This window comes from Pantoea sp. OXWO6B1, from assembly GCF_001641135.1.
GTDB lineage: Bacteria > Pseudomonadota > Gammaproteobacteria > Enterobacterales > Enterobacteriaceae > Pantoea > Pantoea allii.
This window is the reverse complement of sequence record NZ_LWLR01000001.1, coordinates 1,289,253-1,346,923: the sequence shown is the minus strand read 5'-3', so window position 1 is coordinate 1,346,923 and position 57,671 is coordinate 1,289,253. Positions and strand designations below refer to the sequence as shown.

Below are 57,671 nucleotides of genomic sequence, written 5' to 3'. Positions count from 1 at the left end.
GTTGATAGAATTCGGCGACCTGTTCGGGCGAGTGATCCTGCATGCCCCAGAAGCGGGCGTAGTCGCGCGTGACCCAGCGGTGAATAAGCGTCACGTCGTCGGGCTGCATGGCACGGAGGGTAAACTGGCCCGCAGGTCGGGCCGCAGTGAAAAGCGTTGACTGTGACATATCAATGTTCCGATTGGGCCGGGAAGGTCTGGAAGGCGATCTGCCGCTCGACGGGATAAATTTCCCGCCCGGTGAGTTCACGCAGGAGCACCGAGTTGCGATAGCAGGCCATGCCGAGATCCGGCGTGACAAAGCCGTGCGTATGCAGCTCTGCGTTCTGCACGAAGATCTGGTTATGCTGGTCAATACTGTAATTGCGCTGGACGTCGTAACGGCCCTTCTCATCCCAGCGCAGACGCTGGCTGATGCCTTCGATAAACATCGGCGGGCGATACTGATAACCCGTAGCCATCACCAGCCCCTGGGTGCGGCGCGTATACGCACAATCCTGCTCCTGCTGATGCAGGGCGAGTTCAAACTCCCCACTCGGCAACCAGCGCATGCCGGTGAGCTCCGAATGGGTGAACAGGTTAACGTTCAGCGCGCCATCCAGTTGCTTGACGTACATCAGGTCGTAGATGTCATTGATTAAGGTGCTGTTGATGCCTTTGTAGAGGTTTTTGTGGCGCGCGTTCAGCGCATCACGTTTTTCCCCCGGCAGCGCGTGGAAGTAGTCGACCCATTCTGGCGAGGTCATCTCCAGCGTCAGCTTGGTGTATTCCAGGGGATAGAAGCGCGGTGCGCGGGTTATCCAGTTAAGCTGGTAGCCAAACCGATCGATGTCCGTCAGCAGGTCGTAATAGATCTCTGCGGCACTCTGACCGCTTCCCAGCACGGTGATGGTGCTCTTTTTCTGCAGCTCCGCCTTGTCCGCCAGATACTGACTGGAATGGGTAAAGCGCGACTGATGCGATCGGCTGCATTCCGGCAGCCACGCGGCAGGCCCGGTGCCCAGCACCAGTTTACGCGTCAGCCATTCCTGCTGTTGCCCGCTGACCGTATCCACCGCACGAATACGGTAGCACTGCTGGGCATCGTCGTAGCTCACGTAATCTACCCGCGTATTCCAGCGCAAATTACTCAGCTGTGAGCACGCCCACTGACAGTACTGGTTGTACTCTTTACGCATCAGGAAAAAGTCTTCGCGGATATAGAACGAATAAATTTTCCCCTTCTGTTTCATGTAATTCAGCAGGCTGTAAGGATTGGTTGGATCGGCCAGCGTCACCAGATCGGCCATAAACGGCGTTTGCAGGTGCGCACTTTCCAGCATCATGCCGGTATGCCAGTCGAACCCCGGATTTTGATCCAGAAAGAGGCCGTTCAGCCCCTCAACCGGCTCGCTCAGACAGGCCAGGCTGAGATTAAAAGGCCCAATACCAATACCGATAAAGTCATAAATTCTGTTGTTCATCGCGCCGTTCTCACTGGTTAGCCACCTGTAATGTCATGTCACGTGCCTGTTCGCGACCGTAATGGGCGATCAAGGCAATCACATCTTCCATGTCAGCTAGCGAGGTGGTGGGATTAAGCAGCGTAAATTTCAGGTACTGGCGGCCATCCACTTTGGTACCGGCAATCACCGCATTACCGGAACGGAACAGGGCCTTGCGGATACCGGCATTGATGGCGTCCAGCTGTACCGGATTCATGCCGGGGCGCGGCACGAAGCGGAAGATTTGGGTGGTCAGTTCAGGCGCGTGCAGGACCTCAATCACCGGATGGGCTTTCAGCAACTGATGGGTTGCCTGGGTTAGCGTAATAAGGCTGTCAAACGCCTCACCCAGCTTCGCCGGCCCCATGATGCGCAAGGTCAGCCACATTTTCAGCGCGTCAAAGCGGCGCGTGGTCTGAATACTTTTATTCACCAGGTTTGGCGTCCCTTCCTGCTGAGCGCTGAGCGGATTAAGGTAATCAGCATGGTGCGTCACGTGGCTGAGGTGCTGTTTGTCGCGCACGAAGAACGCGCCGCAACTCACGGTCTGGAAGAACGACTTGTGATAATCCACCGTCACCGAGTCGGCTTTTTCAATACCGTTGAGGCGCTGGCGATGCGCTTCCGAAACCAACAGACCGCAACCGTACGCCGCGTCGACGTGCATCCAGATGCCGTGCTGCTGACACAGTGTCGCGATGGTTTCCAGCGGATCGATGCTGCCGAAATCGGTGGTGCCGCTGGTGGCGACGACGGCAATCGGGATCAGGCCCTGCTCGTGGCAACGCGCAATCTCGTGCGCAAGCTGCACGCTGTCCATGCGGTAATCGTCGTCGTAATCCACCGGAATGACCGCATCGTAGCCCAGCCCGAGAATGGCCATCGATTTCTGAATGCTGAAGTGGCTCAGTCTGGAGGTCAGGACGCGCCATTTGGCGGCATTGGCTGGCAGGCCCTGATGTTTGATCAGATGGCCCGGATGATGTGCGGCGCACCAGCTGTCGCGTGCCAGCAGCATCGCCATCAGGTTTGACTGCGTGCCGCCGCTGGTAAAGATGCCGTCGGCGCTCGCCGGCAGACCGATGCGGCTCAGCGTCCAGTCAATAACCTTCTGTTCAATCAGCGTTCCGCCCGCGCTCTGATCCCAGGTGTCCACGGAGCTGTTGACCGCGGCCATGATTTGCTCCGCCAGCAGCGATGGCAGTACCACCGGGCAGTTAAGGTGCGCCACGTATTTGGGGTGATGGAACCAGACGGCATCACGCAGATACAGTGATCCTAACTCTTCCAGCGCAGCCTCATTATTTCCCAGCGGCTGGTCAAGATCGACGGCGCTAAAAGCCGGGGCCAGCTCGTGAGGCAGGATACCGCTGAAGGGTTTCTCAACGCGCTGAACGGTGTGGGTGATCAGCGTCAGCGCCTCCTGCGTTTGCTGATGCCAGGCCGAAATTTGCGCATCATTGAAAATAAAGTCCTGAGCAGTAAGGACCGCATCAGACAGATGTCGGTGAGGCACCGACGGGTTTTGCTTACGTACCACCATATCCCGTTCCTTTATTAAAGGCGTAAGCCGCCCAGCCACCGTTTAAAAAGGGCAGCAGCCTGCGCCAGACCACGCGAGTCAATTCAGATTCAGTAACCTTTAGCCGAGACGGCTCACCCATGAGGTCAAAATTTTTGAGAATTTATGTTCACAAAAAAGCTAAAAAACTACATTTTATGTGGTTTATTTGTATTAAATGAGCAGTTGTTAATGACAATAACAATATAAATAATAATCATTATCATTCAATATTTGGAAGGGCGAGTTTTCTCATAAGGATGACTAATGTCAATTTATGTGATCTTTGTCACATAAATTGACCTGAGGAAGATAAGGGATGTTGGTTGCATTAGGCAGAATCGCACTTTCCTGCCGCCTTAGAACGCCAGGTGGATCGCGTTTTCCACCAGGCCGACGCAGGGTTAACAGCGGGATGCTCAACGATAAAACGGCGATAGCGATCTGCTGTGTGTCCAGCCAGAACAGGCTGCGGTGGCTTAAATGGCTTACAGGCGAGCAGGTAGAAGACGTGAACAGGCAGATGGGTATAAGACGCGCTATCCACGGGCTTTCGCCACATGGATGATCATCCTGCCAGCCCCACGCGTTCTGATGCAGAAGAGACTCACGCCGACGCTGTCGTGGCAGCAGAAGCGTCAAAAGCACCTGACGTTTCGTCACATCACGCGTCGGCCTGGGCGATTTACAGCACGCCGGTTTCAACCTGGAAATGACGGTGCTCACCGGGCATCAACGCCATCAACGTACCGGCGCGTTGTGCCGCTGCAAAGCCTTCTGGACGGCAGGTGGCGGGCAGTACGTAGGCAGCAACCTGCTGATCCGCATTATGCAGTATCCAGCGCGTCGCATGCGGAAACTGCGCGGTGGAAAAGCGGGTCATCAGGGCATAACCGGCCGGGGAATGGAGTTCAAACTGAACGTTCTCACCGTATTGCGCCAGATGATCGGCGAAGAAGACAATCTCCGGATCGTACATTGCAGGTTGATCCAACTGCCGGAACGCGGTGGGATCGCGGGCCAGGGAGTAGGTAAAGGCGGTCCACTGAGGAGTGGGCCGCACATGTGCCGGAACAGAACGGCGCAGCTGAAACGCCTCGTCAGGAATCGTCTGTTTAAACTGCCCTTGCGCCACCCATGCGCTGTTGATGTGACACATGTATTGCAACGGCATCGGTGCGCCAGCCAGATTTGTCACGGTCATCTCCAGCATCAGCCGCGCCTGATCGGCCCTTAGCCGTACCGCCGGTGCCGCCAGATAATGGTGACCAAACCCCTTGATGTATTCGGTTTCGCCTTCGACAGAAAGACGCTCATCCTCCAGCACTATCCATGCGGAATCCATGCGGGCGCAGGCCATTTCACCGTGAAGCGGATGCGAGTCTTCCGCGCCAGGGCAGCCATTCGCCAGCAGACCAGAATGAAAGGCAAAACAGCCGTACGTATCGATGATAGTGTCACCCGGCAGCGGCTGTTTAAACCGGTGCCCCATGGTCAGGGCACGGCCGTCAAAATTCACATCCCATACCATCTGGCCCAGAAAGGGCAACACAATCACCGTGCCCCGCCGGTTGTGAATGCGAATGGCCTCAATGCCCGCAGGATAGCGAAACAGCTCGATCCTGAAATCCTCGCTCTCCAGCAGCAACGTGGGCGTGGCGGAAAACTGTTCACGGCGCAGCGGTAAACGGGTTTTCATAGTCCCTCCTCCGCCAGGTTTGCGCGATGACGCGGCTGCTTTTTATGGCGCAGTTCGCCCCAAAAATAGAAGCCAACCCAGGCAAAACACAGCAGCGACACGCCAAATGCCAGCTGCATCGATCCCAGATGGTCGGAAACAAAGCCCTGCAAAGCGGGCACAAATGCCGCCCCGACGATCGACATCACAATAAACGCGCCGGCGACTTCAGTGTATTTACTGTCTACCGTTGCGAGCGTACCGGCATAGATCGTGGCCCAGCAGGGACCAAACAGCACGCTAACAAACACGGCGGCATAAACAGCGGTGAAATTGGGCACCAGCATGACGTAGGCCAGCGTTATCATGCCTAAAACAGAAAAGACGATAAGGACTTTCTCTGGACGGAAACGTGTCATTAAAATGTTGGCGACAAACTTGCCAATAAAGAAACAGATAAAGCTGTAAATCATAAAGCTGGACGCTTCACGCTCATTGGTCGCCCCCAGCGTCAGGGCCAGACGAATGGTAAAGGACCACACTGCAACCTGCATGCCGACGTAGAGAAACTGCGCCAGAATACCGCGTTTAAAATGGCGATTTTTTGCCAGATAGCAGAAGGTTTCGCCCAGCGTCGGCAACGTTTTTTCGTTGCTTTGCGGCTTGCAGCGCGGATAACGGGTGAACATAAACAGCAGCATGACGACCACCAGCACCATCACCAGATATTTATACGGCTCCAAAGTGTGTTCCAGCATCGATAAGCGGAACGCGTGGGCCTGCTCCGCCGTCATGTTTGCCATCTGTGTTTGCAGGCTTTCCCCATCCTGAAATACCAGATATTTTCCCAACACAATGCCCATCAGAGCACCTAGCGGATAGAAGGTCTGGCTGATATTAAGACGCAGCGTGGCATGTTGGCGATGACCAATCATTGAGCTGTAGGTATTCGCCGCCGTTTCCAGGAAGCTTAACCCAATGGCAATAGCAAAAATCGCTGCCAGAAACATGGTATAGGTTGCCATGTGCGAGGCGGGGTAAAACAGCATACAGCCGACGATATACAGCGCCAGCCCGGTTAAAATCGCCAGCTTGTAACTGGTTTTGCGGATCACCAGCGAGGCCGGAATCGCAATCAAAAAATAGCCGCCGTAAAAGGCGCTCTGCACCAGGGCGCTGGCAAAATCGCTCAGGGCGAACACACTTTTAAATTGCGTAATCAGAATGTCATTCAGGCTTGCCGCACAGCCCCACAACGGGAACAGACAGGAAAGCAGAATAAACTGGAACAGCGGGGTCTTATTTAGATAACCGTCATCTTGCTGAACAATGTTCTGGTGCATGGCCGTACCTCATTGAAGGTCGAGAAAGCGCTGAAAAGCGGTTGAGTCAGGATAAGAACGCTGCGTACCGCGTGCCGTGACGCTACAGGCCGCGTAGGCAGAGGCTTTCGCCATGGCGGCAGGGATATCACCGGTTTTCACCAGTTCGTAGGCAAAACAGCCAATATACGCATCACCGGCACCGCTGGTATCCAGTGCTTTAACCGGCACAGGGTCAACCTGATGACAGTCATCGCCGGTCATCCACAGCGATCCGCGGCTGCCCAGGGTCACGATCAGATTCTTTAGGCCACGTTTCAGTAAGGACGCGCCTGCCCGCCTCACTTCATCCTCCGTCCCCACCGGCATTCCAGTCAGGATTTCCAGCTCCGTTTCATTGGGCATAAAAAAGTCACACTGGCAGGCATACGCGATATCCAGCTCAGCCAGGGCGGGGGCAGGATTGAGGATGACGCGGATAGCATTTTGGCGAGCAAAATCGATCGCGTAGTAAACGGTTTCCAGCGGAATTTCCAGCTGCAGAATGATTAACCGGCAGCCCTTCAGCGCCTCAGCCGCAGCATCGATGTCCGCGGGCTTGAGATGTTGATTCGCGCCTTTAATAATCAAGATGCGGTTTTGCGATTGGTCATCAACAAAGATGGGGGCCACACCGCTGGAGACACCGGCCTCGGTGGTGACGAAACGTGTATCCACGCCCTGCTGTTGCAGATTGGCTAACGTGGTGGGCGCAAACAGGTCGTCGCCCACTTTGCTGACCATCATTACCTTGCCACCCAGCTTTGCTGCCGCCACGGCCTGATTGGCCCCTTTACCGCCACAACCCATTGCAAAATCGGGCGCTTCCAGCGTTTCCCCTGGCTTGGGAAAACTGTTGGTATAGGTGATTAAATCCACCATGTTTGAACCGATAACCGCAATGTCCATTCTTCCCCCGGTAAAAGACCGCTAAAATGTTATAAAAATAACACTAACAATTCACAGAGGTTAATTATGTGATAAATTTCACATATATTGTGACATAACTGATCGATAAAGCCGGAATGCGCCCGGGTTTAATGTTAATATTATAACAAACACCTGTAGCGCGAAGGCGGGCATTCAGTGGCCACAGCCCGGGTTTGCGGGGTGAAGGCATTGCGGGTAAGATAAAAATCTTGCCTGAAAAGCCTGCAACGCCTTAAATTTTTTGAAATTTGTTATGGGCTGAGTAAAAACGCGGCGGTTTCAGGTAAGGTTAACGGCACGCCAGCGATGTGACAGGCCAGGACGTATGACGTCTTCTTCAAGGAATACAGGTTTAGAGATGACAATGGAAACCCGCCGCGACGAACGCATTCGTAAACTGGCTCTGGCACTTAAGCGCACCGATAAATTACATCTGAAAGATGCGGCACAGCTGCTGGACGTATCGGAAATGACCGTACGTCGGGACTTAAGTGAACCGACCTCAAGCGTGGTATTGCTGGGCGGTTATATCGTCAGCGATCCGCGCAGCCATCCCGGGCACTATTTCATCTCCGACCAACACGGACAAAATGCAGCCAGAAAGCAGCGACTCGCTCAGGCTGCTGCCAGCCTGATTAGTGAAAACGACACGGTGTTTTTTGACTGCGGCACCACCCTGCCCTATGTCGTGGATGCGATTCCGGATGCCCTGCCCTTTACCGCCATCTGCTGTGCCATGAATACCTTTCTGGCGCTAAAAGAGAAACCGGCCTGCAATGTGATCCTGAGCGGCGGTGAATTTCATGCCGACAATGCCCTGTTCACGCCCGTGGGCGGGCATTCCATTCTGGATGATCTCTGTCCCACCCTGGCGTTTATCTCTGCGGCGGGCGTGGATAAAGATCAGGGGGCGACCTGCTATAACCTCAACGAACTGCCGATGAAGCACCATGCCATGCTGCGCGCCCGCCAGCGTATTCTGGTCGCCGACAGCAGCAAATATGGCAAAGTCCTGCCCGCGCGTATTGGCGAGCTGTCCCGCTTTGATTTACTGGTCAGCGACAGCGCGCCTGAACCGGCACTGAGTCAGTGGTTAACGCAACAACACATTCCCGTCCGCCTTCCCTGACGTCGTTTTGTCACGCACTGGCAATGACCTGCTGCTACGCTCAGGTGGATTCATGTCACCTGCGCTATATATGCTCGTCATGATACGCACGTCACCGGAAGCGGCCTTTTGCCGCCCGGTCGGACAGCGGACACAAATCAAACAGTTATGCCAAACTGCGCCCCGGCACGGAATTATCCCGGCGCATCGGCTGTGAATAGGCAGCGAAAAAGGCTAAACTTCGACATCATCCACACGACAAACAGACCCAGAGGCTCAATACAACGTGGCTCAATTCGTCTATAGCATGCATCGCGTCGGCAAAGTAGTTCCGCCAAAGCGACATATTCTGAAGAACATCTCCCTTAGCTTTTTCCCCGGCGCAAAAATTGGCGTGCTCGGCCTGAACGGTGCGGGTAAATCTACGCTGCTACGCATCATGGCCGGTATCGATAAAGATATCGAAGGGGAAGCCCGCCCGCAGCCCGGTCTTAAAATCGGCTATCTGCCGCAGGAACCGCAGCTTAACCTTGAGCACACCGTGCGCGAGTCCGTGGAAGAAGCGCTGGCCGAAGTGGTCGGTGCGCTGAAACGTCTCGACGAGGTGTATGCCTTATACGCCGAAGAAGATGCAGATTTCGATAAGCTGGCTGCCGAGCAGGGACGGCTGGAAGAGATCATTCAGGCGCATGACGGCCATAATCTGAACACCCAGTTGGAACGCGCCGCCGACGCCCTGCGCCTGCCCGACTGGGACGCAAAAATTGCGAACCTGTCCGGTGGTGAACGCCGCCGTGTCGCCCTGTGCCGCCTGTTGCTGGAAAAACCAGACATGCTGCTGCTGGACGAACCGACGAACCACCTGGATGCAGAATCTGTCGCCTGGCTGGAGCGTTTCCTGCACGACTTCGAAGGCACCGTGGTGGCGATTACCCACGACCGTTACTTCCTTGATAACGTTGCAGGCTGGATTCTGGAGCTGGACCGCGGCGAAGGCATTCCGTGGGAAGGGAACTACTCCTCATGGCTGGAGCAGAAAGATGCCCGTCTGGCGCAGGAAGCCTCTTCCGAAGCCGCACGTCGCAAATCTATCGAGAAAGAGCTGGAGTGGGTGCGCAAAGGGCCAAAAGGCCAGCAGTCCAAAGGTAAAGCCCGTCTGGCTCGCTTTGAAGAACTGAACAACACCGACTACCAGAAACGTAACGAAACCAACGAACTGTTTATTCCGCCGGGTGCCCGTCTGGGTGACAAGGTGCTGGAAGTCAGCAACCTGCGTAAATCTTACGGCGACCGCGTACTGATCGACGGCCTGTCGTTCTCTGTACCGAAAGGGGCCATCGTCGGCATCATCGGCCCGAACGGCGCCGGTAAGTCGACCCTGTTCCGCATGATGTCCGGTCAGGAACAACCGGATTCCGGCGAGATTGTGCTGGGTGAAACCGTGAAGCTGGCCTCTGTCGATCAGTTCCGCGACAGCATGGATAATGCCAAAACCGTATGGGAAGAAGTCTCTGGCGGTCAGGACATTATGCGTATCGGCAACACCGAAATGCCAAGTCGCGCCTATGTAGGACGCTTTAACTTTAAAGGCGTGGATCAGGGCAAACGCGTGGGCGAGTTGTCCGGTGGTGAGCGTGGTCGTCTGCATCTGGCAAAACTGCTGCAGGTGGGCGGCAACATGCTGCTGCTCGATGAGCCCACCAACGACCTGGACATTGAAACCCTGCGCGCGCTGGAAAACGCCCTGCTTGAGTTCCCTGGCTGCGCCATGGTGATCTCGCATGACCGTTGGTTCCTTGACCGTATCGCGACCCACATTCTGGATTATCAGGATGAGGGCAAGATCGAATTCTTTGAAGGTAACTTTACCGAATACGAAGAGTACAAGAAACGCACGCTGGGCGCAGATGCGCTGGAGCCGAAACGTATCAAGTACAAGCGTATTACTAAGTAATTGCGGGGCGGCAGCGATGCCGCCCTTCTCTTTTCTTCAGCGGTAAAATTCGCGGAACACAGGCGACTGCAAAGCAAATTCAATATATTTCATCAGCGCAGGCGAGTTCAGTTTACGACTGGGATACACCAGCCACAGTTCATTCCCCTCCATTTCCCATTCCGGCAGCACCGTTACCAGACGCGCATCGCCCCTGTCGCCGTCCGTTAAAAAGCGGGGCAGCAGCGTAATACCGGCACATCCCAACGCCGACTCACGGGCATAGAGTAAATTATCGGTAAGGTGCGCAGGCGGAAGCAGCCAACGATGATATTGATCGTCGCGTTTCAGCACCCACTCGTTCCAGGCCCGGTGCGCAATACAGCGATGCGCGGCCAACTGTTGGGGATGGGTAATCGGCGGATGCTGGTCCAGATAAGCTTGTGCGGCCACCAGCGAGCGCTGGCAGTAGCCGACGCGGCGACCAATCAGGGACGACTCCTGCGGCTGACCGGTGCGTAAGGCCAGATCAAAGCCGTCCTGCACCAGATCGCGAATATCATCCGAGACAGAGATATCCAGCGTGACGTCAGGATAGTGGCGTAAAAACGCAGCGTTGCAGCGGGCCAGCAAGGTTGCGCCAATGCCCGCCGGGCTGGTGATGCGCAGGCGACCGCTGGGATTTTCCCGTAGACTGGCAATGGCCTGTTCGGCGCGCTCGCTGGCCTGCATCATCTCCTGGCAGTGCAGCAGATAGCGTTCCCCTGCAAAGGTCAGGTTGAGCTGGCGCGTGGTGCGGTTTAACAACCGGATGCCCAGCCGCTGTTCAAGCTGGCTAATCCGCTGGCTGACGCTGGATTTCGGTAAGCCTGCCCGTTCTGCCGCGGCGGTAAAACTGCCGCACTCCGCCACTAACGCAAACAGCGCCATATCCTGCCACTGACGAAACGCCATTGTTCACCTCAGACGAACACTGTAATAACTATTGTCCATCTTATCAGCATCGCCTCGGGGTTCTACACTTTAGAGAACACTACAGGAGAGAAATTATGTCTGTTCGCGCAATTGCTGTTGATCCAGAAAACCCAAAAAACTTCGTTGAAATTTTCCCGGAAACCCTCACGCCAGGCGAGTATGACCTGCGCGTTCAGGTGAAAGCCGCCTCGGTCAATCCGGTCGATACCAAAGTTCACAAAGGGGCGATCAAAAATGGTTTGCAGGTACCACGTATTCTCGGCTGGGATGCCAGCGGCGTCGTGCTGGAAACCGGCAGTAAAGTCAGCGGCTTTAAGCCGGGCGATGAAGTGTACTATGCGGGCGATATTACTCGTCCGGGCAGTAACAGCACGGAGCAGTTGGTCGATTCACGTATCACCGGTCATAAACCGAAAAAACTCGACTGGGCTGCTTCTGCGGCTATCCCGTTGACGGCGCTGACTGCATGGGAAGGCCTGTTTGAACGGCTGGATATGGCTGCGGCGCGTGAGGATCAAACGCTGTTGATCGTGGGCGGTGCAGGCGGCGTAGGTTCACTGGCGATTCCTCTGGCGAAAATGCGCAGTAAAGCCAAAGTGATCGCCACCGCGTCACGGGAGGATTCCGCCCAGTGGTGCCGCGATCGCGGAGCCGATCTGGTGCTCAACTACAAAGACATGGCTGCTGAGCTGGAAAAGCACGGCATTAAGCAGGTTGATTATATTTTTTGTCTCAACGATACCGATGGTCACTGGGACACCATGAGCCAGCTTATTGCTCCTCAGGGCCACATCTGCACCATTGTTGAGAACGAACATCCACTGTCGATGGATCAACTGAAGTTAAAAAGCGCCGCGCTGCACTTTGAGTTTATGTACACACGCAGCATGTACAACACGCCGGACATGGCGCAGCAGGGGGAAATCCTGAATGCCGTCGCCGACCTGCTGGACGACGGCAAGCTGCAAAGCACGCTGAACGAAACGCTTCACGGCCTGAGTGTGGAAACGCTTGAGGCTGCCCACCAGCGCGTGCTGGAAGGCCATATGCGCGGCAAGGTCGTCATGGTTTACTGATGACGCAGGCGGGTGGCAACCAATACGGCCATCCGCGCGTGGCGGGTTCACGGTGAGCCAGAAGCCAGGTTCAGGTTGGCCGTGAACGCCTGGGGATTCCCTTGGTCGTCCAGCGCGGTGAAGTTAAGCACAGCGTTGCCTGTCGCTAAAAGCGGCGAGTCACCAAGCAGGGGATAACGTTTACTGGCGAAAGGTGCCAGCGTTTTATCCCCGTCCAGGTAAACAGGATAATGTTTTCCGCCCGCCGTCGCCGTCATCTTCCCTGGGGTAAAAAAGTAACGGCTCTGATTGCTGGCCTGAATAAAAAACTGCCCTTGTGTTTTCCTGATCTGAAACGTAACCGCCTTAACGCGTGCCGCAAAAGGCATCGAATCCGTAAACGGGCGATTAATCACTTTAAGCTGGGTGTTCAGCGCCACACTGATCTTATCGTTGCCCGCCCGCAGACTGCTTTTTTTCACTGAACTGATTTCGTAAAGATTGAGCCAGTAAAGGGATTCCCGATCGGTGGGAAGCTGTGCGGCCAGCTCGGTGCGCAAAACCGCGATCTGTTTTTTTTCATCCTTGTTCAGCGTAAAAACCCCGGGGAGCGCGACAAAAGGAAAGGCTTTACTGCCGGGCGATGTTTCCGGTGAGCCGCCGTCGACCCAGGTCTGGATCAGGACAGGAGATTCACCGCTGTTGACCAACAACAGCGGGACTTGCACCTCGCCGGGATGAAAGATGATTCGGCTTTGCTGCGGAATAACCGCGGCCTGGGAGTGAGTGATGATGCACATGACGAGCAGCAGGATCTTTTTCATATTATTGCAGCCGAATGAGGATCGAGGCCGTCGCATCAACATTGCCCGCCGTGACCGTTTGTCCAGGAAGCTTTGCAAGACTGGCAGTGAAATTACGCTGATACAGCGTTTCGTCACTCGGCTGACCGCTGCTAATAACCTGCGCGTCCTCCAGCACCGGCCGCCATCCTGCATTGCTGCTAAAACTGCTCCAGCTCAGAAACGATACCGCACTTCCCCCGGAGGTTTTCAGCTGAATCCCCACGCCTTTCGCCAGTGAAGGCAAACTGTCATAGTGATCGGACACCAGGTAGCTGGAAATCCCACTTCCAGACGTCAGACCTAACTGCTGTGCCTGCAACCACGCGGCGTAGCTGGGTTGAAATCCCAGTGACAGTTGGCCTGAGTTTATCCCGGAAATCTTATCTGTCCCCGCCGCGCAGGCCAGCGTAATGCTGAGCGGAGCCGTCGCGGTTTGCCCTTCATTGAGGGCATTAATACTGATACTGGGGAAAATCACGTTCGCGGTGTAATTTTCAACCCGGCAGCCCTGGGTGAGGTTTTGCGTCAGGGTGGCCACCGGCGCGGTATTCATACCGAAAGCCATATAGCGTCCGGACCCCCAGGTTTCAAAATGATTCCAGCTGTCCTGGCCCGCTTCGGGCACATCCATCCCCGGCCCCATAAACACTACATAGCCGTTCGGCTGATTGCAGTTGTACGAGCCGGTATAATTGTCCGCCGCCGCCGCCGGGCATCCCCACGACGAATAACCCGGCGTGCGATTGTTTTCAGAGGTACGGATTAATTCGGCGCTGATGGGGCTGAAATCCCGCCCGCGGATCAGGATTTTATTCCCCTGAATGTCATACTGCGTCAGCGGCACTTTTTGCCAGATACGGGTAAAAGGCTTACCGCTACGCACATGAATCAGCTTTAACGCGGTGAAGGGAAAATAAGTCTGAAAATAACCGCCGCCCATGTCCCAGGCTCCGCCAACGTTACTGTCGCCATTGGTGGCGAAGACTTCAAACAGCTGGTCTTTATCTGCCAGATCGCATTGATATAACACGCGATCCGGATTGGCATTGTTGATGGCCGGTACCACACGAAATACCGAGCGGGCCAGCACGGTGCCTACGGGCTGATAACGTAGATTCATCAAGCCGATATTGCCGAAATTCAGGGACGCTCCGCAGGCATCACATCCCTGATCGACCGGATTCACCCGCGTGCAGGTGGCATGAGCAGGTAGCCATGCCGCCAAAAGAAAGCATGCCATCACAGCTAAAACGTACTTCATCATTAACACCTTACATTTTAAAAACGACATACAGCATCCGCGTAGGTAATCACCGCATCAGGTTTAGGTTTTGGGATGTGGTAGTTAATCAAACAGGATGCTTTCGCGTCCTCTCCCCAAACGGCTTTCAGCTGTCCCTGGGTTTTCGCGACGCGTAACCAGGCATTGCCGCCCTGACCAAACGTCCCCACCCGGTTGCCTGCATCGTCGAGCAGATCCGCCCCCACCGGCACCGTCGTCTCGCGATTGGTGCGGGTCTTTAACATGACCGGATAACCGCGTAAGGTTCTGAACGTCACCTTCACCATCGCACCGGCATAAGGCGCGACGATTTTTTCACTGTCCTGAATCTCGACATGGCTATCGCTGCCGCTGGCCCCCAACGAAATACTGTTGTAGTGATAAGGGTTGAGCGACGGCACCAGGGCATAACCAAAGCGATCGATTTCGGTGCCCTGGCTATTCAAAATGCGAGCATTCCTGGCCCCTTTCGCTTCGACAAGGGCAAAGGTGTCACCCAGATAATTGCCCAGCGTTACACCACCGCTGTGGATCACCGCCGCGCCCATCGCATTGACGGACATCTGCTTAAACCGTGAGGATGTGGATGCCGTACCGGTCAGACTGGCTTCTGAGAGTTTTTTGCCCAGGCTGCCACTTAACGTTGTGTCGCGTTGTTGCTGATCACGATTGATATTCAGGCTGTAGCTGGTGCCGCTCTCGCCGCTTATTCCGCTGAGTGAGGCGTTATAGTTACTGCCATTTTGGCTTCCACGGGTTCCCCCCAGCGCTAAATAAGGCGACGTGGCTTCTGAACCTAACGGAACCGAGATGCTGACCTGAAACTGGGTATCTTTATAAAAGGTGTCGTCTGAATGTTGGGGCATCACGGCCATACGCGGATCGTTTGAGTAAGCTCTGCGCGAATACTGGCGGGACAGGGAAATATTCAGCGCGATATTTTTTGGCAGCACGGTGCCATAGCCAATCTGAAACTGCGTATTGCGTGAACGGCCGTCGTAGTAATTTTGCTTCGAGCCGGAAATATAGATATTTCCCCACTCACCCAGCGTCTGGTTAACCGTCATCTGCAGGCGATTACGCTGCATATATTCGCTACTGATATTGTTGCGGCCCGGCGTTTCTGCATTATTTAATGCAATAACATCATTGAGATCCCGATAGCCCTGGGTGGAATACTGATAGCCGGCAAACGTCAGCGTGGTCTGGGTAGGCTGGAAGGTACGACTGTAGCTGAGTTCGTAGCGCCATCCCTCGGTCGTCTCGCCGCCGTTCAGGTCGGCTTCAGAGTAGGCGCTGTTGAAGCCAACGGCACCGAAATCGGACGCCCAAACGCCACCGGCCAGCACCGCATGATAGTGCTCACCCAGACGCGCGCCACCGTTAAGGGTAATGGCGTTTGTCAGGCCATGCTTAACGGTTAACTCTGTAAACGTATTGTATTGGCTGTAATCCCTGACTTTACCGGCCGCAAAGTTGTAGTCGGTTCGGCCTGGACGCAGCGACTGCGGTAACACCGCATAGGGCACGCTAAACTGATGGAGGCTGCCGTCAGACTCCTGAACCTCAACCTTGAGATCGCCGCCATAGCTGACCGGGCTGAGATCGTTGATGATAAACGGCCCCGGCGGCACGGTGGTTTGGTAGATCCGCTGTTTGCCCTGCCAGACGGTCACGCGTGCGTTGCTGTTTGCTACGCCACGCACGACCGGGGCGTAGCCCCGAACAGAATCGGGCAGCATACGGTCGTCCGAGTCCAGACTCACACCGTTGAAACTGACGGCATTAAACAAGTCGCCCTGACTAAAAAGCTCCCCCAGCCCGACCTCACTTTGCAACGAAGGCAATGCCCGCTGCGCCCAGGCTCTGGCACTTTGCCAGCGATTACCCCATTCATCATGGGTCAGGTTTCCCTGCTGACGAAAACGCCACATTCCCACGTTCATACCACTGTTGATGCCCAGATAGGTGGATTCAAAACGCTGCGCATTTTTGTAATCTGAATAGAACTGGTTAAGGTTGTAATTCACGAACGCTATGGTCGAGCCAGCCGTCAGGTTTTCCGGCGCGATATAGCCCACAGGCCGCTGAACCAGCATCGCCTGGGGGATGGATACGTCGACGCGTAAGCTGGCGGTATTGACGTTAACGGCGGCGCCGGGTAAAAGCGCGTCTGGCCGGACGCAGCCTGTCGCCTTCAGGGCAGACAAATAATGCGCTTTGACACCAAACGCGTGATAAAACGGCGACGGAAGACACACGGAGAGCGGTCCGCCTGCCCGCACGATCTGCAAGGTTGTGGATTGTTGAAACTTACCATTGAGGTAAAGTTCCACATCATAACGACCCGGCTGAAACCAGGCATCCTGCGCATCATCCGGCATCGCAACCTGTCCCGGCATCATTTCGCGCACTAATGAAGGATCAAACGTATAGTCATCCTGCGCATCAGCCGCCTGACTTTCCCTGGCAGGGATCAGACTGAACGCGAACAATAAGAATAAGGAAGCTTTATTCATTTCGGCTATTTTTCGTTCAGGTTTATTTTTTCGTCAGCACCAAAATCGTTGATCAGGAGGGCGGTAAGGGCGTATCCCACCAGGGATGACGAACTGTGCAGCGTGACCTTGCTTTCACTAAACGGCGCGAGCGTTACGGCATCGTCCCAGGCAATCGTCTTATTTCCCTTAATCAGTGAAAACGCGCGGATATTGGCGTAAAAAGGAGAGGCATTTTTGAAGAGAATATCTCGCCCCTGAATACGATAAGAAAGCGCCTGCCTGACGTTATCCACAGAGAAATCGAGTTGCCTGGGGCGAACGATGACTTTTACCCTGTTCTTAATAATCAGATAGAGTTTATTTTTATCTTCATCGCCCTTTTTCACAGAGGGGATTTCTGTATAGTCCATGTAGAACAGCGACTCTCTGTCCTGCGGTAAATTATTCTCGGTGACTTTGACTTTCACCGTTTGACCGGCGGCTGGCGCGATGCGAAAAATTTGCGGCAGCGCCACAAAGGGCAGTGTGGACGCCGCGTCAGGATTAATCGCCTGAATTTGAATAAGCGCAGGCTGATCGCCCGCATTGGTAAACTGAATGGTTTTTTCATTTTTCGCACCATCAATAATTATCCGGGTGCCATTCAGCACGACGCTTGCCTGACAAAGGGGAGCGGATAAAGCCAGAAACAGAATAACAAGAGACTTGAACACAGGTTTCTCCTGCCCCCTCGGCTAAAGGGGGCCTGATAGTTATGGATAGCTAACAGAATATTGAACGCTACTCAAAACCGTACCCGCTCCAGCGCTTCCAGAGTCGCTGTAATATTCGACTGAAAAATTTTGTGATGCACTGGTGCTACCACTGGCCAGCGACATGCCGTTTACGGTCGCCGTGCCACCTGACAGATTGATCGTTTTGTCACTACTATCCAGTAAACGCAGTGCGACATTCGTCGCTGTGCCGGTATTTAATAAATCCCCCGTGGAGGAAATATTATTTCCCGCCAGATTGATATTAATTGCCTGGGTTGTACCCGCCGCCGGCGCAACACAGCCCGTTAAATTGATCGTAAAGGGTGTTTTACCGGCGGTGGATTTCGCCGCGTTCAACGAGGCTGTCGATACCGTAGGCAGCAGAATAATCGGGCTACCGGTTGCATCGTTTATATTAACGTTACAGGTTTGCGCGTTGACTTCACCCTGAAAGCGAATAGTATTTTGCGATGCGGCAAAGGTGTTAAAAGAAAGTAAACTTACACCGCACAAAGCAAAATACATACAGCGTGATAAAGACCTGGCTTTCATTGATTCCCTCTTATTATTTAGGTTGATAACATGCTCATTGGCAGGGGAATCATAAGGGGCGAAATAGCGAGGCTGTATGTGAAGTGTTCTGACCTTATGTGAACAAGACCTTAAGAAGATATAATTTTATTAAAATCAAAAGCATAAAGTTATCCCTGTGTTGCAGAAAAGATAAATTTCATAAGATAACTACAGGTCCAACGTTTATGCTCTGCACGGCTTATCGGCTATTTTTTGGTCGTTTTATTTTTCACAAATGAAGAGCGGAACAGGACCAGAATAAAATACCCATGTATCGATGCCCGTCCGTTTAATGACGAAAGGGAATGTCGCCCCCACGGTGATAAAAAACGCCGGAAGCCATTTTTCTTGTTGCTCAATACTCATTTGATTATCCGGGGATGGCTCAATCAATGTCGACTGCGCGAGATAAAGATCGCCATCACGATGATAATTAAACCGGATAATTTTACTCATGCTGATGGCTTTTTGATTATCGCCGGTCAATCGCCCCGCTAAGGATAAAACGCCGTGCCCGTTGCGCATATCGTGAGAAACGATCAGTGAAAATCTTTCACCGCTTCTTATGTAATTGATGTTTGCAATGCAATGAATATAATCCTGGCGAAAAAAAAGCATCACAACACCGGCTACGGCCATCGTCAGCACAGCCATCCAAAACGTCAACTTCACCACTTTCTCCTTATATAATAATACGACACACAGTCAGGTGAACCGAATAGTGAAATTGCGTTTTTACATTGCAATACGGAGATTCGTTCACCGTTGGTAAAGGCGGTGATATAAATCTTCCTTCTTTCCGTGCATCCCGAATGAATATCAATAGCGATGCGGGCCACTAAACTGTTATCTGCTTTTTCATTACCGTATATTTCGCATCCGTTCATATCAAACCGCTTTACGAAATCCATCTCCTTCCGGTAAAGGGAAAAGGTCACAATGGCCATACCACACATCACAATCGTCATAACCGTCAGCACAACCATAAGCAGGTTGCGTGTGTAGATGGCCTGTTGAGCAGGCAACTCTCCGACGGCTAACGCGGCAGACTCTGGATAGCCGGTATTATAAGCTGCCCCGGATGCATTATGCAGCGCATCGGTAACCGGCTTTTCTGACATATTCTCATCGACCTGAAGAGCAGGCTCAGGAATATGTTGGGGAACGTCCTGCCCACTGGCCTGGCTTAAATCTGGCGTGCCAGCGTCTTCTGTAGATACGTTTTCCAGTCCCTCTGCTGATAATGGCGTATTATCCGGAATAGCCGCTACAGGCACGCTTGTCGATTCTTCAATGAGAATGGCATTTGACAGCATAAAGCCGCGGCGCGGAATGGTTCTGATCACATCCTGCCGAATACCAGATGCCAGTAGCGCTTTTCTGACCAAAGAAATACTTTGATATAAGGCATTCGCACTGACCTCCATCCCAAATCTACGCCAGGCATACTGGTAAAAAGACTCATGATCGACAATTTCACCCTGACGTGCGATCAGTAATTCAAAACAATAAGAGGCAGAAGAATGCAACTTCAACGTCTGATTATGACTGATTATTTCCCTTTTCCCAGGATAAAATACCGCATCGCTACCAATACTGATCTTTTTCATGTCGTTACATCCGGGTATATCATTATTTATATCTTATGAATATTCCCTTAATATAAACCAGTTAAAAATATTGAACTTACATTTAACATAAACACACAGAAGAAATGAAATAACATCAGTATTTAAATACGTAATAATGTTGCCGCAGAATTCAAAAAAATTTTTTTTGTTTGACTTTGTTACGGACGATATTCGGTTGCGCACGACGATGTGAAAGGCCTTATTTCCCAGCAACAGGCCGGAAAAATCGCCATTATTATAAAGATAACACAAGGAGAAAGGGTCAGAGATACGGCTATCCTCCGGCCCTTTATGTCGGTAAACAGATTGTCTCAGAGCGCGCTTTGCTCGCCCAGCATACCTTTCACCAGCTCAATACAACGCAGGAAGCGCGTGTCATAATCTTCTTCCTGCACATGGACGAAGTCGATGTTGTTTTCACGCAGCATGGATATCAACATGGTCTGGAACTCACGGCGATCCACAGAGCTGCCCAGGCTGCGCAAGCCATCGGCCACCCAGGGCACGTTATTCTCCAGCAGAATCACCAGGTCGAAACGGTATTCATCAATCATCGCCTGAACAAACGGATGCTCGCGCCCTTCATACTTTTTACAAAAGGCCTGCGTGGTGACGAAATCGGTATCGATAAACGCCACTTTATTGGCATATTTCACCGCAAAATCAATGTACTGCGCATGACCGAGCGCGATTTTATCGTAGTCAGAATATTGCAGCGCCATCTCATCGCCGCCCAGGTGAGAAAAGACGTAATCCCGCCCATATTCCCATGCGCTGGAGGTGTTGAAGATGTTTGCGAGCTTGTTCACCAGCATGGATTTGCCGCTCGACTCGCCGCCCAGAATGGCCACGGTACGCACAAAAAACGGTTTCACTTCAGTGGGGATGTAATCCCAAAAACGGAAGGGGTCCTGACGAATCTGCGTGCCGCTGATATTCATAAAGGATCGGTTCGGATCGATCAGCACCGTCTGAATGCCCAGATGTTGCTGATACATCTCGGCGTCCGGTGCTTCACTGGTATAGATGCAGTCAGCCGCAATCCCCTGCTCATCCAGGAAGGTTTTCACCCCTGCGCTCCACACATCCCAGCCATGCGGATAGGGTTCAATCCCCTCTTCATCGAAAGCATGGATACGAATGTTTTTCTGATATTTGAAGGTTTGCAGTAACCAACGCAGGCGATCGCTGACCGTGGGCTGTTGCGACATGGCGCTGTTTTCAAACAGGTCACGATCGCGCGGTTCGTCATAGCCCATGATGATATGCAGCTCATCTACCTGGCTACAGGCGCGCTGAATCAGATAAATATGGCCGGTATGCAGCGGATAAAACTTACCAAATATCACGCCGATTTTTTTATCCCGGCGGGGAAATTCCAGGCCGAGAAAGCGGTGCAAGGCTTCAAGCTTTTGGGCGCTGGGGCTTTTAATTTTCGCGTTAAGCAGTTGGCTTAAATACCCTTTGGTCATGCCACTGGCATCGGCCACCTGTTGGAGCGTGTGGCCCTGCTGGCGAATGGCCGTTTTTAAATAATCAAACGCCGACATGTGGTGCCTCCTGCAAGAAATGATCAAAGACGTGAGGACGTTTGTCCCTCACCAGCCCTTTTGTATAACGACAAAAGGGCATACGGAAAAGCTTAGAGATCATCAAGAATAGCCAAGGCATCCGCCAGCTTTTTCGCGCTATAGACGCGCATTCCCTCAATCGGCTTTTTCGGTGCGTTACCCGCAGGGACGATCGCCCGCTTGAAGCCATGTTTGGCCGCTTCTGAAATACGTTCCTGACCGCTGGGCACCGGGCGAATCTCCCCCGCCAGTCCGACTTCGCCAAAGATGACCAAATCCTGGGGCAATGGACGATCGCGCAGGCTGGAGACCATCGACAGCATCAGCGCCAGGTCGGCACTGGTTTCCGTGACTTTCACGCCGCCGACCACGTTAACGAACACATCCTGATCCGCCATTTGCAATCCGCCATGGCGGTGCAATACCGCCAGCAGAATCGCCAGGCGGTTCTGCTCAAGCCCGACGGCAACCCGGCGTGGATTGCCCATCATCGAATGATCCACCAGCGCCTGAATCTCGACCAGCAAAGGACGCGTGCCTTCCCACAACACCATGACCGAACTGCCAGAGGTGACTTCTTCGCCGCGCGACAGGAAAATGGCGGAGGGATTACTCACCTCACGCATGCCCTGCTCTGTCATGGCAAAAACACCCAGTTCATTCACCGCGCCAAAGCGGTTCTTGTGGCTGCGCAGGGTACGAAAACGGGAATCGGCATCGCCATCCAGCAGTACCGAACAGTCGATACAGTGCTCAAGCACCTTCGGCCCGGCCAGCGAACCATCTTTGGTCACATGGCCCACCATGATAATCGCCACGCCGCGGGTTTTCGCAAAACGCGTCAGATAAGCAGCGGTTTCGCGTACCTGTGCCACACTACCGGGTGAAGACTGGATATCCGCCATGTGCATCACCTGGATGGAGTCGATGACCATGATTTGCGGCTCTTCCTGCTCAGCGATCAGGCAGATCTGCTCAATGCTGGTTTCCGACAGCATATTCAGATTGTCAGTGGGCAACCCCAGACGATGGGCGCGCATCGCCACCTGCTGTAATGACTCTTCACCGGTGACGTACAGGGTTTTCATACTCTGCGCTAAGCGGCACATGACCTGTAGCAACAGGGTGGATTTACCGGCTCCGGGGTTACCGCCAATCAGAATAGCGCTGCCCGGCACCACGCCGCCGCCCAGTACGCGGTCAAATTCTTTAAAGCTGGTTGAGAAACGGGGCAAGGCTTCCAGACTGATTTCCGACAGCTTTTGCACCCGGCTGGTTCCGGCATGGCCCGCATAGCCGCTGAGCCGCTCATTACGCGCAGCCGCTGGCGAGGCGGCAATGCGCACCTCGGTGATGGTGTTCCAGGCGTGACAGGCGCTACATTGCCCCTGCCAACGCGGATAATCTGCGCCGCACTCGTTACAAACAAATGCGCGTTTTGCCGCTTTGGCCAAATCAACTCCTCAGTTAACGCTCTTCGTGAATCAGGCTGCCGGTCAGGATGCAAAACACCCCCATCAAATCGGCATGACGAATCGTGACGGCCGTTTGCTCATTGACCTTTGGTTTGGCATGGTAAGCAATGCCCAGCGCAGAGGCTTTAATCATCGGCAAATCATTCGCCCCGTCACCCACGGCGACGGTTTGTTCTGGCGCAATGTCGAACCGCTTTGCCAGCTTTTTTAACGTCTCGGCTTTGTACTGCGCGTCCACGATCTGGCCCAGCACTTCACCGGTGAGTTTGCCGTCACGGATTTCCAGTTCGTTAGCCGCAACAGCCGACAGGTGCAGCTTATCGCGCAGGAACTCCGCAAAATAGGTAAACCCGCCGGAAGCAATCGCGACCTGCCAGCCCAGCGCCTGCAATTTTTTAGTCAGCGTGGTTAAGCCTGGCATTAACGGCAGTGCATCGCGCACCTGCTTCAGAATATTGGCATCGGCATCTTTAAGCGCCGCCACGCGCTGACGCAGGCTGGCGGTAAAATCCAGCTCGCCGCGCATCGCCCGTTCGGTAACTTCAGCCACCTGCTCGCCGCAGCCGGCCAGCCTGGCAATCTCGTCGATACATTCGATTTGAATCGCGGTGGAATCCATGTCCATGACCAGCAGGCCAGGCGTTTTCAGATGCGGGATTTTCCCCAGCGGGGCGACATCCAGCGTCAGTTCGTGTGCCAGTTTGCTGGCAAACGGCGTCAGGGAACCCGCCAGGCGAATCACCTGGTAGTCGTCCACGTTCCAGGCGCTGACGATAACCATCGCCGCTCCCAGCCGGTGCTGGTAGTCGGTCAGACGCTGTTTATCCAGGCCACGGCCATAGAGTAACCAGCCGGTACGACCCGCGCGGTAGTCCAGCGGCATGACTTCGTCACCGCTTAATGAAAGGGGCAACCCCGGCCAGAGAGAGACATCAGCAGGCAGATCGCACCAGGTAAGATGATTTGACATCAGGGCTCCTGTAGGAACAACAAAACCACGCAAGAGGCTACCTTGTCTGCGCTGCTTCTGGCAACATAATATCCAGGCTTTCTGTTGTGACGTGACTCGGATAATTAATGGCTAAAACCGCACTGAAATTTCGCCTACATCGCACGGTGATCGTTTTGATTTCGCTGGCGCTGTTGGTGGTGCTTATGCAAGGCGCATCCTGGTTTAGCCTTGGGCATCAAATGGCCCGTTCTGAACAGGCCGAGGAGCTGGCACAAACGCTTACCCGCCAGGTGGCATTCAGCCTGAAACCGCTCATGGATAACAGCGAAGATAATCGTGGTCAGATTGAGGCCATTCTTAATCAGATGACCGCGAATAGCCGCATTCTTGATGCCTCAGTCTATGCCGGTGACGGCAGTCTGGTGGCGCACAGCGGTGAAAACATCAATGTGCGCGATCGGCTGGCGCTGGATGGCAAACGGGCGGGAAGCTACTTCAATCATCAGATCGTTCAACCCCTGAGCGGCGGCAGCGGCCCGACGGGCTTTCTGCGTATCACCCTGGATACCCACGTGTTGGTCACCGAATCGCGCCAGGTGGATAACACCACCAATATTCTGCGCCTGATGATGCTACTGGCGCTGGCGATTGGCATTATCCTCAGCCGTACCTTGCTGCGCGATCGCCGCACGCGCTGGCAGCAGTCCCCGTTCCTGCTCACGGCCAGTACGCCCGTGAAAGAGGATGATGAAGAGGACGAGAAAAAGGACGACGCGGCTAAGCCATCTGCCTGATAGCGCGCGAATATGAACGAAAGGCCCGTATTACGGGCCTTTCGCAGACGACACTAGCTGGGTGTGACAGGTGACATTCAGGCTTTTAACAGGGCTTCCAGCTCTGTTAATGAGTTTACCCGCCAGTCAGGTTTAATCGGTTCCGGCAGTGGGCGCGTACCGTGATCGATCCAACAGGTTTTCAGTCCCGCATTCATACCGCCCAGGATATCGGATTCTGGCGTATCGCCGACCATCAATACCCGATTGCGCTGGGGATTTCCCATCTGCGTGAGCGCATAATCAAAGATTCTGGCATCGGGCTTAGGCACGCCCACCTCTTCTGAAACCACCAAAGCGGAAAAGTAGTCGAGAAAACCGGTGCGTTCCAGGCGACGCTGCTGAAGCGCGGTAAAGCCATTGGTGATGATGCCCATTTTGACGCGGCCGTGCAGCAGCGTCATCAGGCTGACTGCGCCTTCCAGCGGCATACAGATTTCAGCCATCGCCGACAGAAAACCGTTATTCAGGATGTCAGGCGCCACGCTGAGCTTTTGCCCCCAGCTCACAAAGCGGCGGGTCTGCAGCTCCTGCGCCGATAACTGACCATTCTGATAATCGACCCATAACGGCTTATTTACCGCCTGGTAATCGAGGTAATCCTGGTCGGTAAACGGCACATCGTACCCGGCAAACAGCCGTTGTAAGCCAGCATAAGCGTCAAAGTGGAACAGTGTGTCATCCGCATCAAACAGGATGCAATCCCAGTTATCTAACATCAAAACTCCTCAGAAACGACTACAGCGTCAGCGCCATGATCAGTGCATCTTCACGGCCACCGGCGGTGGGATAATAGTTTGGACGGCGGCTGACCTGATTGAAATCCAGCTGTTCGTACAGCGCAATCGCAGGGGCGTTTGAGGCACGGACTTCCAGCCACAACGTCATCACATCGCGTGCAATCAGTTGCTCGATTACATGCTCCAGCAGCGCCCGCCCAAAGCCACGCCGTTGATACGCTGGGTCGACCGCAATATTAAACAACGAGGCTTCGTCCAGCACCACCTGGGTGATGGCGAAGGCGGCCATCTGGTTATCGACATCTAACCGTAGGTTCAGGAAACGTTCGCCCTGGTTACTGGCAAAGGTCTCTTCGCGCCAGGGAAAGGCGTGGCTACGGCATTCGATAGCAAAAGCGTCGGGAATAGCGTCAGGCGTGAGGAAAGAAATGGCTGTCATGATCACACATTTGTTGCCAGAGCGCGCGCCGGGCGGCACCGCTGCTGAGAAGTTCATTAAAAGAAGCGCTGGATAACGCCACGCCATTAAAGGGTTGTTCGCTTTCCACGCCCAGTAACCAGCCCGCACAGCTCAGGGTTTCTGGTAGCATTTGCAGCTGGTCGGGCGTGACGGTCATCACCTGAGTCGGTTTCAGACTGAGCGTGTGCAGGACATCGCGCAGGAAAGGCTCCTGCAAACCTGGTGGATTCTCCGCCACGATAATCAGCTGCGTATCGGGTAAAAGCCTTACGGCGATCTCGCCCTGGAGCACGCGCGGGCGGCGCAGTTGATACTGCGTAATCCCCATTTGCTGTAAAAGCCAGTCGCGCCTGGACGTCATGATATACCTGCTCTGCTCGCTGAATGCGACGCTATGCTAGCAAACCCATCGAACATGCGCCAACAAACCACTATAATCTCCGCTCAGATCTTACAGGAGCCCTACATGTCTGCTTTTACCCCGGCCAGCGAAGTCATTCTGCGCCACAGTGATGAATTTACCGCCCGCCACGTTTTATTTGCTGGCGATCTGCAGGATGACCTGCCCGCACAGCTGGAGACCGCCTCTTCACGCGTGCACACTCAGCAATATCATCACTGGCAAAACCTGAGCCGCCGCATGGGGGAACAGGCGCGTTATGGACTGGTCGCTCAGGCAGAAGATGTTCAGGGCTGCGATACGCTGGTGTACTTCTGGACCAAGAATAAACCGGAAGTGCAGTTTCAGTTACAAAACCTGTTGTCGTTGCTGCCGGTTGGCTGCGATATCTTTGTTGTCGGTGAAAACCGCAGCGGCGTACGCAGTGCGGAAGGCATGCTGGAGACGTGGGCTACCCTGGAGAAAATCGACAGCGCACGCCGCTGTGGTCTTTACCATGGCCGCCTGGATAAGCAACCTGCCTTTGATGCCACGGCCTTTGGTAACAGCTATCAGTTGGATGGCCTGACGGTGCATACCTTACCCGGCGTTTTCAGTCGCGATGGCCTGGATGCCGGCAGCGCCTTACTGCTTTCGACATTCACGCCGCATACCAAAGGCAAAGTGTTGGATATCGGCTGCGGTGCTGGCGTGCTTGCCGCCTCATTACCGGCCCGCTCACCCAAAGTGCGTTTGTGGTTGTGTGATGTTCATGCCGCCGCCATCGAAGCGAGTAAAGCCACGCTGGCTGCCAATGGTCTGGAAGGTGACGTGTTTGCCAGTAACGTTTTTTCCGACGTCACCGGGCGTTTTGACATGATTATCTCCAATCCGCCGTTCCATGAAGGCACACAGACCAGTCTGGATGCCGCACAAACCCTGATCCGTGGCGCCGTTAAGCACCTGAACAGCGGAGGTGAATTGCGCATTGTCGCTAACGCCTTCCTGCCTTATCCCCAGGTGCTGGATGAAGCCTTTGGCAATCATGAAGTGCTGGCGCAAACCGGTCGCTTCAAAGTTTATCGTGCAGTTTACGGACGCGGTGCCAAAACCCGTTAATCCCTTTTTTGTGCCTTTTTCGCCCTTTTTGCCTCTCGCCAGGCTGAAAACGTTGCTTTTTGCAGCGATCGTTTCCGTCTGGCGAAATATGTGTTGACGCATTGAGTAAAATCTCTAAAATGCGCCTCCGTGGTTGTAATACGGTAACGTGTTGCGGGTATGCGAAGGTGGCGGAATTGGTAGACGCGCTAGCTTCAGGTGTTAGTGTCCTAACGGACGTGAGGGTTCAAGTCCCTCTCTTCGCACCAAAATCACAAATTTCATATCGCGAGCACTGCGCGAAGGTGGCGGAATTGGTAGACGCGCTAGCTTCAGGTGTTAGTGTCTTAACGGACGTGAGGGTTCAAGTCCCTCTCTTCGCACCATTGCGGTGATATGAAAAGACAACGCGATGCGAAGGTGGCGGAATTGGTAGACGCGCTAGCTTCAGGTGTTAGTGTCTTAACGGACGTGAGGGTTCAAGTCCCTCTCTTCGCACCAACGTTGTCCTCTCCACCGCTGTTTCCACCTTGTTTCTCCCCTCTGCATCATCGTTTTAAAATCCCAACTACAGACCGGTAAATTTTACGCCTATCGCCGCGAGTCCACCTGCCAGCGCCAGACAGGAAGGCAGCAAGACATAGTGCCGCATGCGCTGATTAAACAGCATGAACAGTGTCAGCAGCAATGCGAGCAGCATCACGCCCCGCCACTGCTCAAAGCTGGGCTGCCAGAATGTTATTGCCGGTATTGCTGCACATGCCAGCATGCTTCCCCATGCACTATCCAGTTTTAAACCGCCCATCGCCTTCCCCCTTGCCCGTCAGTGAACCGTTCTGCCAGTGGTCGATATGATAACCATTCCCATTAGCATATGATAATCATTCTCAACTTTCAGCTTGTTTTTTTACAGGCAGGCAGGAAGATGACAGTTAAACAAGAAAATGCTAAATTGCGACCGACTACATTCTTTATAACATCAATATAACGTCTGTCGACCGGCCGAAATCATGCGCCGGTTTTTGCTTTGTTATTTCAGGGCTGTCACGAGTATGAATAATGAAAATAGAATCTTATGATGAATTGAAACACAGCAAATACCGCCTGTCGCTGATGCTCTTTTTGTTTTTAAACGCATCCGTTTCGCTATTTTGTCTGCTCCCTTTGGCGGAAAACAGTGAATCACAGGCCACGTTGCCGGTGATGATAGTGGCGTTCTTTAGCATGACGATGCTGAGCACCTGTTTAATAAAAACTAAACTAAAATTACCCCTGCTAAATCCCGTTGCGCTCATCTTAGGGGGATTGTGGGCATGGCATATTCAGGATCGCTATCATTGTGTTTTATTTAATGATGGATTTTTTTTGATTGTCAGTTTGCTGTGCGTTTTCTTTATCAGCGCCATTGCACTCAGTGATTATTTGGTGGCGTTCTGCCTGCACATTACGCCGTCAATGCTAACCGTGCTGTTGCTGGACCACGGACAGCATTTGCCATTGATTTTATTGACTATTGCCCTGCCGTTGATTGGCTTTTCACTGCAGCATCTGATGCGCCGCCGCTCGGAAGATTTTACGCTGCGCTTAATGTATCAACTGTATGAAGAAAAAGAGTCGTTTAGCGATCTCAGTATGCTCGATCCTTTAACTGGCTTATATAACCGGCGTGGGCTAAAGAATCGCCTTGATAACATTCTGGATAATCATGCCGGCAGTCATTATGTCTTGCTGCTGGATATCGACCATTTTAAGGCTTACAACGATAATTATGGTCATGCCATGGGTGACCAGGCGCTGGCTCGGGTTTCCGTTGCCATTCGTGATGCCGTACGCTCACGCGATGTGGTAACACGCTACGGCGGTGAGGAGTTTTTAGTATTAATGACCAATGTTAACGCCTCCATCGCCATGAAGCTGGCTGAACGCATCCGCCAATATGTGGTGAATTTGGAAATACCGCATTTGTTTAATGAACGTGTTTCTACCCACGTCACCATTAGTGCCGGTATTGCGCCCATTTACGATAATGAATTTGACCAGGCGGTAGCGAATGCGGACCGTGCATTATACGTGGCGAAAAATCAGGGACGAAATACCATTCTGGCCTGGGAAGATCTTCCCGGCATCGCCAGCACCACGGCAACTGAAGTCATATAAAACGCGCGCCGGATAGCGATGTTATCCGGCGTCCGCTCCCGATAATACGCTGAAAAAAAACGCACCCGCCTTTTCCCCTCACCCTGTTTTTCCCCCGCGGTCTCCTGACTTTCATCGCCGCTATGCATTCTGTTACCTATTATTTCGCTATCTCGTTTACACCCTTGCAGGCTTGTGGCAATTTTTACGCCTTCAATTAGCATGGAGATAAAAATGAGCCTGGAGTCTGTACGCCAGTTTTTTGCCGAGCGTGCGCCGGAAATCGACATCATTGAGATGCCCTACAGTACGGCAACGGTAGAAATGGCGGCTCGCGTTCACGGTGTAACACCGGGGCAAATTGCCAAAACCCTGTCACTTAAGGTGAAGAATGAGGTGATCCTGGTGGTAACCCGTGGCGATGCGCGGTTAGATAACCGCAAACTAAAAGCGGTTCTGGGTGCCAAAGCGCGGATGTTAAGCGTGGACGAAGTGATTAACTGGACCGGGCATCCCGTCGGCGGGGTTTGTCCCTTTGGCCTGGAAAACCCGGTGACCGTTTATTGTGATATCTCGCTAAAAAGCTTTGATGAAGTCTTGCCCGCAGCCGGTGCGGTTCACAGTGCCGTACGCATTTCGCCGCAGCTGATGGCTGAACTCACTGCGGCAAAATGGGTGGACGTCTGTGAAACGCATTAATGCGGCTGCTTTGCCGTAACGCCGGAAATTTTTATTCCACGCGTTTCGCGACCAAAGGCGACAAACACGCAAATCAGCACCGCCACGGTTCCCGCCACAATCGCCATGCCAAGCCCATAATTGCCGCCGTGGGCTTCAGCAATACGCGACTGCAGCGTGGCGTTGACTGATGCAATAAGATTGCCCAACTGATATACAAAGCCGGGCAATACCGCTCTTGCATTCCCCGGCACCAGTTCGTTCAGGTAAGTCGGTATCACGCCCCATGCGCCCTGTACCATAAACTGCATCAAAAACGCGCCAAGCCCGATGGTCCAGGAGCCAGTGGAAAACGCCCACAGCGGCAGCACCGGCAGCGTCAGCAACGCCGCAATAATAATGGCTTTTTTGCGACCAATGCGTTCTGACAGCGTGCCAAAGAAGATGCCGCCCAGCATGGCTGCGATGTTATAGCTGATCGCGATGATACTCACGGTATGGGCATCAAACTGGTGCTGTACTTTCAGGAAGGTCGGATAAAGGTCCTGCGTGCCGTGGCTGAAGAAGTTAAAACAGGCCATCAACAGCACCATGTAGATGCATATTTTCCAGTGCTGACGCAGTATCGGCATCAACGCACTGCTCTCTTTGCGCTCACGCGCCGCCAGCCAGACGGGCGATTCAGGCACTTTGAAATAGATAAAAGGTAACAGCAGAATGGGAATGGCACCGATGAGAAACATGCCGCGCCAGCCCACCGCATTAAAGAATAAGCCAAAGACGACAGACGCCAGCAGATAACCACAGGGATAACCCGCCTGGAAAAGGCCCGACATCAGGCCGCGAGAACGGTCAGGAATGGTTTCCATCGCCAGCGATGACGCCACGCCCCAAATTCCCCCCATGGCAATACCATAGAAAATGCGAAACGCCAGAAACGCGCCGAAGGTGGGTGACCAGGCGGACAGCAGTTCGAACAGGGAGAAAAAGACAATATTCAGCATCAAAATGGGCTTGCGACCATATTTCTCCGCCATCCGCCCAAACAGCAGCGCGCCAATCGGGCGTACCGCCAGCGTCAGCATAATGGCGACAGACACATCGGTGACGGAATTATGGAAGTACTGAGCCAGATTACTCAGTACAAACACCAGAATAAAAAAATCGAAAGCGTCCAGCGTCCAACTGGCAAAACAGGCGAAAGCCACATTGCGCTGGGTCGATGTCCAGTCAAGCATAGAAGTCTCCTCTCTGAGACACTCTGGCGCATCGTCCATAACGTTCCTGGTCGCTGTCGGAGAGTGATGTAATTGTTAATCAAATGTATACATCATGTTTATGGGGAGAGCGTACCGCGCAATTGTCAGGCAGTGGATCAGGCTGTAAGAAAGCATGTCTGACGAGGGAGAGAAGAGGAACAGAAAGAGGACAGGCGACGTATCGCCTGTGGGTTAGCCGGGGAGTTGGTTAAAAGCGTGCTCAATGATTGACAGCAGGAGCGCATTGTCAACGCTGTGCAGAACGTGCACCCGCGCGCCGCTGTCAGGTGGAATCCCGACGTCCAGCCGCAGGGGCTGACGGTAGCGCCAGGTTTTACCGCGCGTGGCGCCCGGACGAAGCTCAATATCGACGCGGTAATCCGTTCCCCATGCCACGCGCTGGTTAAGCAGCCATGCAACAACCAGCGCATCATGAATCCAGCATCCGGCCAGGTGGCGAGTCTGCATCGAATACGCGATCCAGGGCTGCAACGTGTCATGCACAAAGCGCGGCAGTGGATGATCCCGACGGGTGATGCGTGTCAGATCGTCCTGCGTCAGCAGGGTTTGCGTGGTGACATCCATCGGCACCAGGGTAATGGCTGCACCACTGTGCAATACCTGATGTGCAGCGTCGGGATCGATGCCAAAATTAGTGTCTTTGATGTAATCTTCCAGGGCAAAAACACCGCCCATAATCACGATCTCTGCCACGGATTCCGCCATGGCGGGAAAACGCTGCATCGCCAACGCCACATTGGTCAGGGGACCAATCGCAATCAGGGTAAACTCGCCGGGGTTATCACAGATGAGTTGCCCCATCGCCTGCGCGGCATCCATTGCATCCGCCGGTAACGCCGCAGGCTGAGGTACGTCCTGCCATAATGACATCAGGCCAAGCTGTTCAACCCGTTTGTCCAGCACCTCACGCCAGGGAGCAGGATCTTCATGCAATGCCTGACGGGCACCCTGCACCACAGGAATCGCCGATCCCAACCGCGCGACCAAATCTTTGGCGACGCGAGCACCCACTTCGCTCGGTGTATTCCCTGCAACGGTGGTGATTAATTCTAACGACAGCCCTGGTGAGGCTAATGCCAGAGAAAGTGCCAGGCCGTCATCCGTATTCGCCCCGGCAATCCCATTCCCCGGATCACAATCAATAATCAGTCTTTTCATTATTTGGTTTATAAACTCTGGCCTGATGGCCGACAGCCACAAGATTCACCAATTTCAAGATGGTGCGGAAACGCTTCGATGCGCGCCTCGCCATTCCACTCTTTCAACATATGGATAGCGCAGCGGGCCATATCTTTTACCGGCTGGCGCACCGTCGTTAAGGCCGGGACATGGTAGGCAGACTGTCCTGTGCCGTTAAAACAGACCAGCGCTACGTCCTCCGGCACGCGAATGCCATGCTGACTAAAGGCACGGATACAGCCAATAGCCTGGCCTTCATTGCTGGCAAACAGCGCGCGGGGAACCTGTTGGTGATGGATCATGCGTAGCGCGGCCTGATAACCGCCCTCACGGGTATAAGTCGCAGGGAAAATCCGTGACTCATCAACCGGCAGATCGTGTGCCTGCATCGCGTCACGCCAGCCCTGAATACGATCCTGAGCATTAAGCATATCCAGCGGTCCGCTAATCATGCCGACCTGCTGATAACCATGGCTCAGTAAATGTGAGCACACCTGAAAAGCCGCTTGTCGCTCATCAACCCGCAGCATGCTGACGCCCGGCTGGGCTTCAACCCGATCGAGCATTACCAGCGGTGTCCCGCTGGCTTTGATGATATCGATGAAAGGATGGCGATCGACGCTGTTATAAAACAGGCCGTCAACCTGGCGGTTCAGCAGCCCCTGAATCAGCTCCAGTTCCCGCTTGCGATCGTCGCCTGCATCGCCAAGCAACATCACGTGACCGTGATTCAGCGACTCCTGCAGCAACATATGCGCCATGGACGCGACAAAGGGGTTACTGATGTTCGGCACCACCAGACCAAAGGTTTTGGTGTTGCCTGACGCCAGGGCACGGGCGGCGGCATTGGGGCGATAGCCGGTCTGTTCAATCGCGGCCAGCACGCGCTGTCGGGTTGCGTCCGCCACAGGGCGCGGCCCGTTATTAATGACGTAGCTCACTACCGCGACCGATGTCCCGGCGGCTTTTGCAACGTCGCTGCGCGTCACAGTGGTTTTTATCTGTTTCGCCACTTCGCCCTCCTCATCTATTGCCGCCTGCTGTGTAACATCATTTTTTTCAGATGGCGTCCTCTGGCAGATTCAGATCGCGCCCGCGCGTTTCCGGTGCCACAAAGGTGGTCAGGAAACCAATGGAAGCCATCACCGAGAAATAGATCGCGATGGACCACCAGTGCCCGGTGTACGAAAGCATCGCTGCCGCCACTAAGGGTGCGGTGCCGCCAGAAATAATTGAGCCCAGCTCTTTCGCGACGGCCATCTTGGTATAACGGTGATTCACCCCGAACAGCTCTACGCCCCAGGCCGCCTGTACGCCAAAGATGCCCAGTGAAGCCAGCGCCATGCCCACCACGATAACCGGGATGACAATCGCCGGCTCTCGGGTGTCCAGCAGCGTAAAGGCAGGCCAGGCATAGATCATCAGTAGCAGGCAAAATACCCGATAAACGATACGGCGACCAAAGCGATCTGACAGCCAGCCTGCCAGCGGAATAATCAGGAAGCCGAGCAGTGAGGCAATAAAAACCGCCGTCGTGGGCACGGATTTATCGACCATCAAGACCTTAGCGACATACCCGACGATAAAACCCTGCGCCAGATAAGAGGGGCCGTTTTCGCCAATACGCAAGCCGACCATAGTCCAGAACGCGCGGGTACGCTGAAAGAAAGGCCGTGTATCCACGCCTGGCTGCTGTGCGGCGATAACCTCAGCGCGCTCAACAGCCCATTGCGCTTTCTTGCGCTCGAACACGGGAGTTTCACGCAGGTTACGGCGAATCCACAGCGCCACCAGGGCGATCACGGCGCTGCTCAGGAACGGAATACGCCATCCCCATTCCAGCAGGCTTTGTTTGTCCATCTGCACCACCAGCAACCACACCAGCGAAGCCAGCAGCGTACCGCTGTTAGAGCCGAGTGCAATCACCGAAGACACCAGACCACGACGCTTAACCGGGGCATATTCCCCCAGCATAACAGTGCCGCCGGAGAGTTCTGCGCCTGCGCCAAACCCCTGACTGAAGCGTAGCAAAACCAGACAGGCAGGCGCCCAGATACCAATGGAAGCATAGCTGGGAATCAAGCCGATCAAGGTTGTGGACGCCCCCATCAGAATAATGGTGGTCACCATGACGACTTTGCGGCCTTTACGATCGCCGAGCCAGCCAAAAAATAAGGCACCAATGGGGCGGGCAATAAAGCCAACTGACCAGGTCGCAAAACTGGCCAGCAGCGCCATAGTCGGCGTTTGTTCAGGAAAGAAAACGTCACCAAAGATAATGCCAGCGGCCAGGCCATAGAGTGCGAAATCCGCATACTCCATTGCCGTTCCTAACCAGCAAGAAACCGTCGCGCGCCAGAAGTCTTTGCGGCCGGCTGAGGTGTTAAACCGCTCATCTGCGGCGGAGGTAGAAGGCTGTGATGCCTGCTGCGTAACGGAATGCTGTGCCGTCATAAACGCTGTCCCTTGAAAATATGCAGTTCGATAAATGCCATTCCGAGAGACGGTTCCCTGACTACAAGCAGAACGCCCCGGTGGCGACATTCAGTTGGCTAACCATGATGAAAGGAAAGTTAAAGATTCCCTGGTGTTGGAATCCGCAGTATCGCGAGCTTCGCCGCTGTATATTTCAGCGGTCGTATAAATCTGGCGAATGTAACTTGTTCCTCGATCGGCCTACCGTGCATCGAGCACCGAGAGCAATCACTGGAAGCTAGTGTATCTACGCGCGTAGATAAATCAATAGCTATTCGGAAAATTTGTTAGATTTTCTTTAGTATCAAGTTTCGCTAATATACCGTTTTCAACGCAAAATCAGGTGGTTAATCACGACCTGACGCACAGAAAAACAGCATAAACAGGTACCAGGTTCACTTTTCTTTTAACATTAAGCCAAACTGGCTGTCAGAATCTTTCATCGCCTGCTGTTGTCGCACATCGGTATGACTGGCAGATGACAACAGACACAACGATTGCCACAGAATCCAACCTCAGCTATACCTGACTGGCGCGTAAACTGGAGAAAGCCGTTAAACCATTATGACCATTATCCTGATGCGGCACGGTAAACCTGACCATCCTTTTGCCCGACGCTTAAGCGCACAGGGGCTGGCGGACTGGTGCGAAGCCTATGATCTTTCGCTGGTTAGCGACGGGCCGCCGGATCGCAGCATCAACATCGCCAGCAAAGCGGCGGTTGTCGTCTGCAGTCCTTTACCTCGCGCCCACTCTTCGCTGGAGCGCCTGGGACTGCGCCCTCATTACGTTGATGCGCTGTTCAGTGAAGTCGGCATTCCTTTACTGCGGGCGGACCGCCTCCAGTTGCCGACCTTTGTCTGGCAGGCCATCCTGCGCGCCATGTGGTTTTGTGGCTATGCGGGTGAAACCGAGTCGCTACAGCATGCGCGCGCCCGCGCCTCACGTGCCGCAGACAGGTTGATCGTCCTGTCGCAGCAGGGCACCGTTCTGCTGCTGGGCCACGGCATTATGAATAAAATGATTGCCCGCGAACTGCGCAAACGCGGCTGGCAGGCAGAGAAACACGCCAGCAGCCGACACTGGAGCTCGGCCATTTACCATCGACCTTTTATCTAGCCGATTTGAAAGTAACTCAGCGTTTCATAGCCCGCGCCCACATCAGTGGTCGCTATGACCGTCTTCTGCGCCAGGTCAATGACACTCAGTGTCTGGTTATCAGCATGGGTAATCAGTAACCGTTTCTTATCCGGGCTGAAGCAGCCATCCAGCGGCTGACGAGTCAGGGCTACCTGCCCCACAGGATTCAGCAACTCATCAAAAAGCGTCACGATCGGCTCCTGATGCCCGATTGCCATCAAATAGTCACCATCCGGGCTAAAGCGAACCTTCTGGCAGGGCTGCTGATGGCCGGGAAGCGCCAGCCGCTGGCGGATGCGATGGCTTTGACGATCGACCACGTAAAGCAGCGGCACATCGGCTGCGCTGGCGATGAGATAAGGATGCTTGGGGGATGCAGTAAGACCCGAAACCGGGCCGGGCATCAGGATGGTATCAATTACCCGCCCTTCCGCCTCACATAAGTCCACCACGGTTATGGTGGCGTCCTGCTCATTGTCGGTAAACAGTTTGCGCCCGCTGGGAGAAAGCGTCAGGCGGTGAGTATTATCAAGCGGAACAGGAATGGTCTTTTCAACACGATGCGTTTGCGGATCGATGACCACCACCGCCGTAGGATTTTCACAACAAAGGTACACTTTGCCGTCGCGCCCCAACTGACCACTGTGCGGCGCTTTTGACGGCGACAGGTCGATATACGCGTTGATCGCCCGCTGCCGTAAATCAATCACCGCCACTTTATGGCCCGGATGCGGCAATTCTCCGCCCATATCGTCGCCGTACAGGGGAAGAAAAGCTTTCTTCCAGGGAGCCAGCATCAGCAGCTCGTGCAGGCGCGTGGGAACAACCTCCACGGCCTGACTCACCGCAAAGGTATCGGGATCAAGAAACAGCGCACGTCTGGTTTGTCTGTCAATCGCCAGTAATCCTCGAGATTCAAACGGCATGTCATCTCCTTTTTATCTGTATAGCTAAAGCGTAGACAATGACTGTCAGGCTGCGCGCACCGGCAAATTGGTTAACTGTGCTGAAGGGTTGTTTTCATCTCGATTCAGCATCCTGTTTTTTATCCATCCACTGTTTATCCGTTTTATGACAACAAAATTAAGGACGATGTTCTCCGTCGATTTTGCCATAGCGGAATAAAACATTAGCGTGAATAAATATTTATTTTTATGTCAGGCTGACGCTTATTTCCGTTTTATCCTAAAGTTCTTATCAGGAATAGCGGATTGTTGAATTATGTTCTATTAAATAAAGAGGTCGCGGCCGCTCACGTCCGTGCGTGTCACCCCTCGCGGCCCGCCACCGTAGTACCACCAGGAAAAGACAATAAAAACGGTGCAGCACAGTGTGATGTCTGTGTTGATCTCAGTTTATATACGGGTTAGCAGCTAACCCTTTATTTGCCGACTGGCGAAAACACAATAATCAAAATAACAGGTGAAACATGAATTCACACCGCCGTTCCTTGCATCACCTCTGGCGTCAATGGGAAAAACTTGCTTTCACCAGTCGCATGCTATGGACGATGAGACAACATCGGGCCGTGAGTGCGCCCGAATACGATCCGGCACTGGAACAGGACGTGGTGCTGATGTCCGTGCCAAAGGCGCTGCCTGCCATTGCCAAACAAGTGTGGATGTACTGGCCCGGCGACCGTGTGCCTGCCTCCGTGGCGCTTAACGTCAGTAACATTCGCCGCGATAATCCGGATCATGAAATCCATCTGCTCACGCCTCAGAGTCTGGGACAATGGCTGCCGGATCTGCAGTTTGTTTCTTCCGATCTCACGCAGGACCTGAAAAGCGACATCATCCGGCTGGAGCTGTTGTTACGCTACGGCGGCATCAGCATCGATTGTAATACTCTGCTGTTTGACGATCTCACCTGGGTCCATCAGGCGCAAAGTGACCGCCCGATGGATGTGGTCGGTTATTATCGCCAGCAGTGCACCGATAATCCGCTCAGGCCGGTGATTGAAACCGGTTTTATCGCGGCTCCCGCCCAAAATCCCTTTATCCGGGAATGGTTGAAACAGCTGGCGCCGGTAAAATATGTCGGAAGACAAAACTACCTGCTGGAGCTGATGAAGCGCAGTGACTTCCCTGCTGTACGACAAAATTTACGTCAGCCGGGTGAAGAACTGCTGGCGCTGGCCCATCAGTTAGCAATGGATGAGCATCGCCGTGTGAATACGCTGCTACGTAAAGCGGAAGCCAGCGCCGGGTATTACCAAAGCGTGCACGCCGGCAACAGCACGGCATGTGTGCGTTGCGTCTTATTCCAGCAGCGCCCGCTTACGCCGCCACCGGTCATCAGGCTGAGTGACAGCGATCGCGCGCACCTCGATTTCAACCTGCGGCTCCGGTTTTACAATCGGGCCAGCCTGGTCGGGGAAGCCCTGCACAGCAGCCTGTCCTCACCGGCCAGGCTCTCTGCCCCACTGGAACAACGCGCCTGATCCATCCAGAGCCTGGCCAGTTTCATCCGAAATCGCCAGGCTCGCCAGCTCTTCGGGACAGACTGCTTGCCTGCAATGTGAATCCGCTACCAAATCCGCGCAGAGAGGTTGCAGCCAGATGACAGCCACTATAGATTGAGCCAAAAATCCATGAAAATGTCCCCTTTGAGAAGAGACATGTTCATTTCATAAGAGGATTTGACGTTGTCCGAATTCGTGTCAGTTATACTTTTTCTGACCGCGATTGCTGTTTATTCCTGTAAAGCAGGCCGAAACAGAATCTGGTTTTACCTCACATTATTCTTACTGATGCTGTTTGTGGTGCTCAATGCCACGCTGTTTGCCAGCAATTATTTTACCGGCGATGGCATTACCGACGCGGTGGTTTATACCTTAACCAACAGCCTGACCGGTGCCGGCCTGAGTAAATACGTCGTGCCTGCTCTTGGTCTTATCACCGTCCTGTTTTTGCTGTTTTGCGCCTTATCATGGCTGCTGCGCCGCCGCGAGCGGCCCTTTCATTTTGGCTGGAGCCTGCTGGCTTTCGCCTGTGCCGCCGGCGCGATACAAACAACCCCGGCTTTTCAGCAGGTCAGCTCACTCATTACCTCGCACTCACTGCGCGAAAACTCTGACTTTAGCGCCCTTTATAAGGTGCCCAAAAAACGCATTGAACAGCCTGCGCTGAACGTCGTTTATATTTACGCTGAAAGCCTGGAGCGGACCTACTTCGACCAGATTGCCTTTCCCGGACTGGCCCCCGAGCTGAGCCGGGAGAAAGAGCAAAGCATCGATTTCAGCCAGACAGAACAACTTCCCGGTACCGATTACACGATTGCGGGCATGGTGGCATCAATGTGCGGAATTCCTCTTTTTGCCCCTTTCGACGGCAACGCTTCCGCCTCCCTTTCCAGCTTTTATCCACAAAACGTTTGCCTGGGGGATATTTTAAAAAACTCCGGTTATGAAAACTGGTTTATCCAGGGCGCGGACCTGCGCTTTGCGGGTAAAGATGTCTTTTTGCGCTCTCACGGTTTTGACCCCGCACACATGTATGGATCGCAGGAGCTCAAAGACAAGGTCAGCGATCCGGCTTATCGAAATAACTGGGGTTATTACGACGATACCGTGCTGGATGAGGTGTTTGAAACCTATGAGGCACTTTCACGTCAGCAGACACGTTTTGCCCTGTTTACGCTCACGGTGGATACCCATCATCCCGATGGATTTATTTCCCGAAGTTGCCAGCGCAAAAGTTACAGCTATGCGGGCAAGCCAAATCAGTCGTTCAGTGCGGTGTCCTGCTCGCAGGAACATATCGCCCGATTAATCGCCCGCATTAAAGCGTCACCCTGGTTTAAGCACACCGTGATTGTGGTGGCGTCGGACCATCTGGCCATGAATAACACGGCGCATCCGTTCCTGATCACGCATCCCCGTCACGATCTGTTTATGGTGATTCGCGGTGACCAGCCACAGGCAGAGGTGATTGATATGAAGCGCAGTACGCTGGATAACGGCGCGACGCTGCTGGATATCCTGGGCGGCGATAATGCGATAGGTTTGGGACGCAGCAGCCTGTCAGCGGTATCACTATCGAGCCAGTTTGAGGATATGAAAACCAAAGTGCTGAGCTGGAAAGCCAATATCATTCAGCTGTGGAATTTCCCCAAAAAGATCGACAGCGTTACCCTTGACCAGACCAACAATATGTTCAGCTTTTCCGGCACCAGCTTTACGTTACCCATCCTGTTGCGCGTCACGGATAAGCATGTGGAGCCACTGCCGGAAGGCGAATATTCAGCGCCTTTACGCTACCAGTTAGCCGACTTTGCGCCGGCAGAAAAGTTTGTCTGGGTCGATCGCTGTTTTAAAATTGCGCGTATCTGGCAACCGGCGCTTGCCCTGTCGGGCGACTGGTGCCTGGCGATGGGCCAGCTCGCGGGGCATCCTTCCGTCACGCGCATCGATAAACCCCAGTGGAAAGGCAAGGTGCAGTTCCCGGCAGATGGCCTGAACGATGCCAGTTATCAGCATGCAGTGGCGCAGCTTCGCCTCGAAGACAATGCGATTCGTTATCACGCCGACAGCTTTCTGTTCGCGCTTCCCGGCGCACCGGAAAGCGTGAAGCAGTTCAGCGGCATTTCCCGTCCAGAGTCCTGGGGACGCTGGTCAAATGCCAACCTCGCCCCGGCGGTGACGATTGAGTTCGTTAACCCCTTGCCCGCTAAATTCGATCTGGTGATAACCGCTCGCGCCTATGGTCCGAATGCGCACCGGCCAACAACCGTTCGCGTGGGTGATACCCAGCAACGGTTAACGCTGGGTGAGCAGACGTCAACCCAGACGCTGCGTTTTGATAATGCCCACGGCAGCTCTCGGTTAACCCTTATTCCGCCGGAACCGCAGCTCAGCAATCTTAACAACATCCCCGGTCAGGACCCGCGCAAACTTGGCATCGGTCTGGTCGAGTTAAAGGTTGTGCCCGTTCCCTGATGCTTCTCCACCACAGCCGTTAACCACAGCAGTGAGCGCCAGCCTCTTACACAGCCAATTAAACAGTCTGTGTAAGAGAGGCAGACTGATGACGCATTTTTTGCGTACCGCCCCGCAAAATGATGCAAACTACTCGTTTAACTAATTGATATATTAAGATTTAATACGCAATATAGTCTTTCCCTTCTGTGACTAAACCGCTTCTCCTGACATGATGTGCTCATGGTGTGATGAAACGGGAAAACGCATGAATGACACTCGCAATGATGAATACACACAAAGCATTTAAACGTTTACAACGAGCAGGCATCAACGATCGCCAGGCAGAAGCGATGGTGGCTATTTTTTCTGAACTACAGCAGGACAATGCCCTTTCGCGAGCCGATGTCATGCGGGCTTTTCAGTTTCAAAATCAGCATATTATGATGTTAAGCACGCAGTTGAAGAAAGCGGAGTCCGACCTCAGAACCGAAACAGGCGATGTTGCGAAAGGTGTAGAAGTCCTTCAGACGGATAACGATGTATTCAGGGCGGATATTGTTGAACTCAAAACCGACGTCGCTGAACTCAAGACGGATGTTGCTGAACTTAAGACAGACGTGGCTGAACTTAAGACGGATGTTGCTGAACTTAAGACAGACGTGGCTGAACTTAAGACGGACGTGGCTGAGCTCAAGACAGACGTTGCTAAACTCAAGACAGATGTGGATGAACTTAAGAAGGACGTGGCTGAACTCAAGACGGATGTTGCTGAGCTCAAGACAGACGTTGCTATACTCAAGACAGACGTTGCTATAATCAAGACAGACGTGGCTGAGCTCAAGAAGGACGTGGCTGAACTCAAGACAGACGTCGCTGAACTTAAGACAGACGTGGCTGAGCTCAAGACGGACGTCGCTGAACTTAAGACAGACGTGGCTGAACTTAAGACGGACGTAGGCAATCTAAAAAACGATATGTGCTGGGTCAAGCGCCTGATGATGGTCATGACCACCACGCTGCTCATGGCGACCATGAAATATATGCTTGTCTGAACGTTTCCCGCGACTCAGGCCTTAGCCGCGTAAGGTTTCCAGCTTTTCACGCTGCTCCCCATCGGGAGTAAAGTTAGCCTCTGCCAGCCAGCGCGTCAGGCCGTTTTTGACGTGTGGCCATTCACTGTCGATGACAGAAAACCAACAGGTATTGCGCGTGCGACCTTTATAAACCCGCGCCTGACGAAATTCACCTTCATAACGAAACCCTAAACGAAGCGCGGCCCGGCGTGAGGGCAGATTGCAACTGTCACATTTCCACTCATAGCGCCGGTAGCCAAGTTGCTCAAAGGCGTAACGCATCAACAGAAAATGCGCTTCGGTCGCCATTCTTGTCTGCTTTAGCAAGCGGGAAAAGGTGACATATCCTACTTCCATCGCCCCATTTGCCGCATCGATACGCATCAGCGACAACGTACCGACGGCCTGACCGGTTTCAACATCAATGACGCTGAAATGCAACGGGTCCCGGCTCTCCTCCATTGTACTGGCATGGGCTAACCAGGCGGCTTCATCATTAAACGGTCCCTCAGAAAGGTAGGTCCAGTCACGGCCATCTTCGGCTAACGACCAGGCCTGCCAGAGCGCATTCGCATGCGCCGCGACACTAAAAGGTTCCAGACGGCAAACCTGCCCCTGAAACACCTCACGCTGAGGTAAAGGACGTGGCTGCCAGTCAGGCAGCGATTGCCCTACCGGTTGACCATACTGATTGACGTGCTGTGACATTTGGCCTCCTTCTGTGCGGTTAATAAAAATACGTTGCCATGTTGCAAAGAAGTTGAGAAGTCACCACATATAAAAAACAGACAGAAAAAAGAAAACGGCCTCTTAATGAGGCCGTTGAAGCGATTCCTGCTGACATAACGCCGCAGGATTATCCGCGGAAGAAGATATCGCCAGATTTACCCATAACGATCTTACCGGTGTCGTTGGTGATCAGGATGTAATTGGCATTGATATAAGCCCAGTGCGTATCTGGCTGAGGCGCAGGCAAGTTGCGTTTCTGCCACTCAGTGATGGTGTAAGTCTTGCTCCGATACTTGTCTGGCACGGTATCACCGATTTTATGCTCTTTATAATCGATGATAATGGTGCTGAGATCGTAATTCGGCTTACCCGGATTGCCAGCTGACTGCGAAGGCGTTGTTGGAGTAATACCGTCATTGGAGTCAGAACTCATCGGTGCCTGCGGCTGGGCAGGTGCGGTGCCAGGCTGGGCGGTGCCCGCACCAGGTTGCGCGTTGTTATCGCCAGGCTGAGCAGCGGGATCGGCTGGCTGAACCTGCGGTGGCGGTGGCACGTTATCGGTGGTTTCACCCGCAGCCTGGGCCGCGGGAATCAGGCTCAGCGAGCCGAACAGTAAACCAGCTGAAATAAAAGCAATTTGAGTCCTGCGCATAATAATTTCCACATTGAATTGATTTTAATAACAGTAGACTACTCTGAAGACAATCTAAACAGGGTTGCGGTTCCGTCACTCATAAAGGTAAGTGTAAGGAATCACGACTCATTCCGGACCCAACCTATACCTTACCTGTCTTTCTCTGCCAGGTTAAGCAGCAATGTGATACCAAGATAGTTACTCCAGTTAAACGCGTTTTGCAGGACCACGATGGCATTGCCAGCCTGCCTGTCAAAGCCAATAAAGGCAGAATAACCACCAATATAACCGACCTGATAAGTCATATTTCTTCCTGCCAGCCTGTCTGTTACCCAGGCGATGTTCTGCGTTTGCGAGCCCTGCTGATAAACGCCTTTATTGACCTCTGCAAAAGCCCGGTTGAGCGCAGGATCGGCGACGGCGTTGAGATGCGCGCGCAGATAGACGCTCAGATCCCGTGCGTTACTGTAAAGGCTGCCAGCCGCGACCATATTACGATGGAAACGCCAGTCCGGGGTAAGGTCACCGCGCGGGATAAACTTTGGCTGATCGCCAGCATGACCTAACGCGCGCGTGGCAAAACCGCTTAACCGCTCAGGCACAAAGCCGGTGTTATTCATTCCCAGGGGTCGGAAAATTCGTTGGTGGGCCAGCGTTTCAATATCATTGTGGCACCGTTCTCGCAAAATATAGCCCAGCAGCGCATAGCCAAGGTTAGAGTATTGCGGCACCCGCTGACGCGGGGCAGAAAAATCGGCCAGGTATTCCAGCACCGCATCACTATCCAGGTTGCCATAAAAATTCTGACCGCTACGCAGATAGCCAATAAACTGCATAAACATCGGCAAATCCATATCCTGACGCGGCAGACCGGACGTATGGGTCACCAACTGTAACAACGTGATATGGCGTGCATCCTGACTTAACCTGACGTCAGAGGGCAGTAAATCGGCCAGTGTGTCATTCCAGTGCAGTTGGCCTTCGTTAACCTGTTCGATAATGACTTCTGCGGTCACGCCTTTACTCAGTGAGCCGAGCGCAAATAAGGTATCAGGCGTAATCGGATAGCGATGTACGTCATCGGTGACGCCAGCGCTGTAAAACAGGGTGGGATTGTGATGGTGGATAATGGCGATGCTGATGCCGGACACCTGTTTGCGCTGCATATAATGGCGCACCAGATCGTCCAGGTTGTCATGGAAGTCGCTGTGCGTCAGATAAAGCCTGTCGCCTGTCGGCGCAGAGGTTTGCGACAGCGTTCCGCAGGCGGCTAACAACAGCGTACAGATTATCAGCATAGCGCTGCGCTTAAACAGACGGCTGCATCCGCTCAACAGGCCGGATAACCTCCGGGTTTTATACTCTTTTCTGGTCACTCACTCGCGCCCATCTTATTGTTGTTATCAGGCACTGACGAACGTTCATATCAGCATCATGCCGGCGTATACCGCGGTGCTTATATCGGCACGACGTAGCCGAATCTTTATGCCTCTGATGATGCTTTTCAGGCAACAGGTTGTCGCCTGATACAAACCTCCGTCAGAGAAACGAAGCAGGCTAGCGCCAGATAACCCCGATCGTGCAGCAAAGCGCGTTGCAGGTCGCGGAGAGTAACATAGCGGGTGAGGTAATGCCTCTGCCGAGTCTGTTGCCGCTCAGGGCAATCTGACGACGCTGCCATTAGCGCAATAAGCGTGTACACTGCGCGTTTTTACACGCAGTAAATTTTCTGCTGCACCAGATACGCCCGGAGATACCCATGAAAGAAGGCCCGTTAAGCGAAAAAGAGCTGCAATGGCTCGAAGATATGCTGGAAAAATACGGCAGTGAAGCGTCAATTCTTGACGTCTCAGAACTGGACGGCCTGCTTACCGCCGTGCTTTCAGGCCCAACAATGGTAGAACCCAGCCGGTGGTTAATTGCGCTCTGGGGCGGCGAAAAACATATTCCTAAATGGAGTAATGAGCGTGAAATGACGCGCTTTATGGAACTCAGCTTTCAGCATATGAATGACATTGCTGACCGCTTATCTGAGTTTCCCGAACAGTTTGAACCGCTGTTTGGCGTACGCGAAATGGAAGGGCTGGAATTTACCGTGGTTGAAGAGTGGTGCTACGGCTACATGCGTGGCGTGGCATTAACGGACTGGTCTGCGCTTCCCGCGGAGCTTCAGACGTCACTGGACGCTATCGCCTTACATGGTCTCGAAGAGAACCTGGAAAAGGTGGATGCACTCACGCCAGAAGAAATGGAAAGCAGCATTGATGCGATTTGCCCTGCCGCGCTGGCGCTTCATGATTACTGGATCTCACAGCCAGAAGCCATTCCACAGATACAGCAGCCGATAACGGCGGAAAAACAGCCGGGCAGGAACGATCCTTGCCCCTGTGGCAGCGGTAAAAAATACAAGCAGTGCTGTCTGCATTGATCGACGAGGGAGCCTGTTGGCTCCCTTTTTTATTCTGCTGATCCGTGCTGAATAACACCTTGTCATCCTGATCGGCACGCCTTCATCCCTGAACGCGTCACGCAATAACCGTGGCGTGGCAGGCGATAAACAGACAAGCAGAGCACAAGATAAAAGCACAAAGCAGCCGGTGAATCTTGTTTTCCTGTCCTCACCCGACGGACAGCGAGATAGCCTTAGCCGCACAGAAACGTGCGTCCTAATGACCTTCCTCTTTTTTAATCATCTCTATCGCGACCACGTTATGTTTCATCGCCTCGTTAAGCACCTGTACCGCCGAGGAGGCGTCACGGTTTTTAATCGCCATAAACACTTTGATATGTGCCTCAACGCTTTCAAGCGTGATGCCCAGTGAGCGATTCAGCTCCTCAAGATAATAGTAATAAATATCTTTAATGGACTTCATCACGTTGTAAAACACACTGTTATGAGAGGCACGGATAATCGCCAGATGAAAGTCGTAATCCGCTTCCGAGTACTTCTTATAATCGCCTTTGTTGATGAGCATATTATTGAGCGCGTGCTCCAACAGGCCGATATCCTCTTCCGTCGCGTGTTCCACGGCCAGCTCAACACATTTAAACTCAACGGTCTGGCGAAAGACCATCATGTCGTTAAACGCTTCCCGGCTCAGATGCATTAACGGTCTGGCGTTATTGTTGAGCATATGCGGCGAAAAGTCTTCACACACATAGCTGCCGCTGCCCTGACGCGTAATCACAATGCCGAGATCGCGCAGGCGTTGGACCGCACTCCTGATACTGACGCGGCTTACATTAAAAGAGTGCGTCAGCTCCGCTTCAGAAGGCAAACGCGTGCCTGCAGACCAGCTACCGTCCAGTAGCCTGGCCTTAATTTGCTCGAACACTTCGTTAACGACGTTCTGTTTCTGAATGGATTTTATGCTCACAACACTGTCTCATATGATGTCCTACATGACGCCATTCTATCTCATGCGTTACAACAAAGTCCTGCGCTAACACCCAGCCCCAGACATCACTCGCCGCTTCCTGCCCGGAGCGTGGGGGCAATGTGCTGACGACCCGCAGGTACGCCGCCTGACGCATCAGCCTCCACGGTAAGATCCCGATCGGCCACCTCAGGCATAACCAGTGATGCCACCAGACCAATACAGGAGTAGCAGATCAACATGACCGCAATCGGATACCATGAGCCCGTGAGCTGGCAGAAAATGCCAGCCAGCAGCGGCCCTAATCCGGTGGCAAACAGCCCTCCGATTTCCTTCGAGACAGCCATCTGAGCAAAACGGTTTCTGGAACCAAACATCTCCGCCATGGTGATCCCTTCAATCGCTGCCTGGCCTAATACGGCGATGTTGTGGATCACGATCAGGCAAACCATGATGGTACTGACGGACTGCGCTTTATCGACGATCAGCGAAATCATCGGGTAAGCCAGAATAATCGAGCCCAGCGTCAGTATGCGGTAGGGAATTCGACGCCCTATCCGGTCTGACAGCCAGCCGATAAGGGGAATGGACAGAAAACCAATGACCGAACTCACCATGATGGCATCAGTGGGAACCGCCTTGTTGAACAACAGCGTCTGGACCATATAACCCGCCAGAAACGTCTGGATAATGCCTGAGTTACCCGCCTGACCAAATCGCAACCCGGTAGCAATCCAGAAGGCTTTGCCCTTCATTAACGGGAAAACGGACTGGCTTGGCTGTTCGTGGGGCTTAACGGTGGCGGATTGGGCGACATTTTCAAACACCGGGCTTTCTTTCAGGTTAAAGCGCAGCCAGATAGCAAAGCCCATCACCACGAAACTGGCCAGGAAAGGAATGCGCCATGCCCAGGCAATCACGTCGTCATTGGTGAAGAAGAAAAACATGGCCGCCCAGATTGCCGTTGCACTCAAGGTACCGCAGTTGGTTCCCATCGCAACCAGCGAGGCGATAATGCCCTTTTTACCTTTAGGTGCATATTCAGCCAGCATCGTGCTGGCACCCGATATTTCTGCACCGGCGCCTAAACCCTGAATAATACGCAGTGCGACCAGCAGTAAGGGCGCTAAAATACCCACCTGCTGGTAGGTCGGTAATACACCAATTAAGGTGGTACTCACGCCCATTAAGGCGATGGTAATAAACAGGACTTTTTTACGGCCAACGCGGTCGCCCATTTTACCAAAAAAAACGGCCCCGACGATTCGTGCAATATAACCGGCACCGTAGGTTCCCATTGCCAGAATCAGCGCCATTGCACCGGATTGTTCGGGAAAAAACACTTCATGAAAAACTAATGCCGCACCAAGAGAATAGAGCTGAAAATCCATAAACTCTAACGTTGTACCCAGCCATCCTGACACGGATGCCCTGACAAGATCAGACGTATTACGTTTGGTGGTGTTGGTATTTGAATGACTCATGCTTTCACCCTGAGGTCGACGATGCGTTAACAGACCATTAAATGACAGGCGAGCGCCGCTCACGCGAGCGTGAGCTTATTTTCACCCGCGATAATTACTGCTGTTTTTTAGCCACAGTCATGACGACTTGTTTTAGTGTCTTTTATGAAAACTGAACTAATACTTTTGAATGTTGCGTTTTATCACTGGCCGCATTTAATGCCGCCTCAATATCGTGATAGTCATAATGACCGGAGAGAATTGGACGCGGATCGATAATGCCTTTTTCCAGCCATTTAACCGCAACGTCAAATTCATCAATAAAGCGGAAGGCGCCTTTCCAACTTATTTCTTTTACCAGCATCTGTGCCACAGGAAAATTAAGCGGACTTTTTCCCATGCCTATTTGAACCACAACGCCGCCTGGTCGCGTCACCAGAATACTGGATTCAATCGCCGCTTCTGCGCCGCTGGCTTCCAGCGTGACGTCAAAATATCCCCGGTTTTCACCATAGCGGGCAACGGCGGCCTGATCGCTTGCATCCACCGCCGCGTCCGCCCCCATTTCCACCGCAATACGGCGGCAACGCTCGCTCAGATCAAACGCCACAATCTCTGCCGCGCCAGATGCTCTTGCCGCCGCAATCGCTAATGCGCCTATGGGACCCGCGCCCATCACCAGCACCTTTTTACCCACGATGCTGCCTGCCACATTGAGCGCATGGATCACTACCGCCGTAGGCTCGGCAACGGCCATGACGCTGGACGGAACCTGCTCATCGTACGCCACGCACTGTTGCGCAGGCACCACGACATACTGTGCAAATCCCCCGTTTACGTGCGGGGTAAACTGGGCGCTCCCCATAAACCGCATGGTGGCACAGGCATTCTGCTTACCTGCCCGGCAATACTCACACCGCCCACAGGGCTGAGAGGGATTAATCGCGACTTTTTGCCCTGGCTGTAGCGGCGAGGCGGCCGGGGCATGAAAAATGCGCCCCACAAATTCATGACCAATCACCAGCGGTTGTGTGATCACCGATAATCCGGCGCGCCCTTCGTGGTAATAGTGAATATCAGAGCCGCAGATACCGCCGCATTCCACTTTCACAACGACATCATCATCCGAATATTTCAGCTCGCGCTGTTCAACCACAATCTCTTTTTTGCCCTTTGCCACACAGGCATGAGTCATTACGCTATGCACATCTTTTTCCTCTTCTCGGGTCAATGAGGCTTACAACACAGCCAGCCAGCCGCCATCCACGTAAATAATCTGACCATTGATATAATCTGAGGCAGGCGATGAAAGAAAAACGGCCGTACCGGCCACTTCTTCGGGTCGTCCCCAACGCTGCGAAGGGTTGCTACTTTTCACCCAACTGTCGAACTGGGCATCATTGACCAGCGCACTGTTCATATCCGTCAAGATGTAGCCCGGCCCAATCGCATTGGTCTGGATATTAAACTGCGCCCATTCGGCTGCCATTGAGCAGGTCAGCATCTTAATGCCGCCCTTGGCGGCGGTATAAGGTGCGACGGTTGGTCGAGCCGCCTGGCTGGTCAGCGAGCCGACATTAATGATTTTTCCGCCACGGTTACGGGCGATCATGCGTTTTGCCGCCGCGCGAGACACCAGAAAGGCGCTGGTCAGATTGGTATCAATCACCTTTTGCCAGTTTTCCAGTTCCAGCTCCAGCATGGGTTTGCGGTACTGAATCCCGGCGTTATTAATTAAGATATCGACCGCGATCCCCTGCTCGTCCAGACTGGAGAACGCCTCTTCTATGGCACTTTCACTCGTGACATCGAATACCATTCCGGTTACGCCAAAGCCTTTATTGGCGAGCTGTGCCACGGCGTCAGTCAGAACGGCTTCACGCGTACCGTTCAAAATAACCTGCGCGCCGGCAGCCGCCAGCGCTTCCGCGTAGGCAAAACCCAGCCCCCGGGAGGAACCGGTTATTAAGGCCGTTTTACCGGTCAGGTCGAACATTGCAGTCATGGCTCACCTTTAAATATGTATGACAACTATCTTATTAAGGTGAATTTACGAGCAGATTAAATCAACACACAATGCGTATTTATGAGGCGCGCATCACAAAGCCTTAACAAAAAAACCATCTAAGTCATTGTATAATATTAATATAAACACAGATTATTTACAGAAAGGTGATTCAGTCGATCGCTGTCACAAAAACGGCAGGACAAAAATGAAATCGGCAAGCTTTGTGGTAGAAAGAACATGTTGTATGACAACATACCTTTGAGCCGTGAGCAGCAGCGATGAGTACGGTGGCGGCTAATGTTCTGAAAATTAAGGAGCTATTGTGAGTAATCTGTTTATCACCAACGTGAAAACAATTTTGACTGCGCCGGGCGGAATCGATCTGGTGGTGGTTAAAATCGAAACCAATGAGCCAGGGTTATATGGTTTGGGCTGCGCCACCTTCACGCAACGCATCTATGCCGTGCAAAGTGCCATTGACGAGTACCTTGCCCCGTTTCTGATTGGCAAAGATCCTGCCAGGATCGAAGATATCTGGCAGTCTGCCGCCGTGAGTGGCTACTGGCGTAACGGCCCGGTAATGAATAACGCCCTTTCCGGCATTGATATGGCGCTATGGGATATCAAAGGTAAGCAGGCCGGCCTGCCGGTTTATGAGCTGCTGGGCGGGAAATGTCGCGACGGTATCGCGCTCTATGTGCACACTGATGGCGCAGATGAAGCCGAAGTGGAGGACAGCGCACGCGCCAAAATGGAGGAAGGTTATCAGTATATTCGCTGCCAGATGGGCATGTATGGCGGTGCAGGTACCGACGACCTGAGGCTGATTGCCACCCGCATGGTGAAAGCGAAAAATATTCAACCCAAGCGCTCGCCACGTAACAAAGCGCCGGGGATCTATTTTGATCCAGAAGCCTACGCGAAAAGCATTCCGCGCCTGTTTGATCATCTGCGCAATAAGCTGGGTTTCAGCGTGGAGCTACTCCATGATGCCCATGAACGTATTACCCCAATTAACGCGATTCATATGGCCAAAGCGCTGGAGCCTTATCAGCTTTTCTTCCTTGAAGATCCGGTGGCCCCCGAGAATACCGAGTGGCTGAAAATGTTGCGCCAGCAATCTTCCACGCCGATTTCAATGGGCGAGCTGTTCGTCAATGTGAATGAGTGGAAGCCGTTGATCGACAATAAACTGATTGATTACATCCGCTGCCACATTAGCTCGATTGGCGGTATCACACCGGCGAAAAAAATCGCCATTTACAGTGAATTAAATGGGGTTCGCACCGCCTGGCACAGCCCCGGCGATATTTCACCGGTTGGGGTTTGCGCCAATATGCATCTGGATCTGAGCTCACCCAACTTCGGCATTCAGGAATACACGCCAATGAATGATGCGCTGCGTGAGGTATTTCCGGGCTGCCCTGAGGTTGAGCAGGGCTATGCTTATGTTAATGATAAGCCAGGTTTGGGTATAGATATTAACGAGGCGCTGGCGGCGAAATTCCCCTGTGAGGGCGGCAATCCTGGCTGGACGATGGCCCGCACCCCGGACGGCACCGTCTGGCGTCCCTGAATAATCATGTGTTTTTGCAGAGGCTCAGCATTGAGCCTTTTGCTTATCACTCCTGTTAATGGCCGGGTCAGGCACCACCGAAACAGGCCGGCCAATGAAGGTTTATCGTGTTCAGAAAAAGATAAATAACAGGCCGGATAACGATGCTCTGTTTTTTCAGGTTATTCTGCGTGCTGGGTAAAATACGCTGACATACTTTTCCCCCAGGCAACACAATAATCCCTCCAGGCTAAGACGATTATTCTTCGGGTTTATTCACGATATTATTGTCTTCATCCATCTGGTAAGGCATATCCGCTTCTATTCCCCCCTTTCCGGTTTTGGCAACCACACTGGTGTAACGCTTTCCATCCCAGCAGCGAAAAATCAGGGTTGAATTTTCCCCGGCCGTCAGCGTTGAGCCATTGCTCCCTATCAGTTTGCTGCGGCATCCCGCAGTAAGAATGCTGTTGATGCCCGCCGTCAACTTGCTTCGATCTCCCGCCATGAGTATGCATTCATTACCTGCGGTCAGTTTGCTGCGATCGCCTGCGGTGAGATAACTGTTGTTGCCTGCCAGAAGCTTGCTGCGATCCCCGGCGGTTTGGGTGCTGTCTGCACCCGCGATCAGCTTGCCGCGCTCTCCAGCCATTTGCACACTGTCTGCCCCGGAGATTAATGTGCTGCGATAACCCGCCGTTTGTGAGCTGCCTTTTCCCGCAATCAGCATGCTGCGGTTGCCCGTGATCTGTGTACTTTCCGGGCCAGCAATCAACGAGCTTCGATGGCTGGCGATCTGATTACTGCCATATCCCGCCGTTAAGCTACTGCGTCTGCCGGAAATCAGGCTGCTTCCGTAACCGGCGGTAAGTACGCTGCGAAGCCCGCTGATTAACGTACTGCCATAGCCCGCCGTCAGGAAGCTACGAATACCGCTGGTCAGCGTACTGCCGTAGCCTGCAATCAGGGAGCTGTCTGCGCCCGCCGTTGAGGTACTGCCGTAACCTGCCGTCAGCGTGCTGCTGTGTTCTGCCGTTTGCGTGCTGCCATAACCGGCTGTCAGCGTGCTTTGATAACCGGCAGTCTGGGTGCTGCCGTAACCGGCAATCAATGAGCTGTCATAACCGGCCATCGAGGTACTACCATATCCGGCAGTCAACGAACTCTCTTCCCGGGCAGTCTGCGAACTCCCGTAACCGGCCATCAGTGTACTTTTAAAACTGGCTGTCTGGGTGCTGCCATAACCGGCAATCAGCGAACTCTCATAGCCTGCCGTCGAGGTACTGCCGTAGCCGGTCGTGAGATCGCTATTCTCCTGCGCCGTCTGGGTACTGCCATAGCCCGCCGTCAGAATGCTGTTGTAGCCCGCGGTCTGGGTGCTGCCGTAGCCCGCAATCAGCGAACTGTCTGCACCCGCCGTCGAGGTGCTGCCGTAGCCTGCCGTCAGATCGCTGCGCTCCTGCGCCGTCTGGGTACTGCCGTAACCGGCTGTCAGAATGCTGTGATAGCCCGCGGTCTGGGTGCTGCCGTAGCCCGCAATCAGCGAACTGTCGTAACCCGCCGTCGAAGTGCTGCCGTAGCCGGTCGTCAGATCGCTCTGCTCCTGCGCCGTCTGGGTACTGCCGTAACCGGCGGTCAGGATGCTGTTGTACCCGGCAGTCTGGGTGCTGCCATAGCCCGCAATTAATGAGCTGTCGGCACCGGCGGTTGAGGTGCTGCCGTAGCCGGTCGTCAGATCGCTGCGCTCCTGCGCCGTCTGGGTACTGCCGTAACCGGCGGTCAGGATGCTGTTGTACCCGGCAGTCTGGGTGCTGCCGTAGCCCGCGATTAATGAGCTGTCGGCACCGGCGGTTGAGGTGCTGCCGTAGCCCGTCGTCAGCACACTCTGCTCGCGCGCCGTCTGGGTACTGCCATAGCCCGCCGTCAGGCTGCTGTGATAGCTGGCGGTCTGGGTGCTGCCGTAGCCTGCAATGATTGAACTGTCGGCACCCGCCGTGCCGGTACTGCCATAACCCGCGGTGAGGTCACTGCCTTCTCGCGCCGTCTGGGTACTGCCGTAGCCCGCCGTCAACACACTGTTGTAGCTGGCGGTCTGGGTACTGCCGTAGCCCGCAATCAGCGAGCTGTCGGACCCGGCGGTTGAGGTGCTGCCGTAGCCGGCGGTGAGATCGCTGCCCTCCTGCGCCGTCTGGGTACTGCCGTAACCGGCTGTCAGGATACTGTTGTACCCGGCGGTCTGGGTGCTGCCATAGCCTGCAATCAGCGAGCTGTCGGCACCTGCCGTAGAGGTACTGCCGTAGCCTGTCGTCAGCACACTCTGCTCACGCGCCGTCTGCGTACTGCCGTACCCCGCTGTCAGGCTGCTGTTATAGCTGGCTGTCTGAGTGCTGCCGTAGCCTGCAATGATTGAACTGTCTGAGCCCGCCGTGCCGGTACTGCCATAACCGGCGGTGAGGTCGCTGCCTTCTCGCGCCGTCTGGGTACTGCCGTAGCCCGCCGTCAACACACTGTTGTAGCTGGCGGTCTGGGTACTGCCATAGCCTGCAATCAATGAACTGTCTGACCCGGCTGTAGACGTACTGCCATAACCGGTGATGAGGTCGCTTTCTTTCTGCGCGGTCTGCGTACTGCCGTAACCCGCCGTCAGCGTGCTGCTGTAACCCGCAGTCTGGGTACTGCCATAGCCCGCGATCAATGAACTTTCATAACCGGCAGTCGAGGTACTGCCATAACCGGCGGTGAGATCGCTGCCCTTCTGCGCGGTCTGGGTGCTGCCGTAACCCGCCGTCAGCGAGCTGTCTTCGCCCGCCGTCTGGGTACTGCCGTAGCCCGCGATTAATGAACTGTCGGCCCCCGCCGTGCCGGTGCTGCCGTAACCGGCGGTGAGATCGCTGCCCTTCTGCGCGGTCTGCGTACTGCCGTAACCCGCCGTCTGGCTGCTCTCTTCCCCGGCCGTCTGGGTACTGCCGTAGCCCGCGATTAATGAACTGTCGGACCCCGCCGTACCGGTGCTGCCGTAACCGGCGGTCAGATCGCTGCCCTTCTGCGCGGTCTGCGTACTGCCGTAACCCGCCGTCAGCGAGCTGTCTTCGCCCGCCGTCTGGGTACTGCCGTAACCGGCGATCAATGAGCTGTCATCCCCCGCCGTGCCGGTGCTGCCGTAACCGGCGGTGAGATCGCTGCCTTTCTGCGCGGTCTGCGTGCTGCCGTAACCCGCCGTCTGGCTGCTCTCTTCCCCGGCCGTCTGGGTGCTGCCATAGCCTGCGATCAACGAACTGTCGGACCCCGCCGTACCGGTGCTGCCATAACCGGCGGTGAGATCGCTGCCCTTCTGCGCGGTCTGGGTGCTGCCGTAACCCGCCGTCAGCGAGCTGTCTTCCCCTGCCGTCTGGGTACTGCCGTAACCGGCGATCAATGAGCTGTCATCCCCCGCCGTGCCGGTGCTGCCGTAACCGGCGGTGAGATCGCTGCCTTTCAGGCCGGTCTGCGTACTGCCGTAACCCGCCATTTGACTGCTCTCTTCCCCGGCGGTCTGGGTGCTGCCGTAGCCTGCGACTAATGCGCTGTCTGCCCCCGCCGTACCGGTGCTGCCATAACCGGCAATTAATGTGCTGTTATCGCCCGCCGTCTCGGTACTGCCATACCCGGCGATCAGCTGACTCTGATGCGTGCCGCTGAGCGTACTGCCATAGGTTCCGATTTCAATTTTTTGCGTCGGCTGAGTGCTGCCTGATTCGATGGTTGCATCAATATCATCGACTACGGGCAGCGATCGCTCCCCTGCCTTTATTTCTGAAGCGACATCAGGAATAACCGATCCGGCCTGCGTTTCCGTACTGGCAATATAATCAGCGTGATGGTGCAGGATAAATTGCATTGCACTGGTTTTCGTTCCGACGTGAAGAACCTCAGCACGGGGAAATTTAACCCAGCCATGGGTTTCTATCGCGATACATTCATCGAAAGGGACTTCAGCGACAACCCACCTGGCATCGGCATGCAGGCTTAGCGGTGAATCCGATCCTTTTCCCCAGGCCAGTCCCGTCAGCCCGTTCTCAAAGCCTTTGACAGGCTTCCAGTATTTGCACTCCACGATACCGCTCAAGGGCCAGATGATTCCGCCGTGATCGGCCATATTATTAGCACAGGTACGCAATATTAAAATCTTGTCATCTTTCATGTCTAAACCTTCATTTCATCAGGGCATCAAAATAGTCTTACTCCTGTAGTTAAAAAAGGACCTAATTATAATTATTTAAATATCGCCTAACTCACAGATATTAATTCGATCATGAAATATTAATAAATAATAAATTATCAATACTTAATTTTCAGGATCAAAATAATAACTACATAATAGAATTAAACACTGATAACTCTTTATTTTTTTGAAAAACAAAAACAGAAAAAATATACGAATTACCCAATTAAATGACTGGTTTTGAGAGTGCAGGCAATTAATTATAATTATTAATTACAGTAGTAAGCTATTTATATCCGGGAGAGAGGGACAGTATAAAATGCGGCATCTTGATGCGTCAGGAGGGATTTTTAACCTTGAGAATCTTTCAGGCACCATCCCGCGCTGAAAATCGGGATGGTGTAAACCGTGAATAGCCACGTTTCACTGAGCGAACGGGATCAGAACTCAACGTCTTCCAGACTGAAGAATTCGGTCTGATCATTATAAGAGAAGATCTCCGCATAGCGGCCCCAGTTGATCACGCTGTCCAGGGTCTCTTTGGCGGCGCTGTCAGCCAGCGAGTCTTCCAGCTCCTGCTCAAAGCGCACGCGCGGTGCACGATGGCCCGGGCGCTCATCCAGAACAGTTTTAATCAAGGCCGCCAGCGGTACATAACGCAGCAGATGATCGGCAAACATGATTTTGCGCTGCTGCGTATCCGACTCGGCAAAAACCCGGGCGGGCGGTGTCAGAAAAATGTCCCCTTCCCGCACGTCGGCAAAGCCCAGCGACTGCAGCACCTCGGCTATCGGGAACAGCTCATCCACCTCCAGATGCAGCGAACGGGCCACATCTGGCATGTCTGCACGACCGTGATAGGGCGCGGCCGCGAGGGTTTCAATCAGGCCGGCCATCAGGTTAGTCGATACGTGAGGCAGACGTGTGCCCAGCCTGAGGCTCTTTTTCACGTTATCGCTGGTTGGTCTGGCCGTCATCTGGGTGTACACATCATCGACCAGACGACGGAACGCGGGGTCCAGGCGATTGCGGGGATGACCAAAAGGAACCTTGATTTCCGCGACCACACGTCCGGGGTTAGACGACAGCACCAGGATACGGTCGCACATAAAAACAGCTTCTTCGATGTTGTGGGTGACGATAAGCACCGACTTCATCGGCATCTGGCCTTCGTTCCACAAATCGAGTAAATCGGTACGTAACGTTTCGGCGGTTAATACGTCCAGCGCGGAGAAAGGCTCATCCATCAATAACAGGGTGGGATCGACCACCAGCGCGCGCGCAAAGCCGACACGCTGGCGCATCCCGCCGGACAGCTCGCGCGGATAGGCGTTTTCAAAACCGTCCAGACCGATCAGGTCGATGGCCGCCAGCGCGCGTTTCCTGCGTTCCGCTTTTTCCACGCCCAGCGCCTCAAGGCCAGCTTCCACGTTTTGCAGCACCGTCAACCAGGGAAACAGCGCAAAGGTCTGAAACACCATTGCGACGCCTTTGGCGGGCCCGTTGAGCGGCTTGCCCAGATACTCGACTGAACCGGAACCCGGCGTAATCAGGCCAGAAATGATGCGCAGCAGTGTCGATTTTCCTGAACCGGAGCGGCCCAGCAGAGCGACAATCTCCCCTTCCTGCAGGGTGAGATTGA

The 57,671-nt window shown here is 53.7% G+C and carries 50 protein-coding genes and 3 tRNA genes (2 of these 53 cut by a window edge); 17 read left to right on the top strand and 36 right to left on the bottom strand.

Going from position 1 to position 57,671, the window contains the following annotated elements; genetic code table 11:
* The 4 genes from A6A26_RS08510 to A6A26_RS25430 all read right to left on the bottom strand — a co-directional run.
* Nucleotides 1-169: the 5' portion of a GNAT family N-acetyltransferase gene (locus A6A26_RS08510; RefSeq protein WP_063878330.1), read on the bottom strand. It extends 2,183 nt beyond the left edge of the window; only the first 169 of its 2,352 coding nucleotides appear in the window; the start codon lies at nucleotides 167-169; the stop codon falls past the left edge of the window.
* Between the two features lies 1 nt (nucleotide 170).
* Entirely contained in the window at nucleotides 171-1,463 is a 1,293-nt protein-coding gene (locus A6A26_RS08505) for a lysine N(6)-hydroxylase/L-ornithine N(5)-oxygenase family protein (RefSeq protein WP_063878329.1), read from the bottom strand.
* Nucleotides 1,464-1,473: 10 nt separating this feature from the next.
* The gene (locus A6A26_RS08500) at nucleotides 1,474-3,027 is read right to left on the bottom strand and encodes a pyridoxal phosphate-dependent decarboxylase family protein (protein WP_063878328.1); all 1,554 of its coding nucleotides are present in this window, start codon (nucleotides 3,025-3,027) and stop codon (nucleotides 1,474-1,476) included.
* 349 nt (nucleotides 3,028-3,376) lie between these two features.
* Nucleotides 3,377-3,607 carry a hypothetical protein gene (locus tag A6A26_RS25430; protein ID WP_145393581.1) on the bottom strand — a complete coding sequence of 77 codons (231 nt, stop codon included), beginning with the start codon at nucleotides 3,605-3,607 and terminating at the stop codon, nucleotides 3,377-3,379.
* On the opposite strand from A6A26_RS25430, the gene A6A26_RS25425 reads away from it, so the two are divergent.
* The gene (locus A6A26_RS25425; RefSeq protein WP_156506650.1) at nucleotides 3,606-3,761 is read left to right on the top strand and encodes a hypothetical protein; all 156 of its coding nucleotides are present in this window, start codon (nucleotides 3,606-3,608) and stop codon (nucleotides 3,759-3,761) included. The genes A6A26_RS25430 and A6A26_RS25425 overlap by 2 nt on opposite strands.
* Here A6A26_RS25425 and A6A26_RS08490 read toward each other — a convergent pair.
* The 3 genes from A6A26_RS08490 to rbsK are packed head-to-tail and all read right to left on the bottom strand — an operon-like array spanning nucleotide 3,731 to nucleotide 6,993.
* Nucleotides 3,731-4,744 (bottom strand): aldose 1-epimerase family protein, encoded by a 1,014-nt coding sequence (locus A6A26_RS08490; protein WP_063878326.1) that lies wholly within the window; start codon nucleotides 4,742-4,744, stop codon nucleotides 3,731-3,733. The two genes, A6A26_RS25425 and A6A26_RS08490, sit on opposite strands and share 31 nt — an antisense overlap.
* Nucleotides 4,741-6,066 carry an L-fucose:H+ symporter permease gene (gene fucP, locus A6A26_RS08485; RefSeq protein WP_063878325.1) on the bottom strand — a complete coding sequence of 442 codons (1,326 nt, stop codon included), beginning with the start codon at nucleotides 6,064-6,066 and terminating at the stop codon, nucleotides 4,741-4,743. The genes A6A26_RS08490 and fucP overlap by 4 nt, the downstream gene beginning before the upstream one ends.
* Before the next feature lie 9 nt (nucleotides 6,067-6,075).
* Nucleotides 6,076-6,993: a ribokinase gene (gene rbsK / locus A6A26_RS08480; RefSeq protein ID WP_063878324.1), complete on the bottom strand. Its 918-nt coding sequence runs from the start codon at nucleotides 6,991-6,993 to the stop codon at nucleotides 6,076-6,078.
* 385 nt (nucleotides 6,994-7,378) lie between these two features.
* Here rbsK and deoR point away from each other — a divergent pair, with 385 nt between their 5' ends.
* Both deoR and ettA read left to right on the top strand, forming a co-directional pair.
* Nucleotides 7,379-8,143 carry a DNA-binding transcriptional repressor DeoR gene (gene deoR / locus A6A26_RS08475; protein WP_063878323.1) on the top strand — a complete coding sequence of 255 codons (765 nt, stop codon included), beginning with the start codon at nucleotides 7,379-7,381 and terminating at the stop codon, nucleotides 8,141-8,143.
* A 265-nt stretch (nucleotides 8,144-8,408) separates the two neighbouring features.
* Nucleotides 8,409-10,076 (top strand): energy-dependent translational throttle protein EttA, encoded by a 1,668-nt coding sequence (gene ettA / locus A6A26_RS08470; RefSeq protein ID WP_063878322.1) that lies wholly within the window; start codon nucleotides 8,409-8,411, stop codon nucleotides 10,074-10,076.
* A 36-nt stretch (nucleotides 10,077-10,112) separates the two neighbouring features.
* On the opposite strand, the gene A6A26_RS08465 is transcribed toward ettA, so the two are convergent.
* Nucleotides 10,113-11,009, bottom strand: coding sequence for a LysR family transcriptional regulator (locus A6A26_RS08465; RefSeq protein ID WP_063878321.1), 897 nt, complete (start codon nucleotides 11,007-11,009; stop codon nucleotides 10,113-10,115).
* A 95-nt stretch (nucleotides 11,010-11,104) separates the two neighbouring features.
* On the opposite strand from A6A26_RS08465, the gene A6A26_RS08460 reads away from it, so the two are divergent.
* On the top strand, nucleotides 11,105-12,106 hold the full coding sequence (locus A6A26_RS08460; RefSeq protein ID WP_063878320.1) for a zinc-binding alcohol dehydrogenase family protein: 1,002 nt from the start codon (nucleotides 11,105-11,107) through the stop codon (nucleotides 12,104-12,106).
* Between the two features lie 47 nt (nucleotides 12,107-12,153).
* Here the strand turns inward: A6A26_RS08460 and A6A26_RS08455 are convergent, their stop codons facing one another.
* From A6A26_RS08455 to serB, 10 genes are all read right to left on the bottom strand, one after another.
* Nucleotides 12,154-12,909 (bottom strand): fimbrial biogenesis chaperone, encoded by a 756-nt coding sequence (locus tag A6A26_RS08455; protein WP_063878319.1) that lies wholly within the window; start codon nucleotides 12,907-12,909, stop codon nucleotides 12,154-12,156.
* Nucleotide 12,910: 1 nt separating this feature from the next.
* Nucleotides 12,911-14,194 carry a fimbrial protein gene (locus A6A26_RS08450; RefSeq protein WP_063881103.1) on the bottom strand — a complete coding sequence of 428 codons (1,284 nt, stop codon included), beginning with the start codon at nucleotides 14,192-14,194 and terminating at the stop codon, nucleotides 12,911-12,913.
* 14 nt (nucleotides 14,195-14,208) lie between these two features.
* The gene (locus A6A26_RS08445) at nucleotides 14,209-16,731 is read right to left on the bottom strand and encodes a fimbria/pilus outer membrane usher protein (protein ID WP_063878318.1); all 2,523 of its coding nucleotides are present in this window, start codon (nucleotides 16,729-16,731) and stop codon (nucleotides 14,209-14,211) included.
* Between the two features lie 5 nt (nucleotides 16,732-16,736).
* Nucleotides 16,737-17,426 (bottom strand): fimbrial biogenesis chaperone, encoded by a 690-nt coding sequence (locus tag A6A26_RS08440; protein ID WP_063878317.1) that lies wholly within the window; start codon nucleotides 17,424-17,426, stop codon nucleotides 16,737-16,739.
* A 39-nt stretch (nucleotides 17,427-17,465) separates the two neighbouring features.
* Nucleotides 17,466-18,020 carry a fimbrial protein gene (locus A6A26_RS08435; protein ID WP_063878316.1) on the bottom strand — a complete coding sequence of 185 codons (555 nt, stop codon included), beginning with the start codon at nucleotides 18,018-18,020 and terminating at the stop codon, nucleotides 17,466-17,468.
* 243 nt (nucleotides 18,021-18,263) lie between these two features.
* Complete coding sequence (locus tag A6A26_RS08430) at nucleotides 18,264-18,713, bottom strand: hypothetical protein (protein ID WP_063878315.1); 450 nt, start codon at nucleotides 18,711-18,713, stop codon at nucleotides 18,264-18,266.
* Entirely contained in the window at nucleotides 18,710-19,651 is a 942-nt protein-coding gene (locus A6A26_RS08425; protein ID WP_063878314.1) for a winged helix-turn-helix domain-containing protein, read from the bottom strand. Before A6A26_RS08425 ends, A6A26_RS08430 begins: the two co-directional genes overlap by 4 nt.
* A 332-nt stretch (nucleotides 19,652-19,983) precedes the next feature.
* Nucleotides 19,984-21,222 carry a multifunctional transcriptional regulator/nicotinamide-nucleotide adenylyltransferase/ribosylnicotinamide kinase NadR gene (gene nadR / locus A6A26_RS08420; RefSeq protein WP_063878313.1) on the bottom strand — a complete coding sequence of 413 codons (1,239 nt, stop codon included), beginning with the start codon at nucleotides 21,220-21,222 and terminating at the stop codon, nucleotides 19,984-19,986.
* Between the two features lie 92 nt (nucleotides 21,223-21,314).
* Nucleotides 21,315-22,697 carry a DNA repair protein RadA gene (gene radA, locus A6A26_RS08415; protein ID WP_063878312.1) on the bottom strand — a complete coding sequence of 461 codons (1,383 nt, stop codon included), beginning with the start codon at nucleotides 22,695-22,697 and terminating at the stop codon, nucleotides 21,315-21,317.
* A 13-nt stretch (nucleotides 22,698-22,710) separates the two neighbouring features.
* Entirely contained in the window at nucleotides 22,711-23,688 is a 978-nt protein-coding gene (gene serB, locus A6A26_RS08410; RefSeq protein WP_063878311.1) for a phosphoserine phosphatase, read from the bottom strand.
* 107 nt (nucleotides 23,689-23,795) lie between these two features.
* On the opposite strand from serB, the gene A6A26_RS08405 reads away from it, so the two are divergent.
* Nucleotides 23,796-24,464 (top strand): YtjB family periplasmic protein, encoded by a 669-nt coding sequence (locus A6A26_RS08405; RefSeq protein ID WP_063878310.1) that lies wholly within the window; start codon nucleotides 23,796-23,798, stop codon nucleotides 24,462-24,464.
* A gap of 77 nt (nucleotides 24,465-24,541) precedes the next feature.
* Here the strand turns inward: A6A26_RS08405 and yjjG are convergent, their stop codons facing one another.
* The 3 genes from yjjG to A6A26_RS08390 are packed head-to-tail and all read right to left on the bottom strand — an operon-like array spanning nucleotide 24,542 to nucleotide 26,064.
* Nucleotides 24,542-25,222: a pyrimidine 5'-nucleotidase gene (gene yjjG / locus A6A26_RS08400; RefSeq protein WP_063878309.1), complete on the bottom strand. Its 681-nt coding sequence runs from the start codon at nucleotides 25,220-25,222 to the stop codon at nucleotides 24,542-24,544.
* A gap of 19 nt (nucleotides 25,223-25,241) precedes the next feature.
* A complete protein-coding gene (gene rimI, locus A6A26_RS08395) occupies nucleotides 25,242-25,682 on the bottom strand; it encodes a ribosomal protein S18-alanine N-acetyltransferase (RefSeq protein ID WP_063878308.1) in 441 nt (146 codons plus the stop codon).
* Nucleotides 25,654-26,064 (bottom strand): DNA polymerase III subunit psi, encoded by a 411-nt coding sequence (locus A6A26_RS08390; RefSeq protein ID WP_063878307.1) that lies wholly within the window; start codon nucleotides 26,062-26,064, stop codon nucleotides 25,654-25,656. Before A6A26_RS08390 ends, rimI begins: the two co-directional genes overlap by 29 nt.
* Nucleotides 26,065-26,169: 105 nt before the next feature.
* Between A6A26_RS08390 and rsmC the strand changes: the two genes are divergently transcribed.
* From rsmC to A6A26_RS08370, 4 genes are all read left to right on the top strand, one after another.
* Nucleotides 26,170-27,201 carry a 16S rRNA (guanine(1207)-N(2))-methyltransferase RsmC gene (gene rsmC / locus A6A26_RS08385; protein ID WP_063878306.1) on the top strand — a complete coding sequence of 344 codons (1,032 nt, stop codon included), beginning with the start codon at nucleotides 26,170-26,172 and terminating at the stop codon, nucleotides 27,199-27,201.
* Between the two features lie 161 nt (nucleotides 27,202-27,362).
* Nucleotides 27,363-27,449, top strand: a tRNA-Leu gene (locus tag A6A26_RS08380).
* A 30-nt stretch (nucleotides 27,450-27,479) separates the two neighbouring features.
* A tRNA-Leu gene (locus A6A26_RS08375) sits at nucleotides 27,480-27,566 on the top strand.
* A 28-nt stretch (nucleotides 27,567-27,594) separates the two neighbouring features.
* A tRNA-Leu gene (locus A6A26_RS08370) sits at nucleotides 27,595-27,681 on the top strand.
* A 67-nt stretch (nucleotides 27,682-27,748) separates the two neighbouring features.
* On the opposite strand, the gene A6A26_RS08365 is transcribed toward A6A26_RS08370, so the two are convergent.
* Nucleotides 27,749-27,985, bottom strand: coding sequence for a DUF1435 family protein (locus A6A26_RS08365; protein WP_063878305.1), 237 nt, complete (start codon nucleotides 27,983-27,985; stop codon nucleotides 27,749-27,751).
* 254 nt (nucleotides 27,986-28,239) lie between these two features.
* Here A6A26_RS08365 and A6A26_RS08360 point away from each other — a divergent pair, with 254 nt between their 5' ends.
* Nucleotides 28,240-29,337 (top strand): GGDEF domain-containing protein, encoded by a 1,098-nt coding sequence (locus A6A26_RS08360; protein WP_063878304.1) that lies wholly within the window; start codon nucleotides 28,240-28,242, stop codon nucleotides 29,335-29,337.
* A gap of 213 nt (nucleotides 29,338-29,550) precedes the next feature.
* On the top strand, nucleotides 29,551-30,015 hold the full coding sequence (locus A6A26_RS08355) for a YbaK/EbsC family protein (protein ID WP_063878303.1): 465 nt from the start codon (nucleotides 29,551-29,553) through the stop codon (nucleotides 30,013-30,015).
* Here A6A26_RS08355 and A6A26_RS08350 read toward each other — a convergent pair.
* The 4 genes from A6A26_RS08350 to A6A26_RS08335 all read right to left on the bottom strand — a co-directional run bounded on the left by A6A26_RS08350 (nucleotide 30,012) and on the right by A6A26_RS08335 (nucleotide 34,907).
* Complete coding sequence (locus A6A26_RS08350; protein WP_063878302.1) at nucleotides 30,012-31,232, bottom strand: MFS transporter; 1,221 nt, start codon at nucleotides 31,230-31,232, stop codon at nucleotides 30,012-30,014. The two genes, A6A26_RS08355 and A6A26_RS08350, sit on opposite strands and share 4 nt — an antisense overlap.
* Nucleotides 31,233-31,445: 213 nt before the next feature.
* The gene (locus tag A6A26_RS08345; protein WP_063878301.1) at nucleotides 31,446-32,432 is read right to left on the bottom strand and encodes a nucleoside hydrolase; all 987 of its coding nucleotides are present in this window, start codon (nucleotides 32,430-32,432) and stop codon (nucleotides 31,446-31,448) included.
* Nucleotides 32,433-32,440: 8 nt separating this feature from the next.
* Nucleotides 32,441-33,466: a LacI family DNA-binding transcriptional regulator gene (locus tag A6A26_RS08340; protein ID WP_063878300.1), complete on the bottom strand. Its 1,026-nt coding sequence runs from the start codon at nucleotides 33,464-33,466 to the stop codon at nucleotides 32,441-32,443.
* Nucleotides 33,467-33,512: 46 nt separating this feature from the next.
* Entirely contained in the window at nucleotides 33,513-34,907 is a 1,395-nt protein-coding gene (locus A6A26_RS08335; protein WP_063878299.1) for an MFS transporter, read from the bottom strand.
* 585 nt (nucleotides 34,908-35,492) lie between these two features.
* Between A6A26_RS08335 and A6A26_RS08330 the strand changes: the two genes are divergently transcribed.
* Nucleotides 35,493-36,047 carry a histidine phosphatase family protein gene (locus A6A26_RS08330; protein ID WP_063878298.1) on the top strand — a complete coding sequence of 185 codons (555 nt, stop codon included), beginning with the start codon at nucleotides 35,493-35,495 and terminating at the stop codon, nucleotides 36,045-36,047.
* On the opposite strand, the gene A6A26_RS08325 is transcribed toward A6A26_RS08330, so the two are convergent.
* Entirely contained in the window at nucleotides 36,044-36,994 is a 951-nt protein-coding gene (locus A6A26_RS08325) for a beta-propeller fold lactonase family protein (RefSeq protein ID WP_063878297.1), read from the bottom strand. The genes A6A26_RS08330 and A6A26_RS08325 overlap by 4 nt on opposite strands.
* A 503-nt stretch (nucleotides 36,995-37,497) precedes the next feature.
* On the opposite strand from A6A26_RS08325, the gene A6A26_RS08320 reads away from it, so the two are divergent.
* From A6A26_RS08320 to A6A26_RS24735, 3 genes are all read left to right on the top strand, one after another.
* Nucleotides 37,498-38,511 (top strand): glycosyltransferase family 32 protein, encoded by a 1,014-nt coding sequence (locus A6A26_RS08320; protein ID WP_063878296.1) that lies wholly within the window; start codon nucleotides 37,498-37,500, stop codon nucleotides 38,509-38,511.
* A 204-nt stretch (nucleotides 38,512-38,715) separates the two neighbouring features.
* Complete coding sequence (gene opgB / locus A6A26_RS08315) at nucleotides 38,716-41,007, top strand: phosphatidylglycerol--membrane-oligosaccharide glycerophosphotransferase (protein WP_063878295.1); 2,292 nt, start codon at nucleotides 38,716-38,718, stop codon at nucleotides 41,005-41,007.
* Nucleotides 41,008-41,258: 251 nt separating this feature from the next.
* Complete coding sequence (locus tag A6A26_RS24735; RefSeq protein WP_074180993.1) at nucleotides 41,259-42,041, top strand: coiled-coil domain-containing protein; 783 nt, start codon at nucleotides 41,259-41,261, stop codon at nucleotides 42,039-42,041.
* Nucleotides 42,042-42,062: 21 nt separating this feature from the next.
* Here the strand turns inward: A6A26_RS24735 and A6A26_RS08305 are convergent, their stop codons facing one another.
* The 3 genes from A6A26_RS08305 to A6A26_RS08295 all read right to left on the bottom strand — a co-directional run bounded on the left by A6A26_RS08305 (nucleotide 42,063) and on the right by A6A26_RS08295 (nucleotide 44,717).
* Entirely contained in the window at nucleotides 42,063-42,770 is a 708-nt protein-coding gene (locus tag A6A26_RS08305; protein ID WP_063878294.1) for a GNAT family N-acetyltransferase, read from the bottom strand.
* A 148-nt stretch (nucleotides 42,771-42,918) separates the two neighbouring features.
* Nucleotides 42,919-43,443, bottom strand: a complete 525-nt coding sequence (locus A6A26_RS08300; protein WP_063878293.1) for an RcnB family protein — start codon at nucleotides 43,441-43,443, stop codon at nucleotides 42,919-42,921.
* Between the two features lie 131 nt (nucleotides 43,444-43,574).
* Entirely contained in the window at nucleotides 43,575-44,717 is a 1,143-nt protein-coding gene (locus A6A26_RS08295) for a serine hydrolase domain-containing protein (RefSeq protein WP_063881102.1), read from the bottom strand.
* A 467-nt stretch (nucleotides 44,718-45,184) separates the two neighbouring features.
* Here A6A26_RS08295 and A6A26_RS08290 point away from each other — a divergent pair, with 467 nt between their 5' ends.
* Nucleotides 45,185-45,853 (top strand): YecA/YgfB family protein, encoded by a 669-nt coding sequence (locus A6A26_RS08290; RefSeq protein WP_063878292.1) that lies wholly within the window; start codon nucleotides 45,185-45,187, stop codon nucleotides 45,851-45,853.
* 238 nt (nucleotides 45,854-46,091) lie between these two features.
* Here A6A26_RS08290 and A6A26_RS08285 read toward each other — a convergent pair whose 3' ends face one another.
* From A6A26_RS08285 to A6A26_RS08270, 4 genes are all read right to left on the bottom strand, one after another.
* On the bottom strand, nucleotides 46,092-46,802 hold the full coding sequence (locus tag A6A26_RS08285; RefSeq protein ID WP_063878291.1) for a FadR/GntR family transcriptional regulator: 711 nt from the start codon (nucleotides 46,800-46,802) through the stop codon (nucleotides 46,092-46,094).
* An 86-nt stretch (nucleotides 46,803-46,888) separates the two neighbouring features.
* Nucleotides 46,889-48,286 carry an MFS transporter gene (locus A6A26_RS08280; RefSeq protein ID WP_063878290.1) on the bottom strand — a complete coding sequence of 466 codons (1,398 nt, stop codon included), beginning with the start codon at nucleotides 48,284-48,286 and terminating at the stop codon, nucleotides 46,889-46,891.
* 142 nt (nucleotides 48,287-48,428) lie between these two features.
* On the bottom strand, nucleotides 48,429-49,460 hold the full coding sequence (gene idnD / locus A6A26_RS08275) for an L-idonate 5-dehydrogenase (RefSeq protein WP_063878289.1): 1,032 nt from the start codon (nucleotides 49,458-49,460) through the stop codon (nucleotides 48,429-48,431).
* Nucleotides 49,461-49,502: 42 nt separating this feature from the next.
* Nucleotides 49,503-50,270 (bottom strand): SDR family oxidoreductase, encoded by a 768-nt coding sequence (locus A6A26_RS08270; protein WP_063878288.1) that lies wholly within the window; start codon nucleotides 50,268-50,270, stop codon nucleotides 49,503-49,505.
* Between the two features lie 325 nt (nucleotides 50,271-50,595).
* Here A6A26_RS08270 and A6A26_RS08265 point away from each other — a divergent pair, with 325 nt between their 5' ends.
* Nucleotides 50,596-51,849 carry an enolase C-terminal domain-like protein gene (locus A6A26_RS08265; protein WP_063878287.1) on the top strand — a complete coding sequence of 418 codons (1,254 nt, stop codon included), beginning with the start codon at nucleotides 50,596-50,598 and terminating at the stop codon, nucleotides 51,847-51,849.
* 238 nt (nucleotides 51,850-52,087) lie between these two features.
* Here the strand turns inward: A6A26_RS08265 and A6A26_RS08260 are convergent, their stop codons facing one another.
* Nucleotides 52,088-56,008: a beta strand repeat-containing protein gene (locus tag A6A26_RS08260; RefSeq protein ID WP_063878286.1), complete on the bottom strand. Its 3,921-nt coding sequence runs from the start codon at nucleotides 56,006-56,008 to the stop codon at nucleotides 52,088-52,090.
* Nucleotides 56,009-56,469: 461 nt separating this feature from the next.
* A protein-coding gene (locus A6A26_RS08255) for an ABC transporter ATP-binding protein (protein ID WP_063878285.1) crosses the window boundary here: on the bottom strand, nucleotides 56,470-57,671 show its 3' portion. It continues 136 nt past the right edge of the window; the window shows 1,202 of its 1,338 coding nt (coding positions 137-1,338); its start codon lies off the right edge, out of view; the stop codon is at nucleotides 56,470-56,472.

Excerpts from the sequence above, each read along its gene's own strand:
- A6A26_RS08505 (WP_063878329.1), bottom strand. The coding sequence starts at position 1,463 with ATGAACAACAGAATTTATGACTTTATCGGTATTGGTATTGGGCCTTTT.
- A6A26_RS08500 (WP_063878328.1), bottom strand. The coding sequence starts at position 3,027 with ATGGTGGTACGTAAGCAAAACCCGTCGGTGCCTCACCGACATCTGTCT.
- A6A26_RS25425 (WP_156506650.1), top strand. The coding sequence starts at position 3,606 with ATGGATGATCATCCTGCCAGCCCCACGCGTTCTGATGCAGAAGAGACT.
- A6A26_RS25430 (WP_145393581.1), bottom strand. The coding sequence starts at position 3,607 with ATGTGGCGAAAGCCCGTGGATAGCGCGTCTTATACCCATCTGCCTGTT.
- A6A26_RS08490 (WP_063878326.1), bottom strand. The coding sequence starts at position 4,744 with ATGAAAACCCGTTTACCGCTGCGCCGTGAACAGTTTTCCGCCACGCCC.
- fucP (WP_063878325.1), bottom strand. The coding sequence starts at position 6,066 with ATGCACCAGAACATTGTTCAGCAAGATGACGGTTATCTAAATAAGACC.
- rbsK (WP_063878324.1), bottom strand. The coding sequence starts at position 6,993 with ATGGACATTGCGGTTATCGGTTCAAACATGGTGGATTTAATCACCTAT.
- deoR (WP_063878323.1), top strand. The coding sequence starts at position 7,379 with ATGGAAACCCGCCGCGACGAACGCATTCGTAAACTGGCTCTGGCACTT.
- A6A26_RS08465 (WP_063878321.1), bottom strand. The coding sequence starts at position 11,009 with ATGGCGTTTCGTCAGTGGCAGGATATGGCGCTGTTTGCGTTAGTGGCG.
- A6A26_RS08460 (WP_063878320.1), top strand. The coding sequence starts at position 11,105 with ATGTCTGTTCGCGCAATTGCTGTTGATCCAGAAAACCCAAAAAACTTC.
- A6A26_RS08455 (WP_063878319.1), bottom strand. The coding sequence starts at position 12,909 with ATGAAAAAGATCCTGCTGCTCGTCATGTGCATCATCACTCACTCCCAG.
- A6A26_RS08450 (WP_063881103.1), bottom strand. The coding sequence starts at position 14,194 with ATGATGAAGTACGTTTTAGCTGTGATGGCATGCTTTCTTTTGGCGGCA.
- A6A26_RS08445 (WP_063878318.1), bottom strand. The coding sequence starts at position 16,731 with ATGAATAAAGCTTCCTTATTCTTATTGTTCGCGTTCAGTCTGATCCCT.
- A6A26_RS08435 (WP_063878316.1), bottom strand. The coding sequence starts at position 18,020 with ATGAAAGCCAGGTCTTTATCACGCTGTATGTATTTTGCTTTGTGCGGT.
- A6A26_RS08425 (WP_063878314.1), bottom strand. The coding sequence starts at position 19,651 with ATGAAAAAGATCAGTATTGGTAGCGATGCGGTATTTTATCCTGGGAAA.
- nadR (WP_063878313.1), bottom strand. The coding sequence starts at position 21,222 with ATGTCGGCGTTTGATTATTTAAAAACGGCCATTCGCCAGCAGGGCCAC.
- serB (WP_063878311.1), bottom strand. The coding sequence starts at position 23,688 with ATGTCAAATCATCTTACCTGGTGCGATCTGCCTGCTGATGTCTCTCTC.
- A6A26_RS08405 (WP_063878310.1), top strand. The coding sequence starts at position 23,796 with ATGGCTAAAACCGCACTGAAATTTCGCCTACATCGCACGGTGATCGTT.
- yjjG (WP_063878309.1), bottom strand. The coding sequence starts at position 25,222 with ATGTTAGATAACTGGGATTGCATCCTGTTTGATGCGGATGACACACTG.
- rimI (WP_063878308.1), bottom strand. The coding sequence starts at position 25,682 with ATGACAGCCATTTCTTTCCTCACGCCTGACGCTATTCCCGACGCTTTT.
- A6A26_RS08390 (WP_063878307.1), bottom strand. The coding sequence starts at position 26,064 with ATGACGTCCAGGCGCGACTGGCTTTTACAGCAAATGGGGATTACGCAG.
- rsmC (WP_063878306.1), top strand. The coding sequence starts at position 26,170 with ATGTCTGCTTTTACCCCGGCCAGCGAAGTCATTCTGCGCCACAGTGAT.
- A6A26_RS08365 (WP_063878305.1), bottom strand. The coding sequence starts at position 27,985 with ATGGGCGGTTTAAAACTGGATAGTGCATGGGGAAGCATGCTGGCATGT.
- A6A26_RS08360 (WP_063878304.1), top strand. The coding sequence starts at position 28,240 with ATGAAAATAGAATCTTATGATGAATTGAAACACAGCAAATACCGCCTG.
- A6A26_RS08355 (WP_063878303.1), top strand. The coding sequence starts at position 29,551 with ATGAGCCTGGAGTCTGTACGCCAGTTTTTTGCCGAGCGTGCGCCGGAA.
- A6A26_RS08350 (WP_063878302.1), bottom strand. The coding sequence starts at position 31,232 with ATGCTTGACTGGACATCGACCCAGCGCAATGTGGCTTTCGCCTGTTTT.
- A6A26_RS08345 (WP_063878301.1), bottom strand. The coding sequence starts at position 32,432 with ATGAAAAGACTGATTATTGATTGTGATCCGGGGAATGGGATTGCCGGG.
- A6A26_RS08335 (WP_063878299.1), bottom strand. The coding sequence starts at position 34,907 with ATGACGGCACAGCATTCCGTTACGCAGCAGGCATCACAGCCTTCTACC.
- A6A26_RS08330 (WP_063878298.1), top strand. The coding sequence starts at position 35,493 with ATGACCATTATCCTGATGCGGCACGGTAAACCTGACCATCCTTTTGCC.
- A6A26_RS08325 (WP_063878297.1), bottom strand. The coding sequence starts at position 36,994 with ATGCCGTTTGAATCTCGAGGATTACTGGCGATTGACAGACAAACCAGA.
- A6A26_RS08320 (WP_063878296.1), top strand. The coding sequence starts at position 37,498 with ATGAATTCACACCGCCGTTCCTTGCATCACCTCTGGCGTCAATGGGAA.
- A6A26_RS24735 (WP_074180993.1), top strand. The coding sequence starts at position 41,259 with ATGACACTCGCAATGATGAATACACACAAAGCATTTAAACGTTTACAA.
- A6A26_RS08305 (WP_063878294.1), bottom strand. The coding sequence starts at position 42,770 with ATGTCACAGCACGTCAATCAGTATGGTCAACCGGTAGGGCAATCGCTG.
- A6A26_RS08300 (WP_063878293.1), bottom strand. The coding sequence starts at position 43,443 with ATGCGCAGGACTCAAATTGCTTTTATTTCAGCTGGTTTACTGTTCGGC.
- A6A26_RS08290 (WP_063878292.1), top strand. The coding sequence starts at position 45,185 with ATGAAAGAAGGCCCGTTAAGCGAAAAAGAGCTGCAATGGCTCGAAGAT.
- A6A26_RS08280 (WP_063878290.1), bottom strand. The coding sequence starts at position 48,286 with ATGAGTCATTCAAATACCAACACCACCAAACGTAATACGTCTGATCTT.
- idnD (WP_063878289.1), bottom strand. The coding sequence starts at position 49,460 with ATGACTCATGCCTGTGTGGCAAAGGGCAAAAAAGAGATTGTGGTTGAA.
- A6A26_RS08270 (WP_063878288.1), bottom strand. The coding sequence starts at position 50,270 with ATGACTGCAATGTTCGACCTGACCGGTAAAACGGCCTTAATAACCGGT.
- A6A26_RS08260 (WP_063878286.1), bottom strand. The coding sequence starts at position 56,008 with ATGAAAGATGACAAGATTTTAATATTGCGTACCTGTGCTAATAATATG.